A 43,061-nucleotide genomic window follows, 5' to 3' on the forward strand; every position below is an offset into this window, starting at 1 on the left:
GAAGCCCGGTAACGGGTGGAGCTGACTGGTACTAATAGGCCGAGGGCTTGTCCTCAGTTGCTCGCGTCCACTGTGTTAGTTCTGAAGCAACGAACAGTTGCTGGTTTCTAGAGCTGGAACACAACTACAGAGTGTGCTTGTTCGCTCGAAACCGATAGGGTTTCGGTGGTCATAGCGTTAGGGAAACGCCCGGTTACATTCCGAACCCGGAAGCTAAGCCTTTCAGCGCCGATGGTACTGCAGGGGGGACCCTGTGGGAGAGTAGGACGCCGCCGAACAATCTTTCAGGACCCTTGGTCCAGCGTTCAACGCTGGACCAAGGGTCCTTTTTGTTTTTCCCTCTTTACGCCGAAGCGCGGCCACGGTTCGGTTGCGCGAGAATGACTAGCGGTACCGAAGACAGGAGTCACACCCATGTCCAACTCTCCCGACGAGCGTCCGGAGCGCGAGCCTCGTCGCAACGACGGCGGTGACCGGGGTGGCTACCGCGGGGGCCGCGACGACCGCGGCGGCGACCGCCGGGACGACCGCGGTGGCCGCCCGTACGGTGGCGGCTTCCGTCGTGACGACCGTGGCGGCGACCGCCCGTTCCGCCGTGACGACCGCGGCGACCGTCCCTCCTACGGGCGCCGCGACGACGACCGATACGGCGGCCGACCCGCCGGCGGTGACCGGGGCGGCTACCGCGGCGGCCGCGACGACCGCGGTGGCGACCGCCCGTTCCGCCGTGACGACCGCGGCGACCGTCCCTCCTACGGGCGCCGCGACGACGAGCGCCCGTCCTTCCGCCGTGACGACCGCGGCGAGCGTCCTTCCTACCCGCGTCGTGACGACCGGGGTGAGCGTCCTTCGTTCCGCCGGGATGACCGGGGCGAGCGTCCCTCGTACCCGCGTCGTGACGACCGGGGTGAGCGTCCCTCGTACCCGCGTCGCGATGACGAGCGTGGTGGGTTCCGCCGTGACGACCGCGGTGAGCGTCCGTCCTTCCGCCGCGACGACCGTGGTGACCGTCCTTCCTACCCGCGTCGTGACGACCGGGGTGAGCGTCCTTCGTTCCGCCGGGATGACCGCGGCGAGCGTCCCTCGTACCCGCGTCGCGATGACGAGCGTGGTGGGTTCCGTCGTGACGACCGCGGTGAGCGCCCTTCCTTCCGCCGTGACGACCGCGGCGAGCGTCCGTCCTACCCGCGTCGCGATGACGAGCGTGGCGGGTTCCGTCGCGACGACCGCGGCGAGCGTCCCTCGTACCCGCGTCGCGACGACCGGGGTGAGCGTCCCTCGTACCCGCGTCGCGATGACGAGCGTGGTGGGTTCCGTCGCGATGACCGCGGCGAGCGTCCGTCGTACGGGCGTCGTGAGGACCGTCCTTCCTACCCGCGTCGTGACGACCGGGGTGAGCGTCCTTCGTTCCGCCGGGATGACCGGGGCGAGCGTCCCTCGTACCCGCGTCGTGACGACCGCGGCGAGCGTCCCTCGTACCCGCGTCGCGATGACGAGCGTGGCGGGTTCCGCCGTGACGACCGCGGTGAGCGTGGCGGCTACCGCCGTGACGAGCGCGGTGAGCGTCCCTCCTACGGGCGCCGTGACGACCGTGACCGCGGTGGCTTCCGTGGGCGCGACGACCGGGGCGGCTACCGCGGCGAGCGCGACGGCGGCCGGGCGGACCGCGACCGCGACCGTGACCGCGAGCCGGTCAAGCGGCTGCCGATCGACGAGGACGTCACCGGCATGGAGATCGACGCCGACGTCCGCCAGGAGCTTCTGAGCCTGCCCAAGGGGCTGGCCGAAGAGGTCTCCCGGAACCTGGTCATGGTCGCCCGCCTGATCGACGAGGAGCCGGAGCGGGCGTACGCGTACTCGCGCATCGCCCTGCGGCTCGCCTCCCGCGTCGCCGCCGTCCGCGAGGCCGCCGGCTTCGCCGCGTACGCCGTGCAGAAGTACAGCGAGGCGCTCGCGGAGTTCCGTGCCGCCAAGCGCATGACCGGCTCCGTCGAGCTGTGGCCGATCATGGCCGACTGCGAGCGCGGCCTCGGCCGTCCGGAGCGGGCCCTGGCCATGGCCGGCGAGCCCGAGGTGCAGAAGCTCGACAAGGCCGGCCAGGTCGAGATGCGCCTGGTCGCCGCCGGCGCGCGGCGTGACATGGGGCAGCTCGAGGCCGCCATCGTCACCCTGCAGAGCCCGGAGCTGGCCTCGAGCGCCGTGCAGCCGTGGACCGCGCGCCTGCGGTACGCCTACGCCGATGCCCTGGTCGCGGCCGGCCGCGCCGACGAGGCCCGCGAGTGGTTCGCCAAGGCCCTCGAGGCGGACCGGGACGGCGCGACGGACGCCTCCGACCGGCTCGCCGAGCTGGACGGCGTCGAGTTCGTCGACGCGCTGGACACCGACGAGGACGGGGGCGCCGACGAGGACGAGTTCGACGGCCAGGACCCCGCCGAGGTGGCCCGCGCCGAGCGCGCCGCCGACCAGACCGAGTACTACGACGAGGACGACGACGAGTACGAGCCGATCGCGCAGTCCGAGGCGGACGCCGACGCCGACGCCGACGTTGCCGACGAGGCTGTGGTCGTCGAGGACGAGGTCCGGGACCGCGACGAGGCCTGAGCGCTGAAGTGAGTGGAAGAGGGCGGCACCCCCGACGGGGTGCCGCCCTCCGCCGTGTCCGGCGTCAGCGCGTGTCCGGCGTCAGCTCAGGCTGCGCAGGACCAGTCCTGTCGCCGGCTTCGGGCCGAACGAGGTCGACTTGCGGGGCATCGTCACGCCCTGGCGGGCCAGCTCCCGTACGACCTCCTCGCGCACGGGGTGCAGCAGGACCGCGGTGCCGCCGTGCCGCTCGGCCATGGCGACGGTGGCCGCCGCGTCGTGGATGTACGTGATCTGGTCGGGTGTGTCCGGGATCCGCCACAGGGTGTCGAGGAGCGTCGCGTGCAGCACGGTCGCGTCCAGCCGGCGCCAGGCCTCGGGCCGGTCCCGGCGCACGGTCCGGTCCAGGAGCTCCGGGTCCGGGTCGGTGACCAGGTGGAAGGTACCGTCACCGGTGAGGAGGAAGGCGTTGCTCCGCTCGGCGGCGTCCCCGAGGGCCTCCAGAGCCTGCGGCAGCGGGCCGTCGATGCGGCGGACCCGGAAGCCTCCCTCGACGGCGGCCAGCGCCTCGGCGACCGGGAGGCGGTGCAGCATCCGGTGGATGGCACGCACCTGGAGCGGGTAGCGGGCCGTGTCCACGAGGAGGACGAGGCCGAAATCCCACGGCGTCGGGGACTCGTGCTCCTGCTGCAGGCGCAGGTACGTCGCCCAGCGGTGGTGGCCGTCGGCGATCAGCGCCTGGCGGTGGCGGAGATCGGCCGTGATGGCGGTCTGGTCGGCGGGGTCGGTGACGGCCCACAGCCGGTGCTCGACGCCGTCCTCCGTGGTCGTGGCCAGCAGGGGGGCGCGCCGGGCGGCCCGTTCGACGACCTCCGCCGCGCCGGACACGGCGTCGCCGCCCCGGTAGGTGAGGAGGAGCGGCTCCAGGTTCGCGGACGTGGCCCGCATCAGCCCCGCCCGGTCGGTGACCACGTGCGGCATGACGTCCTCGTGCGGGAGGACGATGCCGGCGTCCGCCGGGGACAGCGCCAGCGCCCCTATGATGCCGCGCTGGAGCAGGCGGCCCTTGCGCTGCTCGTACACGTACAGGGCGGGCTCCGAGTCCGCGCTCAGGACGCCCTTGGCCAGCCAGTCCTGCAGGGTCTGCGCGGCCTGCTCGTTGCGGGCGTCCGGCGTCTCGGCCTGCGGGAGGATCAGGCGGACGATGTTGTGCGGGTCGGCGGACTCCAGGTAGTCGACGCCGTCGGGGCGCACCACCACGTCGTACGGCGGTGAGGTGACGGCGGCCAGGCTGCCGACGCGTTCCGGGACGTAGCGCAGGCCGTGGAAGGGGATCAGGCGCAGCCCGTCGTGCGTGGTGCCAGAAGTGGTCATTGGTGCATGGTAAGGCGCGTTCCGCGATGCGGGATGATCGAGTGAGGAAGACCTCGGCGGGCGTGTGGCCGGGGTCGATCGAAGATCGAGCGGATCGAGCCGACAGGGAGTGGACAGGATGACCCGGCAGAGCAGGACCGGTCCGGCGGGCAGCGAAATCGCCCTGCACCAGGCGTACGACACGGCTCTGTTGGATCTCGACGGTGTCGTGTACGCGGGCGGCGAGGCCATCGGGCACGCGGTGGAGTCGCTGGCCGCGGCCCGGGCCGGGGGCATGCACCTGGCGTACGTCACGAACAACGCGCTGCGGACGCCCGACGCCGTTGCCGCACACCTGGGCGAGCTGGGCATCCCCACCGAGGCCGGCGAGGTCATCACCTCGGCGCAGGCCGTGGCCCGGCTGATCTCGGAGCAGGTGGCGCCCGGTGCGAAGGTGCTGGTGATCGGTGGGGAGGGGTTGCGGGTCGCGTTGCGCGAGCGCGGGCTGGTGCCGGTCGAGTCCGCCGACGAGGAGGGTCTCGCCGCGGTCGTCCAGGGGTACGGGGGTCCCGAACTGCCGTGGGGGCGGCTCGCGGAGGCCTCGTACGCGGTCAACCGCGGGGTGCCCTGGTACGCGTCCAACACCGACCTGACCATCCCGACGGGGCGGGGCATCGGCCCGGGCAACGGGGCGGCGGTGGAGGTCGTACGGATCGCCACGGGCGCCGAACCGCAGGTGGCGGGCAAGCCGCTGCCCCCGATGCACCGCGAGACGGTGCTGCGGACCGGGGCCAGGCGGCCGCTGGTGGTCGGGGACCGGCTGGACACCGACATCGAGGGGGCGTTCAACGGCGAGGTGGACTCGCTGCTGGTGCTGACCGGCATCGCGGACGGGGCACAGCTGCTGCGGGCCGAGCCCCGGCACCGGCCGACGTACGTGGACCGGGACCTGCGCGGGCTGCTGACCGGGCAGCCGGCGGTCACGGCGGCCGCGGAGGGCTTCCGCTGCGGGGGCTGGACCGCGGCCGCCGGGGACGGCGCACTCGAACTGCACGGCGAGGGCGACCCGGTCGACGGGCTGCGGGCGCTGTGCGCGGCCGCGTGGACCTGGGCGGGGGACGGCTCCTGCACCCTGGACGCGGGGAAGGCGCTGGCCAGGACCGGGTTGTAGGCGCCAGAATCGGGGAGAGCAGAGATCAAGAAAACGTGCAGGGTAGGCTAACCTAACCTGCGTGTTGGTCGAGAGTCCCCCTGAACAGAGCGCTGCGCCGGTCGCCGCCCCGCGCGCGCGGCACGCGGCCCGCGCCGCCGGCCTGATCGGCGCCTTCGTGGTGCTGGCCCTCGTCGCGGTGGCGAGCATCGCCGTCGGCGCCAAGCAGATGCCCCTCGACGAGGTCTGGCACGGCCTGTTCCACTACGCGGGGACCCCCTCCGACGTGGTGGTGCGCGATCTGCGGATCCCGCGCACCCTCCTCGGGCTGATGGTCGGCATGGGGCTCGGGCTGTCCGGCGCGGTGATGCAGGCGCTGGCCCGCAACCCGCTGGCCGAGCCCGGCATCCTCGGCGTCAACGCGGGAGCCGCGGCCGCCGTCGTGTCGGCCATCAGCTTCCTCGGCGCCTCCAGCCTGACCGCGTTCGTGTGGTGGGCCCTGCTGGGCGCCGCCGTCGTCTCGGTCGTCGTGTACGTGCTCGGCGGCAGCCGCAGTGCCACGCCGGTGCGCCTCGCGCTCGCGGGGACGGCGGCCAGCGCGGCCCTCACCGGCTACATCAACGCCGTGCAGCTGATGGACAGCAAGGCGCTCGACAAGCTCCGCTTCTGGACGGTGGGCTCGCTGGCCTCGGCCAACATGGACACCGTCCGGCACGTGGCCCCGTTCCTCCTCGTCGGCGCGGTCCTCGCGCTGGCGCTCGGCCGGCCGCTCAACGCGATGGCCATGGGCGACGACACGGCGCGGGCCCTCGGCGCGCACCTGACGCGGACCCGGATCGCGGCCATGGCCGCCATCACCCTGCTGTGCGGGGCGGCGACCGCCGCCTGCGGGCCGATCGTCTTCATCGGACTGATGATCCCGCACCTGGTCCGGATCATCACCGGGCCCGACATGCGGTGGGTGCTCGCCTACTCGGCGGTCCTGTCGCCGGTCCTGCTGCTGGGCGCGGACGTCATCGGCCGGGTCGTCACCCGGCCCGCCGAGCTCCAGGTCGGCATCGTCACCGCCCTCATCGGCGGACCCGTCTTCATCTACCTCGTCCGGCGCAAGAGGATGGCCCAGCTGTGACCGTCGAACTCCGAGCGGGCCGAACCCGGTTCGGCTCCCCGACCCGGACCCTGCGCGGCCCCGGCGGGCTGTCGCTGCGCGTGGAGCCGCGGGCGCTGGCCGCCGGGCTGCTGCTCACCGCCGCCGTGGCGGCCCTGGCCGTCCTGCTGATCGGCACCGGCGACTTCGAGATCGCGCCGGGGGACGTCGTACGGACCCTGCTGGGCAACGGCACGCCCGCGCACGACTTCATCGTCAACGACCTGCGGCTGCCGAGGGTCCTGGTCGCCCTGCTCGTCGGCGCCGCGCTCGGCATGGCCGGGTCGATCTTCCAGTCCCTGTCCCGGAACCCGCTCGGCTCCCCGGACCTGCTCGGCTTCCACTACGGCTCGGCCGTCGGCGCCCTCGTCGTCATCATCGTGTTCAAGGGCGACGCGAACACGGTCGCGGCGGGGGCGCTGGCCGGCGGCGTGCTCACCGGCGTCTTCATCTACCTCGTGTCGTACAAGCGCGGCATCAACGGCTACCGGCTGGTGCTCGTCGGCATCGGCACCTCCGCCATCCTCGTCGCCGCCATCCAGTACCTGCTGACCAAGGCCCAGCTCGTCGACGCCACCCGGGCGATGGTCTGGCTGACCGGCTCGCTCGCCGGCCGGGACTGGAGCCAGGTGTGGCCGCTGCTGGCGACCTGCGCCGTGCTGTTCCCGCTGGTCCTCGGGCAGGGCCGGGCCCTGCGGATGACCGAGATGGGCGACGACGCCGCGTACGCCCTCGGGGTGCGGGTCGAGCGCATGCGGATGCTGCTCATGCTGGCGGCGGTCCTCCTCACCACCGCGGCCGCCGCCGCGGCCGGGCCGATCAGCTTCGTCGCGCTCGCCGCGCCCCAGCTGGCCCGCCGCCTGACCCGCTCGCCCGGGTCGAACCTGCTCACCGGCGCGCTGATGGGTTCCGTCCTGCTGATGCTGTCCGACTGGGCCTCACAGCGGGCGTTCGGCGCCGACCAGCTGCCGGTGGGCGTGCTGACCGGGCTCGTCGGCGGTGTCTATCTGCTCTGGCTGCTCGTCACCGAGCGCAGGGCGGGACGTATATGACCAACTCAAGGAGTACGCAGGTGCAGCAGCGGCTGACCGCGCAGAACGTGACCCTCGGCTACGAGCAGCGGGTCATCGCCGAGAACCTGTCCGTGGAGATCCCCGACAACTCCTTCACGGTGATCGTCGGACCCAACGCGTGCGGCAAGTCCACGCTCCTGCGCGCCCTCTCGCGGATGCTGAAGCCGGCCGCCGGGCAGGTGCTGCTCGACGGGCAGGCCATCGGCTCCATGCCGGCGAAGAAGGTCGCGAAGACCCTGGGCCTGCTGCCGCAGTCCTCCGTCGCCCCGGACGGGATCACCGTCGCCGACCTCGTCGCGCGCGGCCGGTACCCGCACCAGGGGCTGCTGCGGCAGTGGTCGAAGGAGGACGAGCGGATCGTCCGGGAGTCGATGGCCTCGACCGGGGTCGCCGAGCTCGCCGACCGCAGCGTGGACGAGCTGTCGGGCGGGCAGCGCCAGCGCGTGTGGATCGCCATGGCGCTCGCGCAGCAGACACCGCTGCTGCTCCTGGACGAGCCGACCACCTACCTGGACATCCAGCACCAGATCGACGTGCTCGACCTGTGCGCCGAGCTCCACGAGAACCAGGGGCGGACCCTCGTCGCCGTCCTCCACGACCTCAACCACGCCGCCCGCTACGCCACCCACCTGATCGCCATGCGGGGCGGGAAGGTCGTCGCGGAGGGGCCGCCGGCCGAGGTGGTCACCGCCGAGCTGGTCGAGAAGGTCTTCGGGCTGCGCTGCCGGATCATCGACGACCCGGAGACGGGCACGCCGCTGGTGATCCCGGCGGCCCGGACCTCCGCACGCACCGCCCGGACCGAGGCCGCCACCGTCTGAGGGCGCGGGGCGGGCCCGCCGCCCGTGGGGGCGCGTCCGCCTGCGCCCGCGCCGGCCGCCCGCGCCGTCGTGGTCGCTGTCGCTGTCGCTAGAGGAGGTTCCTGAGCCGGAACAGGTCGCGTACGCCCGCCTCCAGCCGGACCCGGCCGGAGGCCCAGGCCTTGGCGAACGCCAGCTCGCCCGCGACCATCGCGACCAGGTCGTCGCCGGTCATCGCGAGCCGGATCTGCGCCTTCGCGGCGGGCGGGCCGGGGGCGACCGCCTCGACCCTGATCCGGCCGCCGCCGAGGCGGCCCGAGAAGGTCCGGTCGAGGTCGGTGACGTGGCAGCTCAGGGAGCGGTCGAGAGCGGCCGCGCCGCGCACGTCGCCGTCGGCCCGCGCCAGATTGTCGGAGAGTCGGTCGAGTGCCGCTCGGCACTGCTCGATCGTAGCCATCGTGATCTCGACCGTACCGCAGAACCGCGGGTGGCCGCTCGCACGCTTCGGGGTAGCGTCGGGGCATGAGCCACCAAGCGCCCGACGCGTCCGAAACCCCCGTGGCGCCGGAGCCCTCCGCGGGCACGGGGGCCCCCGACGGACCTGACGTACTCGAAGGGGCCGGCGGCGACGGACCCGACGTACTCGAGGGGGCCGCCGGCCAGGGACCCGAGGAGGCGGATCGGGCCGCGCAGGCCGCCGCCGGGCCCGCCGGTCCCGCGCCGCTGGGCCTCGTCCGCACACCCACCGGGAACGCCGCGGTGGACACGCACCTCGAGCGGCTGGCCGACGCCGACCACCTCACGGCGGACGGACACGCCGCGGTGTACGAGGATGTGCACAGGGGCCTGCGTGACGCGCTGACCGCGCTGGACGCACCGCCCGTCCCCGGACCGTACGAAAACAGGAGCTGAACCGAACGTGGCAGGAGTGGCACGCCGCCGCCTGGACGCCGAACTGGTACGCCGCAGCATGGCCCGCTCGCGGGAGCACGCCGCGCAGCTGATCGCCGCGGGCCGGGTCACCGTCGGCGGGACCACCGCGACCAAGCCGGCCACCCAGGTCGAGACCAGCGCGGCCCTCGTCGTCCTCGAGGACGACAACGACCCCGACTACGTCTCCAGGGGCGGCCACAAGCTGGCGGGCGCACTCGCCGCCTTCCAGCCGCAGGGCCTCGTCGTCGAGGGCCGCCGCGCCCTGGACGCCGGCGCCTCCACCGGCGGCTTCACGGACGTGCTGCTGCGCGCGGGCGCCGCCCACGTGATGGCCGTCGACGTCGGCTACGGGCAGCTCGCCTGGTCGCTTCAGAGCGACGACCGGGTCACCGTCAAGGACCGCACCAACGTCCGCGAGCTCACCCTGGAGCAGATCGACGGGATCCCCGTCGACCTCGTCGTCGGCGACCTGTCCTTCATTTCGATCGGCCTGGTGCTGCCGGCGCTCGTCGCCTGCTGCGCACCGGACGCCGACCTGGTTCTGATGGTCAAGCCGCAGTTCGAGGTCGGCAAGGAGCGGCTCGGCAGCGGCGGCGTGGTGCGCAGCCCCGAGCTGCGCGCGGAGGCCGTGCGCGGGGTCGCCGCGCAGGCGGCGGCGCTGGGGCTGGGCGTGCTCGGGGTGACCGCGAGTCCGCTGCCGGGCCCGTCGGGCAACGTCGAGTACTTTCTGTGGCTGCGGGCGGGGGCACCGGCACTCGACCCGGAGGATGTCGACCGTGCAGTGGCGGAGGGGCCGCAGTGACAGATTCAGCGGGATCGAACGGTTCAACAGCTTCAACAGCTTCAACAGCTTCAACGGGTTCTGCGGGTTCTGCGGATCCTGCGGATTTGACGGGCTCCGGGGGTGCGGCGGCTGCGGCCGCCGCGGAGGGGCGAGCGCACCCGGCGGCCGGGCGGACCGTGTTCCTGGTCGCGCACACCGGTCGGCCGGCGGCCATCCGCAGCGCCGAGCTGGTCGTGCAGGGTCTGCTCAGGTGTGGCCTGGGCGTGCGGGTCCTGGAGCACGAGGCGCGGGACCTGCCGCTGCCGCCCGAGGTGGAACTCGTGGCCGAGGGCACCCCGGAGGCGCTCGAGGGCTGCGAGCTGCTGATCGTGCTGGGGGGCGACGGGACCCTGCTGCGCGGCGCGGAGTTCGCGCGCGGCTCGGGGGTGCCGATGCTGGGCGTCAACCTGGGCCACGTGGGCTTCCTCGCCGAGGCCGAGCGGGACGACCTGGACAAGGTCGTCGACCGGGTGGTGACGCGGGCGTACGAGGTCGAGGACCGGATGACCCTCGACGTGCTCGTGCGGACCAACGGCGACGTGGTCCACCGCGACTGGGCGCTCAACGAGGCCGCGGTCCAGAAGGTGGCCCCCGAGCGGATGCTCGAGGTGGTCCTGGAGATCGACGGGCGCCCGGTGTCCGGCTTCGGCTGCGACGGGATCGTCTGCGCGACCCCCACGGGGTCGACGGCGTACGCCTTCTCGGCGGGCGGCCCGGTGGTCTGGCCGGAGGTGGAGGCGCTGCTGATGGTGCCGATCAGCGCCCACGCGCTGTTCGCCAAGCCGCTGGTGACCTCCCCGGACTCGGTGCTGGCCGTGGAGGTGCAGGCCGGCGTCCCGCACGGGGTGCTGTGGTGCGACGGCCGGCGCACGCTCGAGCTGCCCGCCGGGGCCCGGGTGGAGGTCCGGCGCGGCGCGGTGCCGGTGCGTCTCGCCCGGCTGCACCACGCGTCCTTCACGGACCGGCTCGTCGCCAAGTTCGCGCTGCCCGTGTCGGGTTGGCGGGGCGTGCCCCACTAAGCGGCCCCGGGGGAGTGGGGCACGCCCCCGCGCCGCACTTCCCCGAGGCCGCTTAGCGCCGGAGCGGTGCCGGCGCGTGCGCCCGCCGGGTGTCGTTAATAGCACATCCGTTCGGAGAATTCTGGGCGGGTGACGTCACATGCCACCGGTCAAACCTCGGTATGGTCGTCCCGTGCTTGAGGAGATGCGGATACGGTCGCTCGGGGTCATCGACGACGCGGTGGTCGAGCTGTCGCCCGGTTTCACCGCGGTGACCGGCGAGACCGGCGCGGGCAAGACGATGGTCGTCACCAGCCTCGGGCTGCTGCTCGGCGGGCGCGCGGACCCGGCCCTGGTACGGATCGGCGCCAAGGCGGCGGTCGTGGAGGGCCGGATCGTCATGCGCCCCGGCGCGCCCGCGGCCGTACGGGCCGAGGAGGCCGGAGCCGAGCTCGACGACGGCACCCTGCTGATCAGCCGGACCGTCTCCGCCGAGGGGCGCTCCCGCGCCCACGTCGGCGGCCGGGCCGTGCCCGTCGGTCTGCTCGGCGAACTCGCGGACGACCTGATCGCCGTCCACGGGCAGACCGACCAGCAGGGCCTGCTGCGGCCCGCCCGGCAGCGGCAGGCCCTCGACCGGTACGCCGGCGACGCCGTCGCGGTCCCGCTGGAGAAGTACACGGCCGCGTACCGGCGGCTGCGCGCCGTCGCCACCGAGCTCGACGAGATCACCACCCGGGCCCGGGAGCGGGCCCAGGAAGCCGACCTGCTCCGCTTCGGGCTGGACGAGATCGCGGCCGTCGAGCCGCTGGCCGGCGAGGACGCGGAGCTGGCGGCGGAGGCCGAGCGGCTCGGCCACGCCGAGGCGCTGGCCTCGGCGGCGCAGATCGCGCACGCGGCGCTCGCCGGCAACGTCGAGGACCCGGAGGGCGTCGACGCGAACACGCTCGTCGCGGGCGCACACCGGGCCCTGGAGGCCGTACGGTCGCACGACCCGGTGCTCGGCTCGCTCGCCGAGCGGATCGGGGAGCTCCAGATCCTGCTGTCCGATGTGGCCGGCGAGCTGGCCGGATACGCCGACGACCTCGACGCCGATCCGCTGCGGCTCGCCGCGGTGGAGGAGCGGCGGGCAGCCCTGATCCAGCTGACGCGCAAGTACGGCGACTCCGTCGACGCCGTGCTCGAGTGGGCCGAGAAGGGCTCCGCGCGGCTGCTGGAACTCGACGGCGACGACGAGCGGATCACGGAGCTCACCGCCGAGCGGGACGGGCTGCACGCCGAACTGTCGCAGCTGGCACAGGACCTGACGGACGCCCGCACGGAGGCGGCGACACGGTTCGCCTCCGCGGTGACGCAGGAGCTGGCCTCGCTGGCGATGCCGCACGCGCGGGTGACCATCGACGTCCGGCAGGCGGACGACGAGGACGGCGTCGAGGTCGGCGGCCGGCGCGTCGCGTACGGGCCCTCGGGCGCCGACGAGGTCGAGCTGCTGCTCGCGCCGCACCCGGGCGCGCAGCCGCGGCCGATCGCCAAGGGCGCCTCCGGCGGTGAGCTGTCGCGCGTCATGCTGGCCGTCGAGGTCGTCTTCGCCGGCTCCGACCCCGTACCGACGTACCTCTTCGACGAGGTCGACGCGGGCGTCGGCGGCAAGGCGGCGGTCGAGATCGGCCGGCGCCTGGCGAAGCTCGCCAAGTCGGCGCAGGTCGTCGTCGTCACCCACCTGCCGCAGGTGGCGGCCTTCGCGGACCGGCAGCTGCTGGTCGAGAAGACAAACGACGGCTCGGTGACCCGCAGCGGCGTCACCGTCCTCGAGGGCGAGGACCGCGTCCGCGAGCTGTCCCGCATGCTCGCGGGCCACGAGGACTCGGTGTCCGCGCGGGCGCACGCCGAGGAACTGCTGGCGGCGGCACGCGCCGACGCGTAGACGGTCGACACGCGAGGGCCCGGGGCGCACGGCGCTCCGGGCCCTCGGCGTGTGCGCCCGTACGAGGCGCCGGCACCGGCCGTGCGCCGGCAGCACGCGCTGGTGCGCGCCCGCGTGAAGGCGCGTCGGCGCAGGGCGGCGGCGTACGGAGGCGAGGGGTGGCGAGTGGGGAGGCGTGGGGTGGCGCGAAGGTGGCGCCGGGATGACGAGGCGCTACGCCGTGTGGGTGAGCCTCGGGGGCGTGTGACGGTATCTCGTGCGGGATCCGCACCCGTATGGTCCCGGAACGCGCGTGCGGGCTGGCATCCTGGGCGGCGTCTCTGCCCCCTCATCCAGGAGCTTCCGCCCGTGAGCAGCTCCCCGGTCCCGTTTCCGGCCCCCGCACAGCCGTACGGCCGGCCGCCCCTGCGCACCGTCCAGGTGCTCGGCGGTGCCGGCGCGGACAGCAGCGCGCACGTGCGGTCCCTCGCGACCGGGCTCGCCGCGCGCGGGGTACGGGTCACGGTGTGTGCCCCCGTGGAGGCGGAAGGGGAGTACGACTTCACCGGCGCCGGGGCACAGTTCGCGCCCGACGCGGTGAGCGCGCTGCGGGCCGCCTGCGCCGGGGCGGACGTGGTGCACGCACACGGCGTACGGGCGGCCGTACGGGCCCTGCTGGCGCTGCGCGGGCGCCGCGTGCCGCTGGTGGTGACCTGGCAGGGCGGCGAACCGGCCGCCGGAGGGCCGCTGGGACGGCTCTGCCGGGTCGTGGAACGGCAGGTGGCACGCGCCGCGGCCGTCGTGCTGGGGGCCTCCTCCGACCAGGTGGACCAGGCGCGGGCCCGTGGCGCCCGGGACGCCCGGCTCGCCCGGCCCGCCGCCCCGACGGCACCCGGCGGCGGCACCGCCCAGGGCACCGACCCGGGCAAGGCACGGGCCGAGCTCGGCGCGATCGGACGGCCGCTGGTGATCGCCATCGGGAGCCTCGTCCCGCACCGCGGCTACGCCGTCCTGCTGGACGCGGCACGCGCCTGGCGGGCGGCGGAGCCGGTACCGCTGGTGGTGATCGCGGGGGAGGGGCCGCAGCGGGCCGAGCTGTCCCGGCGCATCGAGGCCGAGGGGCTCCCGGTGCGGCTGCTGGGGCGGCGCCGGGACGCGGTGCAGCTGCTGGCCGCGGCCGATGTGGCGGTGCTGCCCAGCCGGTGGGAGGCGCGCTCGCCGCTCGCGCAGGAGGCGTTGAGGCTCGGCGTGCCGTTGGTCGCGACCGCGGTCGGGGGCGTGCCGGAGCTGGTCGGGGACGCGGGGGTGCTGGTCCCCTACGGGGACGCCCCCGTCCTGGCGGCGGCGGTCTCCGCCCTCCTCTCGGACCCGGCCCGCCGCTCCGCCCTCGCGGAAGCGGGGCGCGCCCAGGCGGCGACCTGGCCGTCGGAGGACGACACGGTGGCCCAGGTCCTGTCCGTCTACGACGAACTGATGGACCGCCGCCGCTGACCCCGACCGACCGCCCCGCCCGCCGCCGATCGCAGGCTGCCGCTGGGGCACGCCGAGCGCCTCGAACGCAGGCGAGGCTGGATTTTGAAGGGCCGCCCGCAGGGCCGGAGCCGCACCCGCCGCCACCCGCGAGCCGAGCGGGGCGAGCGGCGCGTCAAGAAGGGACGTGGCGGCGGGCGCGCAGGGCCAGGCTGAGGGAGAGGACCGTCTCCGGGTCGTCGAGATCCGTCCCGAGGAGCTCGGAGATACGCGCCAGCCTGTTGTACAGCGTCTGCCGGTTCAGGTGCAGCTCCCGCGCCGTCTCCGCCTTCCGCCCCGCATGCGCCAGGTACGTCTCCAGCGTGGGCAGCAGCGGCGGCCGGGACGTGGCGTCGTGTGCCCGCAGGGCCCCGATCGCCCGGTCCACGAAGGCCGCCAGGTCGGGGTGCTCCCGCAGCCGCCACAGCAGCAGGTCGATGTCGAGGCGCCGGGCGTCGTACCAGGGCCGGGCGGGTAGCCCGTGGGCGGCGGTGGCGGTCTCGGCCGCATGCCGGAGCCCGGCGGAGACGGCGGCCCAGCCGCCCGCGACGCCGACCACGACCGCGGGCGGGGCCGCGGCCCGGTCCAGGCCGGCCCGTTCCACGCCGGCCCGCAGCGCGGCCGCGACCCGGTCCGCGACGGCGGTCCGCTCGGACTCCGCCCGCAGGGACACCAGCAGCGGCACCCGGCCCTCGACCGGCCGCACCCCGAGCAGCACCGGCACGCCGACCGCGGACAGCTCCTCCAGGACGGCACGCGCGAGCAGGGCCCAGTTCCCCGCCGGGCCGAGGTCCGCCGACAGCCGCATCACGACGGGCAGCAGCGGTCCGGCTCCGGGCCGGAAGCCCAGGACCCGGGCCTGCGCCGGGGCGTCCTCGGCGGAGATCCGCCCTTCGGCCAGGTCGGTGAGGAAGTCGCCGCGGCCGCGGGCGGCGAGTTCCTCCTCCTGCCGGGCCTGCATCAGGACGACGGCGAGCACTCCGGCGGTCCGTTCGGCCGCCATGCGGTGTACGGGCATCAGCGGTGCGGACACCCCGAGGAGCACGAGCCTGGCCCGGACCGAGCCGGTGCCGTGGCCGCCGCCGGGCACGTCGACGACGACGGTGTGGCCCGACGGCCCGGCCTCGCGCTGGCCGCGCAGTCCTTCCCAGACCTGGAGCGGATCGGCGGCCGCGTCCCCGGCCACCGGGCCGGCCCCGTAGAGCAGTTGGCCGTCGGGGGTCTCGAGGAACACGGGGTTGGCGGTGAAATCGGCCAGGATGTGCAGCACCTGGGGGATGCCGCCGCCGCTCAGCAGGGCCTCGGTGCACCGGCGGTGTACTTCCTCGGCGCGCTGGAGCAGCGCGTAGTGGCCGTTGACGATCTCGGTGTGGACCTCCTCCGTCACGGCCACGAAGGGGACCTCGCGGTGGAGTTGGACGAGCGGCAGCCCGGCCGCCCGTGCCGTGTCCACGATGGTCGCCGGGAGGCGGGTGAAGCGCGGTCCGAGTTCCACCACCAGCGCGGCGATGCCCCGGTCGGCCAGCCGCCGCACGAAGGCCCGCTGCTCGGCCGGGCGGGCGCCGAGTCCGAGGCCGGTGGTGAGCAGCAGCTCTCCGCCCTTGAGCAGGGATGCGATGTTCGGTACCTCGCCCGCGTGCACCCAGCGCACGGTCCGGCCCAGACGGTCGGCGCAGGCGACCACCTCCGGCAGCCCGCTGCGCAGCCCGGGCAGCTCCAGTGCCCGCTGAACGGTGATCCCGCCACCCTGGTTGTCCATGCGCCGGACGCTACCGCCCGGTGTGGGCCGGGAACACCTCCGGCCGCTGACGAGTCGCGGCCGTCCCGCGGCCCGCCCGGCAGCCCGCCCGGGACCGGCTACAGCGGTTTGATGTTGTGGTTGAAGCGGAAGACGTTGTCCGGGTCGTACTGCCGTTTCACCTCCGACAGCCGGCGCAGGTTCTCCGCGCCGAGGCCGGCCACGACCCGCTCCGGGCCCTCGTCGCCGGTGAAGTTCAGGCACACCGCGCCCGTGCTCCACGGCCGGGCGTCGGCCCGTACGTCCTGCACCCACTTGACGGCGCGCTCGTCGTCCGCCGGGTCCTCCCAGCTCCCGAACGGGTGCACCATCCACGGCGCGTCCCGGTACGGCACCGGCCACCGGGGCGGGCCGGCGGCGATCGCGCCGCCCTGCGGGAACAGCACCTGTCGGCAGCCGGACGGCACGGGCATGGCGTACGCGCGGGCGCAGAACACGTCGAGCATCTCGTCCGGGATGCCGGTCAGGTACTCGGCCGAGCAGTGGTTGCGCATGCCGGGCGGGCCGTCGAGCAGGCACTGGAAGTCCGCGTACGGCGCCGCCGTGACGATCTCCACCTCGTGCGGGACCGCCAGCAGCGGCGCCGCGAGCTTGCGGACCCCCTCCTCGGGGCCCGCGTACGTCACCACCGCGGCGGCCAGCAGCGTGCCGACCAGGTGCGGCGGCATGAAGTCGTCCGGCGAACCGGTCAGGTAGAGGATGCCCCCGCCCACGTCGTCGGGGCCGTTCTCGATGACCTCCCGGAAGGCACGGGTCAGGGCCGGCCCGTGCTCCGGCAGGGCCAGCAGCAGGGCGAAGGAGAACGCCGGCAGCTCGTGCAGCCGCAGGGTCAGCGAGGTGGCGATGCCGAAGTTCCCGCCGCCGCCGTGCAGTGCCCAGAACAGCTCCGGGTTCTCCTCGGCCGTGGCCTCGACCACCATGCCGTCCGCGGTCACCAGCTCCACGCCCAGCAGGTTGTCGACGGCCAGCCCGAACGTGCGGTCCAGCCAGCCGCTGCCGCCGCCCAGCACGTAGCCGCCGAGGCCCGTGGTGGAGGCGCGGCAGCCCGTCGTGGCCAGGCCGTGCGGCTGGCAGGCCCGGTCCAGGTGGCTCATGGTGGCCCCGCCCTCCGCGCGGACCGCCTGGGCCGCCGGGTGGACGGTCACCGCGTGCATCCGGCGCAGGTCCACGACCACCCCGCCGTCGTTGAGGGCCATCCCGGCGACGCTGTGGCCGCCGCCGCGCACCCCGACGTGCAGGTCCAGGTCCCGGGCGAAGCGGACGGCCGTGACCACGTCCGCGACGCTCTCGCACCGGGCGATGACCGCCGGCCTGCGGTCGATCATCGCGTTGAAGACGCGCCGCGCGTCGTCGTAGCCCGCGTCGCCGGGCGCGAACACGTCGCCGGCCAGATCCTCGCGGAGCGCGGCAAGCGCCGTGCCCGCCTTCGACAGGGGAGCCATGGCCGCCCCTTTCCGCCGGGAGGGCAAAGGACCTTTCCAGCGTAGGCGGGCTGACGGGACCCCACCTCCCGCGAGGTGGGCCCGCGAGGTGGGCCCGCGAGGGGGCCGCCCGCGAGAGGGCCCAGTGAGGCGGGGTCCGCCGCTCCGGCGGGTCAGCCGCCGTACGCGCCGCTCGCCGTCAGGCGCAGGGCCGTGTCGATCAGGGGAACGTGGCTGAACGCCTGCGGGAAGTTGCCGACCTGCCGCCGGAGCCGCGGGTCCCACTCCTCCGCCAGCAGACCCAGGTCGTTGCGCAGGGCCAGCAGCTTCTCGAAGAGGTGGCGGGCCTCGTCGACCCGGCCGATCATCGCCAGGTCGTCGGCCATCCAGAACGAGCAGGCCAGGAAGGCCCCCTCGTCGCCCTCCAAGCCGTCCACACCGGCCTCCTCGCCGGCCGTGGGGTAGCGCAGGATGAACCCGTCGGGCGTGGACAGCTCGCGCTGGATCGCCTCGATGGTGCCGATGACCCGCTTGTCGTCCGGCGGGAGGAAGCCCATCTGCGGGATCAGCAGCAGGGAGGCGTCCAGCTCCCTCGACCCGTACGACTGCGTGAAGGTGTTGCGCTCCTTGTCGTAGCCCTTCTCGCACACGTCCTGGTGGATCTCGTCGCGCAGTTCGCGCCACCGGTCCAGCGGGCCGTCCGCGTCACCGCTCTCGACCAGCTTGATCGTCCGGTCCACTGCCACCCAGGCCATCACCTTCGAGTGCACGAAGTGCCTGCGCGGGCCGCGCACCTCCCAGATGCCCTCGTCGGGCTGGTCCCAGTGCGCCTCCAGGTAGCGGATCAGCTTCAGCTGGAGCACCGAGGCGTAGTCGTTGCGGGCCAGGCCCGTCATGTGGCCGAGGTGCAGGGCCTCGGTGACCTCGCCGTACACGTCCAGCTGGAGCTGGTTGGCGGCCCCGTTGCCGACCCGGACCGGGCGGGAGTCCTCGTAGCCCGGCAGCCAGTCCAGCTCGGTCTCGCCGAGCTCCCGCTCGCCCGCGATCCCGTACATGATCTGGAGGTTCTCCGGGTCCCCGGCCACGGCGCGCAGCAGCCACTCGCGCCAGGCCTGGGCCTCCTCGCGGTAGCCGGTGCGCAGCAGCGAGGAGAGGGTGATCGCCGCGTCCCGGAGCCAGGTGTAGCGGTAGTCCCAGTTCCGGACGCCGCCGATCTCCTCGGGCAGGGAGGTGGTGGGCGCGGCGACGATGCCGCCGGTGGGCCCGTACGTCAGCGCCTTGAGGGTGATCAGGGAGCGGATCACGGCTTCCCGGTAGGGGCCGTGGTAGGTGCAGTGGTCGACCCACTCCCGCCAGAACGCGGTGGTGGCCGTCAGCGCCGCCGCGGCGTCGGGGATCTCCGGCGCGCCGCGGTGCGAGGCCTGCCAGCTGATGCAGAAGGCCACCCGGTCGCCGGGGCCGACGGTGAAGTCGGAGTACGTCGTCAGGTCCTCGCCGTACGTCTGCGCGTCGGTGTCCAGCCAGACCGAGTCGGGGCCGGCGACGGCGACGGTCCGCGCGTCCACCTTGTGCACCCAGGGCACGACCCGCCCGTAGCTGAACCGCATCCGCAGCGCCGAGCGCATCTGCACCCGCCCGCTGACGCCCTCGACGATGCGGATCAGCTGCGGGGCGTGGTCCTCGCGCGGCGGCATGAAGTCGATCACGCGGACGGTGCCGCGCGGGGTGTCCCACTCCGATTCCAGGACCAGCGAGTCGCCCTGGTAGCGGCGGCGGTCGGCGTACGGAGCCCCGGAGCCTGCCGGACCGATCCGCCAGAACCCGTGGTCCTCCGTGCCGAGAAGGCTCGCGAAGACGGCGTGTGAGTCGAACCGTGGCAGGCACAGCCAGTCCACCGACCCGTCCCGGCAGACCAGTGCGGCGGTCTGCGTGTCTCCGATCAGTGCGTAATCCTCGATGCGCCCGGACACGTTGCTTCTCCAGTCGAAACGGCCACGTCCGCCCCGAAGGGCGCTTGCATTGCGCGGTTGCGCGGTCTTCCGTGTGTGGATCCCCGCACTGAGCTCATGATTCCGGATGCGGCCGGGTTACGCCGTCTGCCGGACTGCTCGGCGGCGATGTGCAGCGATATCCGAGCAGGATATGACGGCACCCTAGTGATCTCCTGAAGTCCGGGGACAGTGCCGCTCGTCCAAACGGGTGACCAGGGCGGATGTCGCCCGATCGGCGGTACGCCATGCGGTAGCGGGCGGTCGGGCGGCCCGTCGCGGCGCGTGGCCGGAGGCGGAGCGCCCCGGGCGCTGATAGGCTGGTACCCCGTGGATCGGTGATCTGCCTGTGTGCATCAGGCACCCCGAAACCGCAGCTTCGGCGCCCCCTGAGACCTTCCGGTTCAACGGTGGCCGGCGCCGGACGCACCTCACTTCGCGACCACGGGAGCCCCCTCTTGGCGATGCCGCCCGCTGCTTTTCGAAACAGCACAGCCACGACGACCAAGCACATCTTCGTCACCGGGGGTGTCGCCTCTTCCCTCGGCAAGGGCCTGACCGCCTCCAGCCTGGGCGCGCTCCTCAAGGCGCGGGGTCTGCGGGTCACCATGCAGAAGCTCGACCCGTACCTGAACGTCGACCCGGGCACCATGAACCCGTTCCAGCACGGCGAGGTGTTCGTCACCAACGACGGCGCCGAGACGGACCTGGACATCGGCCACTACGAGCGCTTCCTCGACGTCGACCTCGACGGCTCGGCCAACGTCACCACCGGCCAGGTCTACTCCACCGTCATCGCCAAGGAGCGGCGCGGCGAGTACCTCGGCGACACGGTGCAGGTCATCCCGCACATCACCAACGAGATCAAGCACCGCATCCGCCGCATGGCGACCGAGGACGTCGACGTCGTCATCACCGAGGTCGGCGGCACCGTCGGCGACATCGAGTCCCTGCCGTTCCTGGAGACCGTCCGCCAGGTCCGCCACGAGGTCGGCCGCGACAACGTCTTCGTCGTGCACATCTCGCTGCTGCCCTACATCGGCCCCTCCGGCGAGCTGAAGACCAAGCCGACCCAGCACTCGGTCGCCGCCCTGCGCAACATCGGCATCCAGCCCGACGCGATCGTGCTGCGCGCCGACCGCGACGTCCCCACCTCCATCAAGCGCAAGATTTCCCTGATGTGCGACGTGGACGAGGCGGCCGTCGTCGCGGCCATCGACGCCAAGTCGATCTACGACATCCCGAAGGTGCTGCACACCGAGGGCCTCGACGCGTACGTCGTGCGCAAGCTCGACCTGCCGTTCCGCGACGTCGACTGGACGGTCTGGGAGGACCTCCTCGACCGCGTCCACAACCCCGACCACGAGGTCAAGGTCGCGCTCGTCGGCAAGTACATCGACCTGCCCGACGCCTACCTGTCGGTGACCGAGGCGCTGCGCGCCGGCGGTTTCGCCAACCGCGCCCGCGTCCAGATCAAGTGGGTCACCTCCGACGACTGCAAGACGCCGACCGGCGCCGCCGCCCAGCTGGCCGACGTCGACGCGATCTGCGTCCCCGGCGGCTTCGGCGACCGCGGTGTCGACGGCAAGGTCGGCGCGATCACCTACGCCCGCGAGAACAAGATCCCGCTGCTCGGCCTGTGCCTGGGCCTGCAGTGCGTGGTCATCGAGGCCGCCCGCAACCTGGCCGGCATCCCCGAGGCCAACTCCACCGAGTTCGACTCCTCCACCCCGCACCCGGTCATCTCGACCATGGAGGAGCAGCTCGCCTTCGTCGAGGGCGCCGGCGACCTCGGCGGCACCATGCGCCTGGGCATGTACCCGGCCAAGCTGGCCGAGGGCTCGATCGTCCGCGAGGTCTACGGCGACCAGGCCTACGTGGACGAGCGCCACCGCCACCGCTACGAGGTCAACAACGCCTACCGCGGCGAGCTGGAGAAGAAGGCGGGCGTCGTCTTCTCCGGCACCTCCCCGGACAACAAGCTCGTCGAGTACGTCGAGTACCCGCGCGAGGTGCACCCCTACCTGGTGGCCACGCAGGCCCACCCGGAGCTGCGCTCGCGCCCGACGCGGCCGCACCCGCTCTTCGCCGGCCTGGTGAAGGCCGCGGTGGAGCGCCGCCAGTCGGCGAAGTGACGACCGCATAACGTAGGCGGCCGGGGTACGGGCATCCGCACCCCGGCCGTTTTCGCGTGTGGAGGGTTTCGGGGAATGAACATCAAGGACACGGCCGAGTCGTGGGAGACGCTGTCGAGCCGCCGGCCGTTCGAGGGCCGCAAGACGGCGGTGGTGACGGACGAGGTCCGGATGCCCGACGGCTCCGTGGCCACCCGCGACTACCAGGCGCACCCGGGCTCGGTGTGCGTCCTCGCCCTCGACGAGGAGGGGCGGGTCCTGGTCCTCAAGCAGTACCGGCACCCGGTGCGGTGGAAGCTGTGGGAGCTGCCCGCGGGCCTGCTCGACGTGCCCGGCGAGAACCCGCTGCACGCGGCGCAGCGCGAGCTGTACGAGGAGGCGCACGTCACGGCGGGGGAGTGGCGGGTCCTGGTGGACTTCTTCTCCTCGCCCGGCGGGTCGGACGAGGCGGTGCGGGTCTTCCTCGCCCGCGACCTCGCCGATGCCGAGGGCGAGCGCTTCGAGGTGTCGGAGGAGGAGGCGGACATGGAGCTGTCCCGCGTCCCGCTCGCCGACCTGGTCCGGGGCGTCCTGGCGGGCGAGCTGGGCAACCCGGGCCTGGTGAACGGCGTACTGGCGCTCCAGGCCGCCCTGGCCGCGGAGGGCGGCCTGGACTCCCTGCGCGACCCGCAGGCTCCCTGGCCGGCCCGCCCGTACGAGGCCTGAGCCGCGGCGGCACGTCGCTCCGGGCGGGCCGGGCGGGGCGGATGGGCCGGATGGCGGGATGGCCGGATGGGCCGGACGGAGGGTGGTGTGACCATCGGCTGATCCGGTCGGGCGATGTGCCCGCCGCGCTCCCCACGGGTCGTCGCTCAGCGTGAACTACGCTCGCACCCCGAAGGCAGGGAGAGGAGCGGATCCGTGGCGGATTTCGTCGGGCGGCAGCGTGAGCTGAAGGAGCTGCGCGAGGACATCGCGCGCACGGGGCTCGACACCCTCTCCGGCCGCAAGGCCAAGGCCCCCCGGGCGCGGCTGCTGCTGATCGCCGGGCGCCCCGGCTCCGGCCGCACCGCACTCGCCGAGGCCTTCGTCCGCGAGATCGCCGCCGACTACCCCGACGGCCTGCTCCGGGTCCGGCTGACCTCGCCCGGCGGGCGGCCCATCGCCACCGAACGCGCGCTGCGCACCCTCCTGGAGGGGCTCGGTGAGCCCACCCCGCCCGGCGCGGCCGAGGACGAGCTCAGCTCCGCCCTGCGCACCGCCCTGGCCGGGCGGCGGGCCGTCCTCCTCGTCGACGACGCCTCCGACCCCTACCAGGTCGACGCCCTGCTGCCGGACAATCCGGACTGCCTGGTCGTCCTGACCGCCGAAGGACCCCTCACCGGGATCCCGGACGTCCGCCCCTGCACCCTCGGCGGCCTGGACACCGCCTCCGCCGTCGCGATGCTCGCCCAGCGCATCGGGAACACCCGGATCGCCGTCGACCCGCGCGCCGCCGACAAGCTCGCCGAGGTGTGCAACAGACAGCCGGCCGTGCTCGCCCTCGTCGGCGGATGGCTCGCCGCGCACCCCAAGGCCTCCATCTCCGACACCGCCAAGCAGCTGCACGACATGCCGTCCGACGGGGAGGGCCCGCTCGGCCGCGGCTTCCGGCTCGTCTACGAGTCCCTGCCGCAGCCCGCCCAGCGGACCCTGCGGCTGCTGCCGCTCGCGCCCGCCGGCATCGTCGACTCGAACACCGCCTCCGCCCTCGCCGGCTGCTCCGTGGCCGCCGCCCAGGCCATCCTGGAGGACTTCGCCGGACTGGGCCTCGTACGGCACGGCTCCGACGGCCTGTTCCTGCTGCCCGGCTGCCTCGTCCCGCTGATCCGCCCGCTGCTGGAGACCCGGGAGCGGCCCGCCGAGGTCCAGCTCGCCCGGGCCCGGATGCTGGAGCGCACCGTGCGCCTGCTGCACTCCTGTGAGGTCATGGCCGCCGCGGAGGGGGAGGACGCAGGGGAGCTGCTGGAGGGGCTGCCGCGCGCGCTCCGCTTCCCCGACCGGCGGTCCGCCGCCACCTGGCTCGACAGCCGGCTGCCCGCCCTGTCCGCGGCCGCCCAGCTGGCCGTGGCCGACGGCGGGCTGGACACCCTGGCCCGCCGGCTCGTCGCCGCGCTCGTCCGGGCCCTCGCCGAGCACCGCGGCACCGCGGCGGCCGCGCCCGAGCTGTACGGGCTGCACCGGCTGGTCCTGGACGTGGCCGAGCGCCGCAGCCTGCACCGCGAGCAGGCCGCGGCCCTGCTGAACCTGGCCGACCTGGACGCCGAGACCGGGCGGACCCGGGAGGCCCTCGAGCGCTACCGGGCAGCGCTGGACGCCGGGCGGGCGGCGAACGACCCGTACGCGACCGGCCGGGCGATGGAATCCGTGGGAGGCGCCTACCAGGAGCTCACCGACTGGCACCGGGCGGCCGACTGGTTCGGCCGGGCCCTGTCCCAGGCCCTGGCGCGGGGCGAGCGCGCCGACGAGGCCCGGCTGTACGGGCGGCTCGGCAACGCCCACACCCACGCGGGCCGGTACGGGGACGCCCTGCGCAGCTGGCGCGCCGCAGCCGCGGGCTACCGGAGGCTGGCCGATGTGCCGGGGCAGGCAAAGGCGTTGGGCGAGATGGCGCGAATCCAGGAGTACGCCGGACGGCCCGGGGAATCGCTGCACACCTGCCGCGAGGCGGTCGATCTCGCACGCCGTGCCGGGGACCTGCGCCTTCAGGCGGCGCTCCAGGTGCGCCTCGCCGACACCCTCGACCGGCTGGGCGATCCGGCGGCCGCCCGCCTGCACCGTTCAGCGGCCGACAAGTTGCTGGCAGACGACCCCGCGGCCTGCGAAATCCGCAGTGGTAACGACTGAGATTATTGGTTTGCAAGGCTAGACAGCGCCTCATCCTTCATTAGACTGGCTCCACCACGTCCTCTCGTGGTGCATCCCGTTGCGCGCCTTGTGGACGGGTATGTATGGAAGTGCCCCGAAAATCCCCTGAGCCAAGGACCGTGATCGACGATGAAGGTCGGCATCCCCCGCGAGGTCAAGAACAACGAGTTCCGGGTCGCCATCACGCCCGCCGGCGTGCATGAGCTGGTCCGCAACGGCCACCAGGTCTTCATCGAGCAGAACGCCGGCGCCGGCTCCTCGATCTCCGACGCCGAGTACGTCGCCGCCGGTGCCGAGATCCTCGCCACCGCCGACGAGGTCTGGGCGACCGCGGACCTGCTGCTGAAGGTCAAGGAGCCCATCGCGGAGGAGTACCACCGCCTCCGCAAGGACCAGACCCTCTTCACCTACCTGCACCTGGCGGCCTCCCGCGAGTGCACGGACGCCCTGCTGGAGTCCGGCACCACCGCGATCGCCTACGAGACGGTCGAGCTCGCCAACCGCGCGCTCCCGCTGCTCGCCCCGATGTCCGAGGTCGCGGGCCGCCTGGCCCCGCAGGTCGGCGCCTACCACCTGATGCGCTCGGCCGGCGGCCGCGGCGTGCTCCCCGGCGGCGTCCCCGGCACCCACGCCGGCGAGTGCGTCGTCATCGGCGGCGGCGTCTCCGGCTGGAACGCGGTCCAGATCGCCATCGGCATGGGCTTCCACGTGACCCTGCTCGACAAGGACATCAACAAGCTCCGCGAGGCCGACAAGATTTTCGGCACCAAGGTCAAGACGATCGTCTCCAACGCCTTCGAGCTGGAGAAGGCCGTCGTCGAGGCCGACCTCGTCATCGGCGCTGTGCTGATCCCGGGTGCGAAGGCCCCGAAGCTGGTCACCAACGAGCTCGTCGCCAAGATGAAGCCCGGAAGTGTACTTGTCGACATTGCCATCGACCAGGGCGGCTGCTTCGAGGACTCCCGTCCGACCACCCACGCCGAGCCGACCTTCCAGGTCCACAACTCGGTCTTCTACTGCGTCGCCAACATGCCGGGCGCGGTCCCGAACACCTCCACCTACGCGCTGACCAACGCCACGCTGCCCTACATCGTGCAGCTCGCGAACCTCGGCTGGGTCGAGGCGCTGCGCCGTGACCCCGCGCTGGCGCTGGGCCTCAACACCCATGACGGCAAGGTCGTCTACGGCCCGGTCGCCGAGGCCCACGGCCTGGAGTCCGTCGAGCTCAGCGCCCTTCTCGGCTGACCCGACCACCCCGTCAACGACTGACGTCAATCTCACGTATCCGGCCGGACCTTGCCCGCAAGGTCCGGCCGGACGTGTTTGCGGAAGCCCTGAGTCCGCCGTTTAACTCGCCTCGAACGTAACCCTTTAACCCTTTCGCACACCTGCGAAACTTCACGGAGGCGGGCCGGACACCCTTGACAGAGTGGTGTTCGGATGCCGACACATCGTTGCCGGTCCAGTGGATTGTGTTGCCGCTGAGCGGTGACACGCCATAGAGTCGCCAACCGTCGGCATGGTGCCACGCTGACCTATCGATAAGTGTCCTGGTCACGTCCGAGGAGGTAAGACGACTTGTGAATAAGTCGACATTTACTCCTGGGGGTGGTCGAGCAGGAACGCCTGAGCGAGGCCAGGGCCCGACCGGGCTCGAAGCTGTCGGCTCCGTCGCAGTCCGCACCTTCGCAAACCACCAGCACATGACGACGCCCCAAAAGAGCATGGACGGCCTAGACGTGAACTCCACGGCCGGCGACCACAGCGGCGATTTGCCCATTGGTTTCGCCGACTACGACCAGGTGCCCGAGGGGCACTTCTACGACCCCGACGCGGAGTACGAGCCCGACCCCGAGTACGCGGCCACACTCGCCCCCGACGCTGCCCGCCAGCGCCGCGAGCGGATCGGCCCGACCGGGCGGCCGCTGCCGTATTTCCCGATCCCGGGTCCGCTGACCGACCACGGTCCCGCGAAGATCATCGCGATGTGCAACCAGAAGGGCGGCGTGGGCAAGACCACGTCCACCATCAACCTGGGTGCCGCGCTCGCCGAGTACGGGCGCCGCGTGCTGCTCGTCGACTTCGACCCGCAGGGCGCCCTGTCCGTGGGCCTCGGCGTGAACCCGATGGAACTCGACCTGACGGTCTACAACCTGCTCATGGAGCGGGGCATGTCGGCCGACGAGGTGCTGCTCAAGACGGCGGTCCCCAACATGGACCTGCTGCCGAGCAACATCGACCTGTCCGCTGCCGAGGTGCAGCTGGTCAGCGAGGTCGCGCGCGAGTCGACGCTCCAGCGGGCGCTGAAGCCGCTGATGAACGACTACGACTACATCGTCATCGACTGCCAGCCCTCGCTGGGCCTCCTGACGGTCAATGCCCTGACGGCGGCTCACAAGGTCATCGTCCCGCTGGAGTGCGAGTTCTTCGCGCTGCGCGGTGTGGCCCTGCTGACCGAGACCATCGAGAAGGTGCAGGAGCGGCTCAACCCCGAGCTGGAGCTCGACGGCATCCTCGCCACGATGTACGACTCCCGCACGGTGCACAGCCGCGAGGTACTGGCGCGCGTCGTCGAGGCCTTCGACGACCACGTCTACCACACGGTCATCGGCCGTACGGTGCGCTTCCCGGAGACCACGGTCGCCGGCGAGCCGATCACCACGTACGCCTCGAACTCCGTCGGCGCCGCCGCCTACCGCCAGTTGGCCAGGGAGGTGCTCGCCCGGTGTCACGCCGAGTGAGTCTGCCCGGAGCCGACGAACTCTTCCGTACGACCGGGGGGACGGCGCTGCAGTCGTCCTCGCCGAAGCGGGGCGGCGAGGAGGCGCCGGAGGCCCCGCCGGAACACTCGGCGGCCTCGGGGCAGGCCCCCGCCCCGTCGGGGGAGGGCCGCGGCCGGGAGGCGGCGGCCGGCACAGAGCGCACGGACCCCGTGGTGGGAGCCCCGCGGCGGCCGCAGGAAGGTTCTGCCACCCCGCCCGCCCGGCGCGGCAAGACCCCGGGCCGGACGGCGAGCCGCCGGCCCAGCGGGCGTGAACGGCACGACGAGAAGATCACGGTCTACGTCTCCGCCGAGGAGCTGATGGACCTGGAACACGCCCGCCTGGTGCTCCGCGGCGAACACGGCCTCGCGGTGGACCGCGGCCGCATCGTCCGCGAGGCGGTGGCGGTCGTCCTGGCGGACCTGGAATCCCGCGGCGACGCGAGCATCCTGGTCCGCCGCCTCCGCGGCCGCTGACCCCCGCCGGCCCGCCTCCGCCCCGACCCCTGAACCCCTCCCGGCCCGCCGCCCGGCCCCGTGCCGCCCCCGGGGGCGCTGTTGGCCCGGCGCACCGCCACCCCTTCCGGCCCGCACGCCACGCCACGTCCCGTCCCGGCCCGGCGACCACTCTGCCCGGCGGCGGCGCCGCCAGCGGCCCTGCGCGCGGGCCGGCTCCGGGGGCGCGGGGCGGGTCCGGCGGACGCGGAAGCCGCGGTTCGTGGGAGCCTTGGGTGGCCGATCGGCCCGACCTTCCGTACCACCCTGGACCGCGATGCCCTCTCCCGCCGAACCCGGCCGCCCGTCCCGCCGGACCCTGGGCCGCGGCCCGGGCGCGCCCGTCGCGCCCGTCGCACCCGTCGCGCCCGTGCGGCCGCAGGCGGCCGCCGAGCGGCCTGCGCCCGCCGAGGCGCCCTCGGACACCGGCGGCGCCCCCGAGCCCGCTCAGGTGGCCCCTGAGGCGCCTGCGGCGGTACCGGAGGGCACGCGTGGGGACCGCGGGACGCGGGAGGCGTCCGTGGCGGTCCTTCCGGAGCCCGTCGAGACGGCCGTGCCTGCCCGAGCTCCCGAGGGGACCGGGGCGGCGAAGCCGGCGGCACCTGGCGGAGCTCCCGTGGCGGCGGCGTCCGGCAGGGCGGGCGGGCCTGCGGGTGCCGACCCCAGGCCGGCCGAAGAGGTGCCGGGGAGTGCACCGGGAGGGCGGGGCGGAGCGCCGGCGCAGGTCGGCGACGGGCGGTTCACCCTGCGGCTCGACAACTTCGAGGGCCCCTTCGACCTGCTGCTCCAGCTGATCTCCCGGCACAAGCTCGACGTCACCGAGGTCGCCCTCTCCAAGGTCACCGACGAGTTCATGGCGCACATCCGCGCCATGGGCCCGGACTGGGACCTCGACCAGACCACCGAGTTCCTGGTCGTCGCCGCGACCCTGCTCGACCTCAAGGCCGCCCGGCTGCTGCCCGCCGCCGAGGTCGAGGACGAGGCCGACCTCGCCCTCCTCGAGGCCCGAGACCTGCTCTTCGCGCGACTGCTCCAGTACCGCGCGTACAAGCAGATCGCCGCGATCCTGCAGGAGCGGAACGAGGCCGAGGGCAAGCGCTACCCCCGCACCGTCGGCCTGGAGCCCCACCACGCCGAGCTCCTGCCCGAGGTCGTCATCGGCATCGGCACCGAGGGGTTCGCCCGCCTCGCGGTGCAGGCCATGCAGCCCAAGGCCAAGCCGCAGGTCTACGTGGACCACATCCACGCGCCGCTCGTCAGCGTGCGCGAGCAGGCGGCGGTGGTGGTCGCGCTCCTCAAGGCGCGCGGCACGGCCACCTTCCAGGACCTCACCGAGGACACCGATGACACCCTCACCGTCGTCGCCCGCTTCCTCGCCCTGCTGGAGCTGTACCGCGAGAAGGCGGTGGTCCTCGACCAGGAGGAGGCCCTGCGGACCCTCACCGTCCGCTGGACCGGCGGGGACGGCGACGGCATGCCCGTCGTGACGGACGAGTTCGACCGGCCCGTGGACGTCACGGAATGAGTACGCGGAATGAGCGCATGAGCCACGACAGCAGAGACGACAGCAGGGACGACGGCAGAGACGGCAGCGGCAGCGACGAGGGCTTCGACCCCGCCGCCGGTGTGGCCGGGATGCCGCTGAAGCCCGCCCTCGAGGCCGTCCTCATGGTCGTGGACGAGCCCGCGACCGAGGCGCACCTGGCGAAGGTCCTCGACCGCACCCCGCGCGAGGTGGCCGACGCCCTGCGCGAGCTCGCCGACGAGTACACCGTCCAGCAGCGCGGCTTCGAGCTGCGGCTCGTCGCCGGCGGCTGGCGGTTCTACACCCGCCCCCGGTACGCGGCCGCCGTCGAGCGGTTCGTCCTGGACGGGCAGCAGGCCCGCCTGACGCAGGCCGCCCTGGAGACCCTGGCCGTGGTCGCGTACCGGCAGCCGGTCAGCCGCTCGCGGGTCTCCGCGGTGCGCGGAGTGAACTGCGACGGGGTCATGCGGACGCTGCTCCAGCGGGGTCTGGTGGCCGAGGCGGGCACGGAACCCGAAACAGGTGCGATCCTGTACAGGACGACGAACTACTTTCTGGAGCGGATGGGCCTGCGCGGCCTGGACGAGCTCCCGGAGCTCGCGCCCTTCCTCCCCGAGGCGGGCGCGATCGAAGCCGAGACGCAGGAAGGTGTTCCGTCGTTCGATCCGGACGCACCGGACACCGAAGAAGACGACAAGACGACGGAACTTTGATGCGAAGCAGCGGCAACGGCAACGGCGGCAACCGGAACACGGGCGGCGGAGGCAACCGCAGGAGCGGCGACGGACGCGGGCGCGGCAACTACCGCGGCGCCGGCAACGCGCGCGACGACCAGGCGGGCGGCGCGCCGCAGCGTCCGCGCCGTCCGCGCCCGGAGGAGCGCCGCTACGACGTCGGCCCCGAGGGCGAGCGCACCCGCGGCGCCCGCGGCGCGGCCGCGCGCGGCGGTGCCAAGGGCAGCCCGAAGAAGCCCGCGGGCTCGGGCGGCCAGCGCGGCCAGGGCGGCTACGGCGGCCAGGGCGGCTACGGCGGCCAGGGCGGCGGCGCCCGGCGCGGTGAGGCCGGCTACGGCGGCCCGTCCCGGTCGCGCGAGTTCGAGGCCCGGATCGAGGAGCGGGTACGCGACCGGTACGCCGACAAGCCGGTGATCCGGACCCCGAAGACCTTCCCGGGCGCCGAGCAGGAGGGCGAGCGGCTGCAGAAGGTGCTCGCCCGGGCGGGCATGGGCTCGCGGCGCGCCTGCGAGGAGCTGATCGAGCAGGCCCGTGTCGAGGTCAACGGCGAGATCGTCACGGAGCAGGGCAAGCGCGTCCTGCCGAAGGACGAGATCAAGGTGGACGGCCTGACCGTCGCCACCCAGTCGTACCTGTTCTTCGTGCTGAACAAGCCGGTCGGCGTCGTCTCCACCATGGAGGACCCGGACGGCCGGCAGTGCCTGGGCGACTACGTCACCAACCGCGAGACCCGGCTCTTCCACGTGGGCCGGCTCGACACGGAGACCGAGGGCGTCATCCTCCTCACCAACCACGGTGAGCTGGCCCACCGCCTCACGCACCCGAAGTACGGCGTGAAGAAGACGTACGTCGCCGCCATCACCGGCCCGCTGCCGCGCGACATCGGCAAGCGGCTCAAGGACGGCATCGAGCTGGAGGACGGCTGGGCGCGCGCCGACCACTTCCGCGTCATCGACCAGGTCGGCAAGAACTACATGGTCGAGGTGACCCTCCACGAGGGCCGCAAGCACATCGTCCGCCGGATGCTGGCGGAGGCCGGCTTCCCGGTCGAGAAGCTCGTCCGGACCGCCTTCGGCCCGATCGAGCTGGGCGACCAGAAGTCGGGCTGGCTGCGCCGCCTGAGCAACACCGAGGTCGGCATGCTGATGCGCGAGGTCGGCCTGTAGGACATCGGCCTGTACGCCGGTCCGCAGGACCGGCCCCCCGGCCCGTCCGCAACGGAGCCCGTAGTGCCCTGTGGCACTGCGGGCTTTTTGCTTGCCCGGCACCCCCGAGGCTGTTTATAGTCAGACTGACCATTAAGAGAGTGAGGGGGGTGGTGCTCTCGTGAGGTGGACCGAGGTGCTCGGGGCGCTGTGCGTCGCCGGGCCGGTCGGCCGGCGGCGCACGCTGACGGGCGCGGGCGACCTGCGAACGGCGATCACGGCGGTCGATGAACTCCTCGCCGGGGGCCGGCACTTCACCGGCCCGCTCCAGGAAAGGCGCTGACGACGATGGCGGACTCGGAGCCGGACTACGACCCGCATGCCTTCGCCCCCTTCGCGGTGACGGTCGACCTGGCCGTCTTCACCGTCCGCGACGGCGCCCTCCACGTCCTGCTGATCCGGCGCGGGCAGGACCCGTACGCGGGCGCCTGGGCGCTCCCCGGCGGCTTCCTCCTGCCCCGCGAGTCCGCGGAGACGGCGGCCCGCCGCGAACTGGCCGAGGAGACCGGCCTGCCGGAGGCGCTGGTCGCCGCCCTCCACCTGGAGCAGCTGCGCACGTACAGCGAACCGGACCGCGACCCCCGGATGCGGGTCGTGTCGGTGGCCTTCACCGCCCTCGTCCCGGGCCTGCCGGAGCCGGCCGCGGAAGGCGGCGGCGACGCGGACCGCGCCCGGTGGGTGCCGGTCGGGGAGACCGGGCCGCTGGCCTTCGACCACGCGGCGATCCTCGCCGACGCCCGCTCCCGGGTCGGCGCCAAGCTGGAGTACACCTGCCTGGCCACCGCCTTCTGCCCGCCCGAATTCACCCTCGGCGAGCTCCAGTCCGTCTACGAGACGGTCTGGGACACCGCCCTCGACCGCCCCAACTTCCGCCGCAAGGTCCTGGCCACCCCCGGCTTCGTCGAGGCCGTGCCGGGAGCCGCCCGGCTCACCGGAGGCCGCGGCAAACCGGCCGCCCTCTACCGGGCCGGCCCGGCCACCGCCCTGCACCCCCCGCTGCTCCGCCCCACGCCCACGCCCACGGAAGGAACCCCGACGACATGACGAAGACGGCGACGAAGCGAGCAGCGACGGGCTCCCTCCTGGGTCTGGCCCTCGGGGACGCGCTGGGCTTCCCGACGGAGTTCAACGACGTCCCGTCGATCCTGGCGAAGACCGGCCCGTGGCGGCAGATGCGCCTGCCCCGCCCGGCGATCGTCACGGACGACACCCAGATGACCCTGGCCCTCGCCCGCGGCATCCGCACGGCCACGGACCGCGGCCCGCTGACCCCGCTCCGGCTCACCCGCCCGGTGCGGGAGGAATTCGTCGACTGGTACCAGTCCCCGGAGAACAACCGCGCCCCCGGCAACACCTGCCTGCGGGCGTGCAGCCTCCTGAAGGACCCGGCCCGGGACTGGCGGGACGCCAGCCAGATCGGCTCCAAGGGCTGCGGGGCGAACATGCGCGTGGCCCCGATCGGCCTCGTCCCCGGCTGGACGGAGGAGGAGCGCGCCGGCGCCGCCCAGCTCCAGTCGGCCCTGACCCACGGCCACCCCACGGCGCTGGCTGCCTCGGACCTGACGGCCCGCGCGGTCCGGCTGCTGGCCCAGGGAACGGAGGTCACGGGCCTGGTCGGCCTGCTCCGGTCGTACGCCCTGGACAACCGCACCCGCTACCACGAGCGCTGGCTCGGCGACCTCTGGATGCGCACGGCCTCGGACGCCACCCCGCAGTCCTTCATCGCCCGCGGCTGGGACGAATGCCTGTCCGCCCTGGACCGCCTGACAGCAGCCCTGCGCACCCCCTCCCCGGAAACGGACCCCTGCCTCACCACGGGCGAAGGCTGGATCGCGGAGGAAGCCCTGGCGACGGCCCTCCAGTGCTTCCTCCTCTTCCCGGACGAGCCCCTGACCGCCCTGCGCCGCGCCGCCTGCACCGCGGGCGACTCGGACTCGATCGCCTGCCTGGCCGGCGCCTTCGCCGGCGCCCACCTCGGCGCCGAAGCCTGGCCCGAGGACTGGACGTCGGTCATCGAATACCGCGGGGACCTCCTCACCCACGCCGCCCTCTGGGACACCGCAGCGGAAGCGTGAAAGCGTGAAACACACCTGCGCCGGTCTCGACTGCCGGCTCGGCCCGTGTGTTCAGACCGCGGCGCCGGCCCGGCGGGTGTGGGTGAGGAAGGACTCCACTCGGGCGCGGTCGGGGCATTCCCGCAGGGGGGTGGTGCTCAGGGCCGCGTCGCACGCTTCGGTGAGGCGGGTCATCCACGACTCCGCCTCGGGCCAGGTCAGTTCGCCGCGTTTCAGGGCGAGGAGGCGGTCGCGGTGCGGGGTGGCGTCGATCGTCAGGCGGCCCGAGCGGAGCAGGTCGCGGCAGGACAGCAGCAGCCGCACCACGTGCATGGCGTGCTTCCAGCGCGGGGCGCCGTGGGTGCGGACGTCCGCCCGGAGCTTCGCCTGCTGGGAGGCCGCGTACCGGGTGAAGGTGGCGTGGGCCCGGCGGGAGAGGAACGCCTCGCGGAGCGAGAGGAGCTCCTCCCCGACCGGGGTGAGGGTCTCCACCAGGGGGGAGTGCAGGGCCTCCAGGATGTTCGGGTTGGCACGCAGGGCGAGTTCGCAGAAGCGCTCCAGCTCCCAGCTGAACTCCTCCTCCCGCGGACCCTCCACATGGGTCGGCGGCTTCTCGAAGCGCCAGAACAGCGGCGTCGGGGCGAGGTAGACGCCGCGCCGGTCGGTGTCGCTCGCCTCCGTCGCCAGGCCGAACGCCCGGGAGCCCATCACGCACGCGTAGATCGTGTGGTCGCGTACCAGGGCGTGGTGGTCCGGGGCTGCGGCGGGGGGTGTCGGTGCGGCGGTCATTCCGGGAGCGTACGCACCCGTACGGCCGCCTCGCGAAGGGATTACGGGGCAGGGCGGACCAGCGGGTCAGGCCAGGGAGATGTCGCCCGACGGGGAGACCGTGATGTTCTGCCGGGTCAGCGGGCGGGTCGCCGGGCCGTGCACCACGGCGCCGTCCGTCATGTCGTACTTGCTGCCGTGGCAGGGGCAGTCGATCGTGCCGTTCGCCACCTTGTTCACGAGGCAGCCCTGATGCGTGCACACCGCCGTGAAACAGCGGAAGGTCCCGGCCGACGGCTGGGTGACCACCAGCTTCTTGGCCGTGATGACGGTGCCGCCGCCCACCGGCACCGCCGACGCCTTCACGAGCGTCTTCGACGCGTCGCCGCCCGTCGTGGGCGACGCCGCGGGCGTGCCCGCGGGGGAGGGGGAGAGGGCCGCGGGGGATTCGCCCTTCGGCGGGGTCTCGGCGGACTCCTTGGTGTCGCCGCCGCAGCCGGTGAGCGCGCCGCCGGACAGAGCGGCGGCGGCTCCGGCCGCCAGAACGGTGCGTCGGGCGGTGTGCTGGGGGTTGCTCATGCGCTGCTCCTCGTTCATGGCCGCGGCGGGGCCGCCCGGTCGCCGGGCCGCCCGGTCGCCGAGTCGCCCGGTCGCCGGGGCCGCCGGGTGCGGGGTTCGCGAGGAGCATCCTGGCGTGCGGCGGGCCCGGGTACAGCCCGCCGCGCCGCCGGTTCAGGAACCCGGCTCCCACGGGGCCAGCTCCGCCGGGGCGCCGGCCCGGCGGACCACCTCCCAGACGCGGATCACGGCCGCCCGGTCCAGCGGGCCGTGGACGTGGGGGTAGCGGGCGCCCGACTCACCCTCCCGGCTCACCTCCGAGGTCAGGGCCCGTTCGTCCAGCTCGACGGCCAGGAGCGGCCCCGGGACGTCCCGGTAGTGCGCGTCCGCGATCCCGAGCGCCGTCGGACGGTCCGCGGAGCAGTGCACGAACCCCTCGGAGTCGAGGGAGGGCGGGGCGTAGGGGAGCTCGGGTGCGGCGGTCCAGTCGGCGAGCGGGACGATGTGGAAGATCATGCCGATCGTTGTACCGCAGCCCGCGTGCGTCGTCGGTGATGCGGCTCCGCCCGGCGTGGGCGCCCGGTGCCCTTGCGGCCCGTGCCCCTGCGGCCAGGCGGCGCTGCGGCCAGGCCGCCTTGCCGCCCGGCGCCGTTCCGTTCCGCTTTCCGGTGGGGCGCGGCCGCTGGCTAGGCTGGTCCTGACGTGCCGTAACGCAACACCGCGAACCCTGGAGCGCCCCGTGAGAACCGCCGTCGTCATCGGAACCGGACTGATCGGCACCTCCGTGGCGCTCGCCCTGTCCGCCCGCGGGATCGCCGTCCACCTGGCCGACCACGACCCGGCCCAGGCCCGTACGGCCGCCTCCCTCGGCGCCGGCACCGACACGCCGCCCGACGGCCCGGTCGACCTCGCGGTCGTCGCCGTGCCGCCGGCCCACGTGGCCGCGACCCTGGCCGAGGCCATCGGACGGGGCCTGGCCCGGGCGTACGTGGACGTGGCCAGCGTCAAGGGCGGGCCGCGGCGAGAGCTGTCGGCCCTCGGCGTGGACACCACCGCCTACATCGGCACCCACCCCATGGCCGGCAAGGAGAAGTCCGGGCCGCTCGCCGCGACCGCGGACCTCTTCGAGGGCCGTCCGTGGGTGCTGACCCCGACCCGGGACACCGACCACGAGGTGCTGAACCTGGCGCTGGAGCTGGTCGCCCTGTGCAAGGCCGTACCCGTCGTCATGGACGCCGATGCGCACGACCGGGCGGTCGCGCTCGTCTCGCACACCCCGCAGCTGGTGTCGAGCATGGTCGCCGCCCGCCTGGAGGAGGCGGACGAGACCGCCGTACGGCTCTGCGGCCAGGGGATCCGGGACGTGACCCGGATCGCCGCGTCCGACCCGCGGATGTGGGTGGAGATCCTCTCCGCGAACCCGGGGCCGGTCGCCGACGTCCTCGCCGGCATCGCCGCCGACCTGGACGCGACGGTCGAGGCGCTGCGGGCCCTGGAATCGGCCGACGTGGAGCAGCGGCGCGGGGGAGCGTCCGGCATCGAGGACGTGCTGCGCCGCGGGAACACCGGCCGGGGCCGGGTGCCGGGCAAGCACGGCACGGCGCCGGTGGCGTACGAGACGGTGGCCGTCCTGATCAGCGACCAGCCCGGCGAGCTCGCCCGGATCTTCGCGGACGCGGGCCGGGTCGGGGTCAACATCGAGGACGTGCGGATAGAGCACGCGACGGGGCAGCAGGCGGGCCTGGTGCAGCTGATGGTCGACCCGAAGTCCGCGGCCGCCCTGACCGCCGAGCTCCGCGACCGCGGCTGGGCCCTGCGCCGGCAGTAGTCACCCGCGCCGGCCGGTCACCGGTCACCTCCGGGTCAGGGCCCGCCCCGGCCCGGCCTCGCGCCCGCCCCGCCCGCCTCCGGCCCTGGTCCGGGACCGGGCGGGCGGTGGTCGTGGCGCGGGCCGGTAACCTTGGTCAGGGGTGCTTTGCCGCGCCCTGACACGCCCGCGCAACCAGGAAGGTGCCCGCACCGTGGAAACCGCAGCTCCGTCCGCCGTGATCGTCGCCATCGACGGTCCCTCCGGCACGGGCAAGTCCAGCACCTCCAAAGCCGTGGCCGCCAAGCTCGGGCTGCGCTACCTGGACACCGGTGCCCAGTACCGGGCCATCACCTGGTGGATGATCAACAACGGCGTCGACACCGACGACCCGCAGGCCATCGCCGTGGCCGCCGGCAAGCCGGCCATCGTCTCCGGGACGGACCCGGCCGCGCCGACGATCACCGTCGACGGGCTGGACGCCGCCGGCCCGATCCGCACCCGGGAGGTCACCTCCAAGGTCAGCGCCGTCAGCGCCGTCCCCGAGGTCCGCACCCTGATCACCGAGCTGCAGCGCAGCATCGCCGCGGCCGCCGCGGCCGAGGGCGGGATCGTCGTCGAGGGCCGGGACATCGGCACCACCGTCCTGCCCGACGCCGACCTGAAGATCTTCCTCACCGCCTCCGCCGAGGCCCGCGCCGCCCGCCGCAACGGCGAGCTGCGCGGCAAGGAGGCCACCGACCTGGCGGCCACCAGGGAAGCCCTGATCAAGCGGGACGCGGCCGACTCCGGCCGCAAGACCTCGCCGCTGGCCAAGGCCGACGACGCCGTCGAGGTGGACACCACCGAGCTGACCCTGGAGCAGGTCATCGAGTGCGTCGTGACCCTGGTCGAGGAGAAGAGGGCGGGGGCGGGCCGCAAGTGAGCGACACGCCCTCCCCCAAGGGTGCGGCGGTCGGCCGGCGGATCGGCGTCGGGCTCATGTACGGGCTGTGGAAGCCCCGCGTACTGGGAGCCTGGCGCGTGCCCGCCTCGGGCCCGGTCATCCTCGCCGTCAACCACGCCCACAACATCGACGGGCCCATGGTCATGGGCACGGCGCCCCGGCCGCTGCACTTCCTGATCAAGAAGGAGGCGTACGTCGGCCCGCTCGGGACCTTCCTCGACGGCATCGGACAGGTCAAGGTCGACCGCTCGGGCACCGACCGCACCGCGATCTCGAAGGCGCTGGCGGTCCTCGAGAACGGCGGCGCCCTGGGGATCTTCCCCGAGGGCACCCGGGGCGACGGCGACTTCGCCTCGCTGCGCGCCGGCCTGGCCTACTTCGCGGTCCGCAGCGGCGCGCCCGTCGTGCCCGTCGCCGTCCTGGGCAGCGCCGACCGGCAGGGGCGCCTGATACGGGGGCTGCCGCCGTTCAAGAGCCGGGTCGACATCGTCTTCGGCTCCCCCTTCGACGCGGGCGACGGCACCGGCCGCCGTACCCGTACCGCCCTGGACGAGGCCACCGTCCGCATCCAGAGCAGGCTCACCGCACACCTGGCCGACGCCAAGCGCCTCACCGGGCGCTGAGCGAGACTTGACCCAGTAGTGGCAGCCTCCGCGGGCACCGCCCCGCGGAGGCCGCGGGGATCCCGCCCGGCTGCCACCGATCACCACGAACGACGAGGAACGGACTTCATGAACGACCAGCACGACCACGGAGCGCTCGGCGACGCCGAGTACGCGGAGTTCATGGAGCTCGCCGCGGAGGAAGGCTTCGACCTGGAGGAGGTCGAGGACGCGATCGAGGAGGCGGGCCACGGCCCGCTCCCCGTCCTCGCCGTCGTCGGCCGCCCCAACGTCGGCAAGTCGACCCTGGTGAACCGCATCATCGGCCGCCGCGAGGCAGTCGTCGAGGACAAGCCGGGCGTCACCCGCGACCGCGTCACCTACGAGGCCGAATGGGCCGGCCGCCGCTTCAAGGTCGTCGACACCGGCGGCTGGGAGCAGGACGTCCTCGGCATCGACGCCTCCGTCGCCGCCCAGGCCGAGTACGCCATCGAGACCGCCGACGCGGTCGTCTTCGTCGTCGACTCCAAGGTCGGCGCCACCGACAGCGACGAGGCCGTCGTCAAGCTGCTGCGCCGCGCCGGCAAGCCCGTCGTCCTGTGCGCGAACAAGGTCGACGGCCAGAGCGGCGAGGCCGACGCGGCCATGCTGTGGTCCCTCGGCCTCGGCATGCCCTACCCGGTCTCCTCCCTGCACGGCCGCGGCACGGGCGACCTGCTCGACGCCGTCCTGGAGGCGCTGCCGGAGGCGCCGGCGCAGTCCTTCGGCGGCGGCCAGATCGGCGGCCCGCGCCGCATCGCGCTCATCGGCCGCCCGAACGTGGGCAAGTCCTCCCTCCTGAACAAGGTCGCCAAGGAGGAGCGGGTCGTCGTCAACGAGCTCGCCGGCACCACCCGCGACCCCGTCGACGAGCTCATCGAACTCGGCGGCGTCACCTGGAAGTTCGTCGACACCGCCGGCATCCGCAAGCGCGTCCACCTCCAGCAGGGCGCCGACTACTACGCCTCGCTGCGCACCGCCGCCGCCGTCGAGAAGGCGGAGGTCGCGGTCATCCTGATCGACGCGAGCGAGAACATCAGCGTCCAGGACCAGCGCATCATCACCATGGCCGTCGAAGCCGGCCGTGCCGTCGTGATCGCGTACAACAAGTGGGACCAGCTCGACGAGGAGCGCCGCTACTACCTCGAGCGCGAGATCGAGACCGAGATGCAGCAGGTCTCCTGGGCGCCCCGGGTCAACGTCTCGGCGAAGACCGGCCGCCACATGGAGAAGCTGGTCCCGGCGATCGAGGCCGCCCTCGCGGGCTGGGAGACGCGCGTCCCGACCGGCCGGCTGAACGCCTTCCTCGGCGAGATCGTCGCGGCGCACCCGCACCCGATCCGCGGCGGCAAGCAGCCCCGCATCCTGTTCGGCACCCAGGCGGGCAGCAAGCCCCCGCGGTTCGTGCTCTTCGCCTCCGGCTTCCTGGAGCACGGCTACCGGCGTTTCATCGAGCGCCGTCTGCGCGAGGAGTTCGGCTTCGAGGGCACCCCGATCCACATCTCGGTGCGGGTGCGCGAGAAGCGCGGCGCCCAGCACAAGAAGAAGTAGCGGCGGCAGGCGGGCGGGTCCGGGGTCTCCCGGGTCAGTAGCCGCGGCGCGGAGCGGGCGGCAGGGCCGCCGGGATGTGGTGCATCCCGGTCTGGTGCTGCCGCCCGCTGCCGTACGTGCCGGTCGCGGTGCCGGTGGCGGCGTACGCGTACGAGGGCTGCGGCGCCGGCGGGTACGAGGGCTGCCAGGAGTCGGACTGCCAGCCGGAGCCGCTCCAGCCGCTGCCGTACGTGGCGGTGACGGAGCCGGTGTAGGAGCCGGCGTACGAGAACGACGTGAAGGCGAGGTCCTCCTCGCCGGTCCGGTCGCCCGGCAGGGCCCGGAAGGCGCGCAGGTACTCGGTGTACAGCGTGTCGTAGATGGGGGTGTGCGAGGGGGCGGCCGGTGCGCCGTCCAGGTCCCGTACGGGGCGCATCGGGGAGACGGCGCTCGGATGGGCAGAGGCGCGGGAGGGGTCGTATGAATGCACGTATCAGCAAACGACCCCGGGGCCCTCGCGGATGCGGCCGGAAGGCCAGGAAACGCAGATCGCCGAGGGTGCGCGGGACGGACCGCACACCCCCGGCGCACGCCGACCCGCCCCCTCGTGAGGGGCGGGTCGCCGCTTCGGGGCACCTCGGCGTCAGGCGCCCGGGGTGCCTGCCAGCGGCATCGAGGCGGCCACCAGGCGGCCGGCGGCGGCAGCCCGGTCGAGTGCGTCGCGCAGCAGGTCCTCGCGGGGCTGCTGGCCGATGGAGCCGACCGGGGCGGCGTAGACGAGGACGCGCTGGGTCTTGTTGACGGCGGTCCGCCAGCCGTCGGTGACCGACAGGGCCTGGTGCGCCTGCCACCAGGCGACCGGCTTGCCGCCCTTGGGGTCCGGCTGGAGCACGGCGTGCAGCTGGCCCGCGGCGAGCAGCACCGACCAGCCGGCGAGCGGGGAGGGCACCTCGCCGGTGTCGGTCACGAAGTGGAAGCCCTGCTCGATCAGGAGCGGCAGGAAGTCGTCGCCGGGGCCGTCGCTGCCCGGGCGGGCGATCGGCGCGGTCGGCTCGACGACGAGCGCGGGGTGCAGTTCGCCGCCGAGCAGGACCAGGCCGCTGGTGATGCCGAGGACCGCCTGACCGCCGGGCACGCTCTGCGGCACGGAGCCGGCGGGGGCGGGGGCGGCCGCCTGCGGGGCGGGGCTGTCACCGGTGATGCTGCGGACGGCGCCCTGCAGCTGCTCCTCGGAGACGTTCACGACCTGCGAGGGGATGCAGCCGGCGTGGGCGAAGGCGAGGACGGCGGTCTCCTCGCCGACGAACAGCACGGTGCTGGTGCGGTCGGTCTCCGGGTCCCCGGGGGTGCGGCAGGAGGTGCAGTCGTAACTGCGCGGTGCGTCGTCGCCGGTGAGCAGCCTCTCGGCTTCTTCGTCACCGATCTCGGCACGTACCTCATCACTGACGTCGAGCATGCGGGGCACGGGGTGGCTCCTCGGACTAGGCGAGCAGGGGCGGGCCGAGCGGTTCCCGGCCTGCCGGATCAACGGGGAAGCGGCGGTCGGGGTCACGCCGTCGGAGGGAACGGAATCGAACCCGACACCCGGAGGGGTGAACGGTCGCACCGCGGCGTTGCTTTCGAGCCAACCGCTGCCGCTTTGTGCGCAGTTGCTGGCCGGAGCTGCGCGTTTGGGCGGGGGCTCCACCGGCATGCCGCGGGTCCGCCGACCGGGTGGGCTTTCGGACGGACTGCGAACCGGGCCGCGTGGCGCGGCGGGTGCGGGGCCGCGGGCCGCGTAGCGTGACCCGATGCCCGACCCCCGGATCCGGCGGGCCGCTTCGGCGGCTGCGGCCGCTGCCGCGCCGGCTCTCGTCCTCGTACTCCCGTCGGGAGTCGGCGCGGCCCCTCCACTCACCGGCGTCCCGGGGTTCACCGACGCGGCCCGGTCCGGCCTGCCGGCCTCACTCGTCCGTGTGTCGAACGGCTCCTGCGGTGCCGGGAGCCGCAGGGCGCGCCGGGTCTGCTGCCTCCGGTGTCCTTCACCCCTTCCCCGGACCCGGGCGCCGACCGCCCACCGGTCGGCCGCAGCCCGTCGCGGGCCGGGGCCGTCGGCGCTGGCACACTGCTCGGCATGCTGGAGACCTCCGCACGACTGCTGCGCCTGCTGTCCCTGTTGCAGGCCCACCGCGAATGGACCGGCGCCGACCTCGCGGAGCGCCTCGGCGTGACCCCGCGGACGGTGCGGCGCGACGTGGACCGGCTGCGGGAACTCGGCTATCCCGTGAACGCCACTCCCGGGACGGGCGGCGGCTACCAGCTGGGCGCCGGGGCCGAGCTGCCGCCGCTGCTGCTCGACGACGACGAGGCGGTGGCCGTCGCGGTGGGACTGCGCACGGCCGCCGGGAACGGGGTCGAGGGGATCGGCGAGGCCTCCGTACGGGCGCTGGCCAAGCTGGAGCAGGTCCTGCCGGGGCGGCTGCGGCGGCGGGTGTCGGCGATCGACGGGTTCACCGTGCCGATGCTGCGCGCGCCGGAGCGGAGCGCCGTCGACCCGTCCGTGCTGGCCGAGCTGGCCGCCGCGTGCCGGGACGGCGAGCGGCTGCGCTTCGCCTACCGGGACCACGGGGGCAGCGCCTCGCGGCGGGTGGTGGAGCCGCACCGGCTGGTGTGCACCGAGCGGCGCTGGTACCTGGTCGCCTGGGACGTGGAGCGGGAGGACTGGCGGACCTTCCGCGCCGACCGGATCGAGCTCAGACCGCCCCACGGTCCGCGGTTCGTCCCGCGCCCGGCCCCCGCGGAGGACCTCGCCGCGTACGTCTCCCGGGGCGTGGCCCAGGCAGCCTACGCCGCGCGTGCGGTGCTGTGGCTGGGGATGCCGGCCGAGGACGCGGCGCAGGTGATCGGACCGAGCGACGGGGCCCTGGAACCGGTCGACGACAAGAGCTGCCTGCTGCGCACCGGGGCTGCCGACCTCGACGTGCTCGTCATCCACGTCATGCTGCTCGGCTGCGAGTTCGAGGTGGTCGAGCCGCCGGAGCTGACCGACCGGATCCGGGCGGCCCGGGACCTCCTGGGGCGGGCGCTGGACCGGGCGGGCGGGACCGCGGCCGTGGAGAAGGAGTAAGGAAACGGGGGAGCCACGGTGGCCGCCGGCCGGCCGCTCCCGGGCAATCGGCCCGCGGAATTCGGGCGTTCTCGAACGGAATGCGAATGCGATCGGGCGGCTGTCCGGGGCTGGTTCCGCCGTGGTTCCCGGGCCGTGCAACGGTGCTGTGGACCGGGCCCGGAAAAAGAATGCGGCGCGGCCGGTTGTACGCGGCTCGTGTGCCGGTTCCGCAGAACTCGGCGGGCCCGGAGAACTGTCGACATTCCGTGACAGAAGCGTGACCCGGTACGGACGAACCTCCGGGCGCGCGGCTGACGTTCGGGAGAATCGGACGGCGAAGGCGGGGGGGGGGGGGGGGGGGGGGGCCCTTTTCGCTGTGCTGTGGGGGTGGGGGGGGGGGGGGGGGGGTGGGGTGTGCCCCGGGGGGGTCCCTTCTCTTCCGCGGACTGCCC

The 43,061-nt window shown here is 73.8% G+C and carries 37 protein-coding genes, 1 rRNA gene and 1 pseudogene; 29 read left to right on the forward strand and 10 right to left on the reverse strand.

The features are described 5' to 3' along the window. Nucleotides 1–161 precede the first annotated feature (161 nt). The 3 genes and pseudogenes from rrf to AC068A_RS05045 all read left to right on the forward strand — a co-directional run bounded on the left by rrf (nucleotide 162) and on the right by AC068A_RS05045 (nucleotide 2,601). Nucleotides 162–278, forward strand: a 5S ribosomal RNA gene (gene rrf, locus AC068A_RS05035). Nucleotides 279–414: 136 nt separating this feature from the next. Continuing rightward, nucleotides 415–1,410 (forward strand): annotated as a pseudogene (locus tag AC068A_RS05040) (hypothetical protein); the annotation flags it as partial. Between the two features lie 318 nt (nucleotides 1,411–1,728). Continuing rightward, the gene (locus AC068A_RS05045; RefSeq protein WP_478581467.1) at nucleotides 1,729–2,601 is read left to right on the forward strand and encodes a tetratricopeptide repeat protein; all 873 of its coding nucleotides are present in this window, start codon (nucleotides 1,729–1,731) and stop codon (nucleotides 2,599–2,601) included. A gap of 81 nt (nucleotides 2,602–2,682) precedes the next feature. Here AC068A_RS05045 and AC068A_RS05050 read toward each other — a convergent pair whose 3' ends face one another. Then, on the reverse strand, nucleotides 2,683–3,954 hold the full coding sequence (locus AC068A_RS05050) for a DUF1015 family protein (RefSeq protein WP_478580888.1): 1,272 nt from the start codon (nucleotides 3,952–3,954) through the stop codon (nucleotides 2,683–2,685). Nucleotides 3,955–4,072: 118 nt separating this feature from the next. Here AC068A_RS05050 and AC068A_RS05055 point away from each other — a divergent pair, with 118 nt between their 5' ends. The 4 genes from AC068A_RS05055 to AC068A_RS05070 all read left to right on the forward strand — a co-directional run bounded on the left by AC068A_RS05055 (nucleotide 4,073) and on the right by AC068A_RS05070 (nucleotide 8,124). After that, nucleotides 4,073–5,104: an HAD hydrolase-like protein gene (locus tag AC068A_RS05055; protein ID WP_478580890.1), complete on the forward strand. Its 1,032-nt coding sequence runs from the start codon at nucleotides 4,073–4,075 to the stop codon at nucleotides 5,102–5,104. Nucleotides 5,105–5,165: 61 nt separating this feature from the next. Continuing rightward, complete coding sequence (locus AC068A_RS05060) at nucleotides 5,166–6,212, forward strand: FecCD family ABC transporter permease (RefSeq protein ID WP_478580892.1); 1,047 nt, start codon at nucleotides 5,166–5,168, stop codon at nucleotides 6,210–6,212. Beyond that, nucleotides 6,209–7,282: a FecCD family ABC transporter permease gene (locus AC068A_RS05065; protein WP_478580895.1), complete on the forward strand. Its 1,074-nt coding sequence runs from the start codon at nucleotides 6,209–6,211 to the stop codon at nucleotides 7,280–7,282. Before AC068A_RS05060 ends, AC068A_RS05065 begins: the two co-directional genes overlap by 4 nt. Next, nucleotides 7,279–8,124 carry an ABC transporter ATP-binding protein gene (locus AC068A_RS05070; RefSeq protein ID WP_478580897.1) on the forward strand — a complete coding sequence of 282 codons (846 nt, stop codon included), beginning with the start codon at nucleotides 7,279–7,281 and terminating at the stop codon, nucleotides 8,122–8,124. Before AC068A_RS05065 ends, AC068A_RS05070 begins: the two co-directional genes overlap by 4 nt. An 88-nt stretch (nucleotides 8,125–8,212) precedes the next feature. Here AC068A_RS05070 and AC068A_RS05075 read toward each other — a convergent pair whose 3' ends face one another. After that, nucleotides 8,213–8,560 (reverse strand): sterol-binding protein, encoded by a 348-nt coding sequence (locus AC068A_RS05075; protein WP_478580899.1) that lies wholly within the window; start codon nucleotides 8,558–8,560, stop codon nucleotides 8,213–8,215. A gap of 65 nt (nucleotides 8,561–8,625) precedes the next feature. On the opposite strand from AC068A_RS05075, the gene AC068A_RS05080 reads away from it, so the two are divergent. From AC068A_RS05080 to AC068A_RS05100, 5 genes are all read left to right on the forward strand, one after another. Then, nucleotides 8,626–9,015 (forward strand): hypothetical protein, encoded by a 390-nt coding sequence (locus AC068A_RS05080; protein ID WP_478580900.1) that lies wholly within the window; start codon nucleotides 8,626–8,628, stop codon nucleotides 9,013–9,015. Nucleotides 9,016–9,022: 7 nt separating this feature from the next. Beyond that, a complete protein-coding gene (locus AC068A_RS05085; RefSeq protein WP_478580902.1) occupies nucleotides 9,023–9,838 on the forward strand; it encodes a TlyA family RNA methyltransferase in 816 nt (271 codons plus the stop codon). A gap of 86 nt (nucleotides 9,839–9,924) precedes the next feature. Further along, complete coding sequence (locus AC068A_RS05090) at nucleotides 9,925–10,878, forward strand: NAD kinase (RefSeq protein ID WP_478580904.1); 954 nt, start codon at nucleotides 9,925–9,927, stop codon at nucleotides 10,876–10,878. A gap of 184 nt (nucleotides 10,879–11,062) precedes the next feature. Beyond that, the gene (gene recN, locus AC068A_RS05095; RefSeq protein ID WP_478581470.1) at nucleotides 11,063–12,781 is read left to right on the forward strand and encodes a DNA repair protein RecN; all 1,719 of its coding nucleotides are present in this window, start codon (nucleotides 11,063–11,065) and stop codon (nucleotides 12,779–12,781) included. A 348-nt stretch (nucleotides 12,782–13,129) separates the two neighbouring features. Then, entirely contained in the window at nucleotides 13,130–14,251 is a 1,122-nt protein-coding gene (locus tag AC068A_RS05100; protein WP_478580907.1) for a glycosyltransferase family 4 protein, read from the forward strand. A 154-nt stretch (nucleotides 14,252–14,405) separates the two neighbouring features. Here AC068A_RS05100 and AC068A_RS05105 read toward each other — a convergent pair whose 3' ends face one another. The 3 genes from AC068A_RS05105 to AC068A_RS05115 form a co-directional block, all read right to left on the reverse strand. Then, a complete protein-coding gene (locus AC068A_RS05105) occupies nucleotides 14,406–16,028 on the reverse strand; it encodes a PucR family transcriptional regulator (protein WP_478580910.1) in 1,623 nt (540 codons plus the stop codon). 98 nt (nucleotides 16,029–16,126) lie between these two features. Further along, the gene (locus AC068A_RS05110) at nucleotides 16,127–17,509 is read right to left on the reverse strand and encodes an FAD-binding oxidoreductase (protein ID WP_478580913.1); all 1,383 of its coding nucleotides are present in this window, start codon (nucleotides 17,507–17,509) and stop codon (nucleotides 16,127–16,129) included. A 152-nt stretch (nucleotides 17,510–17,661) separates the two neighbouring features. Next, nucleotides 17,662–19,458, reverse strand: coding sequence for a glycoside hydrolase family 15 protein (locus AC068A_RS05115; protein ID WP_478580915.1), 1,797 nt, complete (start codon nucleotides 19,456–19,458; stop codon nucleotides 17,662–17,664). Between the two features lie 482 nt (nucleotides 19,459–19,940). On the opposite strand from AC068A_RS05115, the gene AC068A_RS05120 reads away from it, so the two are divergent. The 12 genes from AC068A_RS05120 (at nucleotide 19,941) to AC068A_RS05175 (ending at nucleotide 33,292) form a co-directional block, all read left to right on the forward strand. Beyond that, complete coding sequence (locus tag AC068A_RS05120) at nucleotides 19,941–21,611, forward strand: CTP synthase (protein ID WP_478581473.1); 1,671 nt, start codon at nucleotides 19,941–19,943, stop codon at nucleotides 21,609–21,611. Between the two features lie 75 nt (nucleotides 21,612–21,686). Next, a complete protein-coding gene (locus AC068A_RS05125) occupies nucleotides 21,687–22,316 on the forward strand; it encodes an NUDIX domain-containing protein (protein ID WP_478580917.1) in 630 nt (209 codons plus the stop codon). Between the two features lie 114 nt (nucleotides 22,317–22,430). Continuing rightward, complete coding sequence (locus tag AC068A_RS05130; protein ID WP_478580920.1) at nucleotides 22,431–24,476, forward strand: tetratricopeptide repeat protein; 2,046 nt, start codon at nucleotides 22,431–22,433, stop codon at nucleotides 24,474–24,476. 150 nt (nucleotides 24,477–24,626) lie between these two features. Continuing rightward, nucleotides 24,627–25,742 carry an alanine dehydrogenase gene (gene ald, locus AC068A_RS05135; RefSeq protein WP_478580923.1) on the forward strand — a complete coding sequence of 372 codons (1,116 nt, stop codon included), beginning with the start codon at nucleotides 24,627–24,629 and terminating at the stop codon, nucleotides 25,740–25,742. A gap of 335 nt (nucleotides 25,743–26,077) precedes the next feature. Continuing rightward, nucleotides 26,078–27,238 (forward strand): ParA family protein, encoded by a 1,161-nt coding sequence (locus AC068A_RS05140; protein ID WP_478580925.1) that lies wholly within the window; start codon nucleotides 26,078–26,080, stop codon nucleotides 27,236–27,238. Continuing rightward, entirely contained in the window at nucleotides 27,223–27,735 is a 513-nt protein-coding gene (locus tag AC068A_RS05145) for a hypothetical protein (protein ID WP_478580928.1), read from the forward strand. The genes AC068A_RS05140 and AC068A_RS05145 overlap by 16 nt, the downstream gene beginning before the upstream one ends. Nucleotides 27,736–28,030: 295 nt before the next feature. After that, nucleotides 28,031–29,278 (forward strand): segregation and condensation protein A, encoded by a 1,248-nt coding sequence (locus AC068A_RS05150; RefSeq protein WP_478580930.1) that lies wholly within the window; start codon nucleotides 28,031–28,033, stop codon nucleotides 29,276–29,278. Between the two features lie 110 nt (nucleotides 29,279–29,388). After that, on the forward strand, nucleotides 29,389–29,991 hold the full coding sequence (scpB, locus tag AC068A_RS05155; protein WP_478581475.1) for an SMC-Scp complex subunit ScpB: 603 nt from the start codon (nucleotides 29,389–29,391) through the stop codon (nucleotides 29,989–29,991). Next, nucleotides 29,991–31,178 (forward strand): pseudouridine synthase, encoded by a 1,188-nt coding sequence (locus tag AC068A_RS05160; RefSeq protein WP_478580932.1) that lies wholly within the window; start codon nucleotides 29,991–29,993, stop codon nucleotides 31,176–31,178. Before scpB ends, AC068A_RS05160 begins: the two co-directional genes overlap by 1 nt. 160 nt (nucleotides 31,179–31,338) lie before the next feature. After that, nucleotides 31,339–31,500, forward strand: a complete 162-nt coding sequence (locus AC068A_RS05165) for a hypothetical protein (protein WP_478580935.1) — start codon at nucleotides 31,339–31,341, stop codon at nucleotides 31,498–31,500. A 5-nt stretch (nucleotides 31,501–31,505) separates the two neighbouring features. Then, nucleotides 31,506–32,261, forward strand: coding sequence for an NUDIX hydrolase (locus AC068A_RS05170; protein WP_478580938.1), 756 nt, complete (start codon nucleotides 31,506–31,508; stop codon nucleotides 32,259–32,261). Beyond that, nucleotides 32,258–33,292: an ADP-ribosylglycohydrolase family protein gene (locus tag AC068A_RS05175; protein ID WP_478580940.1), complete on the forward strand. Its 1,035-nt coding sequence runs from the start codon at nucleotides 32,258–32,260 to the stop codon at nucleotides 33,290–33,292. The genes AC068A_RS05170 and AC068A_RS05175 overlap by 4 nt, the downstream gene beginning before the upstream one ends. Nucleotides 33,293–33,343: 51 nt before the next feature. Here AC068A_RS05175 and AC068A_RS05180 read toward each other — a convergent pair whose 3' ends face one another. From AC068A_RS05180 to AC068A_RS05190, 3 genes are all read right to left on the reverse strand, one after another. Beyond that, entirely contained in the window at nucleotides 33,344–34,060 is a 717-nt protein-coding gene (locus AC068A_RS05180; RefSeq protein WP_478580943.1) for a nucleotidyltransferase domain-containing protein, read from the reverse strand. 66 nt (nucleotides 34,061–34,126) lie between these two features. Next, nucleotides 34,127–34,618 carry a Rieske (2Fe-2S) protein gene (locus AC068A_RS05185; protein ID WP_478580945.1) on the reverse strand — a complete coding sequence of 164 codons (492 nt, stop codon included), beginning with the start codon at nucleotides 34,616–34,618 and terminating at the stop codon, nucleotides 34,127–34,129. Nucleotides 34,619–34,771: 153 nt separating this feature from the next. Continuing rightward, complete coding sequence (locus tag AC068A_RS05190) at nucleotides 34,772–35,113, reverse strand: DUF952 domain-containing protein (RefSeq protein ID WP_478580947.1); 342 nt, start codon at nucleotides 35,111–35,113, stop codon at nucleotides 34,772–34,774. Nucleotides 35,114–35,336: 223 nt separating this feature from the next. Between AC068A_RS05190 and AC068A_RS05195 the strand changes: the two genes are divergently transcribed. The 4 genes from AC068A_RS05195 to der all read left to right on the forward strand — a co-directional run bounded on the left by AC068A_RS05195 (nucleotide 35,337) and on the right by der (nucleotide 39,542). Then, nucleotides 35,337–36,425, forward strand: coding sequence for a prephenate dehydrogenase (locus AC068A_RS05195; RefSeq protein WP_478580949.1), 1,089 nt, complete (start codon nucleotides 35,337–35,339; stop codon nucleotides 36,423–36,425). Nucleotides 36,426–36,618: 193 nt separating this feature from the next. Next, nucleotides 36,619–37,329 carry a (d)CMP kinase gene (cmk, locus tag AC068A_RS05200; protein ID WP_478580951.1) on the forward strand — a complete coding sequence of 237 codons (711 nt, stop codon included), beginning with the start codon at nucleotides 36,619–36,621 and terminating at the stop codon, nucleotides 37,327–37,329. After that, nucleotides 37,326–37,973: a lysophospholipid acyltransferase family protein gene (locus tag AC068A_RS05205; RefSeq protein WP_478580953.1), complete on the forward strand. Its 648-nt coding sequence runs from the start codon at nucleotides 37,326–37,328 to the stop codon at nucleotides 37,971–37,973. Before cmk ends, AC068A_RS05205 begins: the two co-directional genes overlap by 4 nt. A gap of 108 nt (nucleotides 37,974–38,081) precedes the next feature. After that, on the forward strand, nucleotides 38,082–39,542 hold the full coding sequence (gene der, locus AC068A_RS05210; protein WP_478580955.1) for a ribosome biogenesis GTPase Der: 1,461 nt from the start codon (nucleotides 38,082–38,084) through the stop codon (nucleotides 39,540–39,542). Nucleotides 39,543–39,576: 34 nt separating this feature from the next. On the opposite strand, the gene AC068A_RS05215 is transcribed toward der, so the two are convergent. Both AC068A_RS05215 and AC068A_RS05220 read right to left on the reverse strand, forming a co-directional pair. Beyond that, complete coding sequence (locus tag AC068A_RS05215) at nucleotides 39,577–39,957, reverse strand: hypothetical protein (RefSeq protein ID WP_478580957.1); 381 nt, start codon at nucleotides 39,955–39,957, stop codon at nucleotides 39,577–39,579. A gap of 207 nt (nucleotides 39,958–40,164) precedes the next feature. Beyond that, nucleotides 40,165–40,986, reverse strand: coding sequence for a hypothetical protein (locus tag AC068A_RS05220; RefSeq protein ID WP_478580959.1), 822 nt, complete (start codon nucleotides 40,984–40,986; stop codon nucleotides 40,165–40,167). Between the two features lie 648 nt (nucleotides 40,987–41,634). Here AC068A_RS05220 and AC068A_RS05225 point away from each other — a divergent pair. Continuing rightward, nucleotides 41,635–42,627 (forward strand): helix-turn-helix transcriptional regulator, encoded by a 993-nt coding sequence (locus AC068A_RS05225; RefSeq protein WP_478580962.1) that lies wholly within the window; start codon nucleotides 41,635–41,637, stop codon nucleotides 42,625–42,627. Nucleotides 42,628–43,061 lie beyond the last annotated feature (434 nt).

Source organism: Streptomyces sp. NPDC043854, assembly GCF_056436005.1.

Excerpts from the sequence above, each read along its gene's own strand:
- AC068A_RS05045 (WP_478581467.1), top strand. The coding sequence starts at position 1,729 with ATGGAGATCGACGCCGACGTCCGCCAGGAGCTTCTGAGCCTGCCCAAG.
- AC068A_RS05050 (WP_478580888.1), bottom strand. The coding sequence starts at position 3,954 with ATGACCACTTCTGGCACCACGCACGACGGGCTGCGCCTGATCCCCTTC.
- AC068A_RS05055 (WP_478580890.1), top strand. The coding sequence starts at position 4,073 with ATGACCCGGCAGAGCAGGACCGGTCCGGCGGGCAGCGAAATCGCCCTG.
- AC068A_RS05070 (WP_478580897.1), top strand. The coding sequence starts at position 7,279 with ATGACCAACTCAAGGAGTACGCAGGTGCAGCAGCGGCTGACCGCGCAG.
- AC068A_RS05075 (WP_478580899.1), bottom strand. The coding sequence starts at position 8,560 with ATGGCTACGATCGAGCAGTGCCGAGCGGCACTCGACCGACTCTCCGAC.
- AC068A_RS05080 (WP_478580900.1), top strand. The coding sequence starts at position 8,626 with ATGAGCCACCAAGCGCCCGACGCGTCCGAAACCCCCGTGGCGCCGGAG.
- recN (WP_478581470.1), top strand. The coding sequence starts at position 11,063 with ATGCGGATACGGTCGCTCGGGGTCATCGACGACGCGGTGGTCGAGCTG.
- AC068A_RS05105 (WP_478580910.1), bottom strand. The coding sequence starts at position 16,028 with ATGGACAACCAGGGTGGCGGGATCACCGTTCAGCGGGCACTGGAGCTG.
- AC068A_RS05110 (WP_478580913.1), bottom strand. The coding sequence starts at position 17,509 with ATGGCTCCCCTGTCGAAGGCGGGCACGGCGCTTGCCGCGCTCCGCGAG.
- AC068A_RS05120 (WP_478581473.1), top strand. The coding sequence starts at position 19,941 with ATGCCGCCCGCTGCTTTTCGAAACAGCACAGCCACGACGACCAAGCAC.
- AC068A_RS05125 (WP_478580917.1), top strand. The coding sequence starts at position 21,687 with ATGAACATCAAGGACACGGCCGAGTCGTGGGAGACGCTGTCGAGCCGC.
- AC068A_RS05130 (WP_478580920.1), top strand. The coding sequence starts at position 22,431 with ATGTGCCCGCCGCGCTCCCCACGGGTCGTCGCTCAGCGTGAACTACGC.
- ald (WP_478580923.1), top strand. The coding sequence starts at position 24,627 with ATGAAGGTCGGCATCCCCCGCGAGGTCAAGAACAACGAGTTCCGGGTC.
- AC068A_RS05150 (WP_478580930.1), top strand. The coding sequence starts at position 28,031 with ATGCCCTCTCCCGCCGAACCCGGCCGCCCGTCCCGCCGGACCCTGGGC.
- scpB (WP_478581475.1), top strand. The coding sequence starts at position 29,389 with ATGCCGCTGAAGCCCGCCCTCGAGGCCGTCCTCATGGTCGTGGACGAG.
- AC068A_RS05160 (WP_478580932.1), top strand. The coding sequence starts at position 29,991 with ATGCGAAGCAGCGGCAACGGCAACGGCGGCAACCGGAACACGGGCGGC.
- AC068A_RS05170 (WP_478580938.1), top strand. The coding sequence starts at position 31,506 with ATGGCGGACTCGGAGCCGGACTACGACCCGCATGCCTTCGCCCCCTTC.
- AC068A_RS05175 (WP_478580940.1), top strand. The coding sequence starts at position 32,258 with ATGACGAAGACGGCGACGAAGCGAGCAGCGACGGGCTCCCTCCTGGGT.
- AC068A_RS05180 (WP_478580943.1), bottom strand. The coding sequence starts at position 34,060 with ATGACCGCCGCACCGACACCCCCCGCCGCAGCCCCGGACCACCACGCC.
- AC068A_RS05185 (WP_478580945.1), bottom strand. The coding sequence starts at position 34,618 with ATGAGCAACCCCCAGCACACCGCCCGACGCACCGTTCTGGCGGCCGGA.
- AC068A_RS05190 (WP_478580947.1), bottom strand. The coding sequence starts at position 35,113 with ATGATCTTCCACATCGTCCCGCTCGCCGACTGGACCGCCGCACCCGAG.
- der (WP_478580955.1), top strand. The coding sequence starts at position 38,082 with ATGAACGACCAGCACGACCACGGAGCGCTCGGCGACGCCGAGTACGCG.
- AC068A_RS05215 (WP_478580957.1), bottom strand. The coding sequence starts at position 39,957 with ATGCGCCCCGTACGGGACCTGGACGGCGCACCGGCCGCCCCCTCGCAC.
- AC068A_RS05225 (WP_478580962.1), top strand. The coding sequence starts at position 41,635 with ATGCTGGAGACCTCCGCACGACTGCTGCGCCTGCTGTCCCTGTTGCAG.